Below are 50,361 nucleotides of genomic sequence, written 5' to 3' on the forward strand. Positions count from 1 at the left end.
ACTCGGTTGATTGCCATTCTGAATCCAATCTACTCGGATGTGACTACCTGCCTTTTCGGCACTACCAATATAGCAAACTACAATGCCAGTATAGTTGGAATATAGTAACCTTCATATCTTCTACACGCCGTGTACGTCGGACGTGCCAAGGCCGCGCGATTCCTGCGGTACACCCTCCATGTACTCCTCAAGCACGATGACCTCGCCCGGTTCGACTCCATCTTCATCAAGTCCCTGCTCGCGCACCAGATAACCGTCGAACGCCAACTTGGCGATGTTGTCCACGCAACCGATGTAATAATCCTCGCACCAAGTGTCGTATATCTCCTTGGACACCTGCGCCACCGACCTGTCAACGACCTCGGCGATGTCGAGGAACGAGCACCCGGTGGCGAAGAAAGCCACGGTCTCAGCCCATTTCCTAGCTTCGCTGACGCGCCTCTTGCCGTAACGGGCACGTGCCCGTTCGAGCGTAAGGCCATGCTGCTCAAGGCTCGTGCGGATAATCCGCTCGGCCTTCTCACCCTCCCCTGCCACGCCGCGCCAACTACCGATGCCGATGGACTGGCGGAGCCAACCGCACCCGTGGGACTCGAAGAACGCATCCAAATCGGCGTAGCTCACGGGCTTGCGCCACCATGGTGCGCACCAATCACCCAAGTCATATATGCAGTTATCACCAAATGGGCTTTCAACCTCATTCTGCAAGGCCAACCGCATGGTCAGCAGGTAATGGCAATCGCAGATTCCGTTGTCCTCGACAAGGTTCTCCATCTTCTTCATCCTCCCAATCCTTCAACAAATCAAGGAGGGGTCGCCGGTCTTCCGGTGCCCCTCCCATGCCGCGCCTAGCGCTTTCCAAAGCTCGTGACCGAGAAGAAGTCCCCATTGCCGACGGTCTTCCGCACACGGTAATAAATCCCCTTTGCGCAAGTCTCCTTCGTTATGACGACATCGGAGGGTCTGACGTTCTTCCATCCGTACATCTCGCGAACCCACTTGTCGAGGAACGCCTTGGTGGGGTGGAATGAACGGGAAGAGACATTGCGGTAGAAGTCGCGCCTCGCCCTCTCGCGCCTCTTGGCCTTCGCTCCATCCGCCTCATGGGCATCATCGACGTACCAATCACCATCGACCTTGAAGAACACGCGCTCGCTGATGACGTTCTCAGGCTCGTCCCAATCAAAGGACCCCTTCGGGGCGCGGCACTCGAACAGGATGCGCGAGTCCAACCCCCGCAAATTCGCGAAGCGACCGTCCTCAGCCACCTCTTTCAACTCGGGGCGGCGGATGCCGACGGCGACGCGCTCACGGCCACGGGAGAGAAAATGCACGCCCACGACATCGCTGTAACTCGCATTGTCCATCTCAAGGACCCAGCCGTCCTCGATGTAGCGATGCACGATGCCCGTGATGATGGCGTTCAGGTCGTTGCGCTTCATGTGGCTTCCTTCCCTTGGGTCTTAACGTGCTTTAATTATAGCAACCTACAATACTATAAATATGGTAACACAGTATGCCACATAGACTCTCCATAAGGAAGGGGCACCCTCGCGGATGCCCCTCTTGCCACCTAGTCGAAGACGAAGCGACCACCTTGGACGTGCATCTTCTCGCCATCGAACGTATAGCGCCAGATGCGCGGGTCCTTCTCCTCTGCCTCGTCCCAGTTCTCCATGAACACGAGGACCGAACCGGCCCCGATGACGGGGGCGCAGGCCTCGAAGACGGCGCGGCCCATGTCATCCCTGTACGCGGCGATGCCGCTGTCCTCGAAGAAGACGAAATCAATGCCATCCTCGGTCTCGTCCTCCACCGAGAAGCCGAGCCAGTTGAGGATGCCGCGCGGCCCCTCCTTCTCGGCATCGAACCAGAACTCGCCGCTCTGCGACTCCTCGTCGTAATCCCCGGCAAGCGCCTCCCTCATGCCCGCGTCCATCGCCAGCTCGACGAACCTGCCGTAATCCTTCCTCTTGATGGAGAGGATGCCCTTCAACAGGACCGTCTTGTCCTCCCACTTAATCTTCCTCCACCAGTCGCACTTCGGCTCGAACATGTCGGTTCCTTTCTCTCGGTTGCCTGTGGCTTAATTATATCAATGTGCCATACTACCAATGTAGTAAACTACAATCCCACATACGCTCTCCACAAGGTCGCCCCGCAGGGAACTTGGGTCATAGGGGCTTGCCCCTATCCCTGCCCTCCCCCATCCGTCACCCACGCGAACCAGCCGCCATCTCCGCAACACCGTCCTTCCTGTGACCATCAACCCCTCCTCCTCTCTCCTTGCCTTCCCACTGCAACCAACTATCGAGGGGGTTGAGAATGTAGGGGTATTGTAGTATAATGGTAAGATATAAAACTATGTGAAAGGAGGGATGACCGTATGGACACGACTGGTATCCTGAGACCGAACCAGTTGCCATTCGAGGTGCCATATGACCTCGAACTCGCGATAAACGAGCTGTTGGCAGCTTGGGAGCGTGACGAGGTGATGAACCTCGACTGCTACCTCGACGAGGTGCAGGCATCGGCGCGGAGCGTCAGCGAGGAGAACGACGCGTGGGTGCGGTGGTACTACGTGCAGTACGGATGGAAGCATGGGAATGATTGATTTCACGGATTGCAAGGGTCTCGTCAACAGTTACGAGGGAGCCGACTTCAAGAGGAAAATCATATACAACGGCGAGGTCTACATGTTGAAGTTCGGGCAGAAGCTCGAATCGGACGAACACAAGCCGCTGCAAGCGAGCTACGCCAGCACGCCGGTATCCGAATACCTTGGCTCGCACATCTACGCTCTCGCCGGTCTGCCGACCCAGCAGACGATATTGGGAACATTCAACGGGAGGACCGTCGTCGCCTGTCGCGATTTCATAGAATCCCGCCCGGACGCGGAGGATGTGACACTCGTCGAGTTCAAGAAACTTGAGAACTCATTCCTCGGAAGCTCCACGGCGGGAGGGCGCACACCGTTACTCGAAAACCTCCTCGGCATCTTCTCCGAGCATGATTACCTCGAAGGCATCAGGGAGGCAGCCGAGGAGAGATATTGGCAGATGTTCGCCGTGGACTCCCTCATCGGCAACTTCGACAGGCACGCCGGAAACTGGGGATACATCCTCGATAGGCGTGCGAACGCCATAATCGACCTTGCACCCGTCTACGACTGCGGTTCGAGCCTTTATCCGGCGCTCAACGAATCCGCCATGTCTGATTTCATCAAGGACAGGGACAGCCTCGTGAAGAGGGTCTTGGACTTCCCACGCGCGGCACTTCGCATCGGCAAGAACAAGGTCTCCTACCATGAGTTCCTGCTATCCGATGAAGGCGCGAGGGCACGCGCCGCGCTCGGCGACATCATGCCCAAGATGGACTTCGACGCAATACACCGCCTCATCGAGGAGACCCCGGGCATCGGCGAAGTTCGACGCGAGTTCTATTCGCAGCTCATAGATGTGAGGAGGGATGTGATACTCGAACCGGCCTACGAGCTGTACCGGGAGGAGCGCCGTCGGGAAGCCGCCATCGACCGACCCGTCTCCCTCAAGGAGGAAGCGGTAAACGCCAAGGAGGCGTCCAAGGCGATGGAGCGTGACCGCCCGCCCGAATGCCGTGAACGTGACGCAGACCGGTGAGGCCAACCTAGGGCTTGAGCAAACGAACTGGAAATAGCTGAAAAAAGACCCCGCAGAATCAAATCTGCGGGGTCTTTCTCGTCATCCATGTTCTAGATGACCTATGTCGGATGGTATCGCCTAGAATCGGCTTACAGCGCGTCAGGCAGGAAACGGGCAGGTCAAGGTATCATACAGCCGAATTTTCGCCATCATCGTCCTTGTCGAGCCGATGCGCGAGGGTCAGGCACGCGACCGAGGCCGCTCCCAAGGCGGTGATGACCGGCGTGAACCCGATGCCACCGGTCTTGTCGTAACTGCCAGCCTCCTGCTTCCCATCATCGGACTCTATGGCTCGGATGGTCACCTGAGTGGTGTTTGCAAAGGCGGGGGAGCCTAACATAGCAACGGGTGTCGCAAGGGCCAATGCAAGCGAAACCGTGATTGCACGGGGCGAGATATGGCTACTCATTGGATGCCTCCTTCGGGTTCTCACGGGTCGGGAGAATCTTATTGCTCGTCAACGTCCCCGTATACCTGCCGGAAGCATCGGAGACCTTGCAAAACAACTGCTTTCCATCGTCTTCACCGGTGGTGACATACGTGCTACCTGTCGCCCCGACAATCTCCATGGGCGACTTGGAATCGACGTATGCGTCCAGATAATGTTCCATCGGGTCGTTGTTCGATATGCGCAAGCGATAGCGTCCCGCCCGTGGCAAGAATCCTGTCTCGGAGGACCCGTTAGACACCATGGTCTTGCTGTACACGGTTTGACCACTTTCCGCATCCAACACCGTGACCGTCACGTCGTTCCTGACGTAGTTGGAGTCCATGATTGAGAAGGTGAGTGCCGCGTTGTCACCGCAAGTGAACTCCCGCTCCACTTCACCGAACATCGGAATGTACTCAGACACCAAAGACTCACGATTCTCACCGACGCGATACCACTGGTATCCCGGCACGACGTCCTCCTGCGCACCAGATACTTTCGCCGTCATCATGGAGCCTACTGATGTGCCTCCCTCAATGGACACCTTCCCTTGAATTTCCTTCAAGTTGAACTTGAAGCCCAACCTGACCATACCGACTGCGCCAGTGGTGGCGGAATCCATGAGGTTCCCGTTCGATTGACGGTTCAGCTTCGATACACTGAGCGCCAAGGCACCTGTGGTCCCGCTGTTCAAGTCGATTCCGCGAGCCGGCGCGACATCCTTCCCACCGGCTCGACTCAGTGCACGTGCCCCACCGATGTCGAGCGTGAAATCGACTGCGTTTCCCATGGCGTCAGCCGTATAGGCATCGACCACCACAGCGTCACCGGAGTTCTTGATGGATAGACCGGAGGGAACGACGACGGTGCCATCCCCCAACAAAGTGCAGGCAATCGTGGTCGGAACCCTCACCTGTATCGTACCGGGAGCGGGTGGTTTCTCGTCGGTCACATCGCTTTCCCAATGTGCATATAGGTCCAAATCTATCGCACGGCCAGTCACCGACTGCCCAGCCTCGTAACGTGTCCCACCATCCGGCTCCGTATACCATCCCCCAAACGTGTACCCCGAGCGCGTTGGTTCCGTATAGGTGATATTCTCTGTTTGATAGAACCACTTCGTTCCTGATGGAGACGGCATGTTGGACACGCCCTCCCCATTCGCATGATATGTCACTTTGAACTGCCCGACAGCAGGCAGCTTCACGACCTCCGTCGCGGTACGACCACTCAAGGACTTCACCTGATAATGGGCGTACCTATCATACGTCGCAATAGGATAGCCTAAAGCATTCCAAGTGAGACCATACGGATATAAGACCTTGGAATGCTCCTTATCCACTCGATACATATCGGAAGAACTCGAGTCCACCCATGTTGCACTGTACACAATCGGGTCATAAATGGTAATCATACCCGGTGTCTTGTTGTCAGCGTTATCAGTATCATAACTGCCATCACTGAACTTTAACGCCATCCATGTTCCAAATCTATATGATGACGACGTAAACCCTGTGGTCACACTATATACGTGATTCGTTTTATCCAGCACACAGCTCGACTGGCGCTTGACTGGGTTACCGGTGTATCGAGCCACGACCTCCTTCACATCACCCGATGAGACCTCAGGGCCAATGCTCTGCGCACCGACATAAGCCTCAGGGAGCATCACCAATATGGGCTTCGTCGTGCCGACATGCGGAGCCATCCATGCGCAAAAATACTGCCCGCCATCACTATTATTCTCATAAGTCGCCGATAAAATAATCGAGTCCAGCCCATAATTTGCCTTGATGTGCGCCGACGCTGGAAATGAATACATACTAATATTCTCAGAAACCAACGACGTATTCGGCATCGGTTCAGCAACAACCGTCTCATCACCGGGAACTGGTTCGGCTCGCACCGCCTCAGCTCGCGCGGGCATCAAGGAAAACACCAACATCAGATATGCCGCGCACATGCAAGAGGCGATACCTTTTCCTTTTCTCATCCTCCCCTCCCTTCATGAAAAAACACCAAACTCTGGCTGCAACAACATCGAGATGAGACTATTTCGCGTTACCGGCAGCGAACGTCCAAGTGATGGTCGCCACGGTCTTGTCTTTGGCGATGTCCTCCTTGACGTTCTTCGCGTCTCCCTGCGCCTTGAGGGCGAGGGTCGCACCTGCGGCACCGGTCGGGGCGAGGTCGTAGGAACCGGTCTTGGCCTTCGGGGCGGCGGCGTCGATGAGGGCGGAGTCCACGCCGAACTGGAAGTCCACCGCGTTGTCCTCGCTGGCCTTGGAGGCGTCGGCCACGATGTTGAACGGGGACTGCTTCGCCACGGAGACGCCGGAGACGTGGATGCCGAAATTGGAGCCGTTGACGATTTGCAGCGCACCCGAGGAGGCGGAGGTCAGGTGACCGTCAGCGCCCATGGTGAACGGGATGACCGTCGGCACCGTCACCGTCAGGTTGGAATCATCTGCCTTGACCGTCACGGTCGTGGTCTTGTTCGTGGCCGCGAAGGCGGCAGCCGGGGTGCCGATGGCTGTTGCGAGCATCGCCGCAGCCATGATTCCAGCAAGGCCCTTCTTGAACTTAGGCATGTCATGCCCCTTTCTCCCCTAAACGGGGTCCTATCCGCTCGCGATTCCCTATCGCGATGTTACGGCTATTCGGATGCGGCGATGGTGACCTCGAAGCCGGAGGGGTTGCCGGACGGCTCGCCGTCCTCCATGGCCTGAACGGTCACGGTCGCGGCACCGGGCTTCGCGCCGGTCACGTCAATCTCGTCCAGCTTCTCACCGGGCTTGAGTCCCTTGTAGGAGCCGATGACCTTGCCGTCCTGCTCCACCTCGATGAGCTGGTCGAAGCGGTTCTCCTCGACGTTGGCGACGCGCACTGCCAGCTTGGAGCCATCGGCGGAGAGGGTCGGGGTCATGTCCAGCGAGATGGTCATCATGGACTCACGCGCCTGACGGTCGAGTTCGGCCTGAATCTCCTCCTTGGTCATGTCATCGTAACCGCCCAAGGTGGCACCGCCGGTCTTGCCGCCCTTGAGGGCGAGGTACGCGCCACCCGCGCAAAGCGCGAGCAGCAGCACGCCCACGGCGATGAGTGCGCGGCGCTTCCTCACCACGGTGTCCGTCTGACCTGTCATCTGCATCATCCTTCCATGTAATCAGGAGTATATCTTATATGGACGGGCCACGGTGCCGTTGAAGCCCCATGACCCGCCGTCATCCTATGAGCGCATCATCGCGCTGCATTGCCTGTCTTTTCCATCTCCCTTCGTATCGGTGCGTTTCGGTGCGAATCCGCAGCTTGTACATTCACCTCTGCGCTCGCCTCTGACGTGCGCCGCGTTTCGTATCCATCTCGCAGCATCGCCGGTCTTACCCGTGGTGCCGTATCCGCGTATATGGGTCGCGCGGTCAGTCCTCTTTGGCGACCTCCTCCCACTCGAAGCGGCCCTTGCCGCTGTTGCGCCATTGGAACAGGCCGCGCAGGGCACCGTAGTCCAGCCACTCGCGCACGGTCTCCGCGTCCTTGGGGTTCATCACGAGGATGCTGAACTCAAGCACGGTACCGGCTGGGACGGTCTCGGATGCGGCCAGCGCCACGCGCTCGCCGGAGGCGGAGCTGGCGCGAAGCGGGCGCTCGCAGCGACCGCACTCGGCACCCTCGGGGAGCTGGAACGGGATTCTGCGCTGCTCCACGAACACGGTGCCGTCGATAACCTTCTTGAAGGCCGTCAGCTTGCTCGAACGGGTACCGGGCACGCGGCGCAGGGCCGAGCAGGCGTCCTTGAAGAAGCCCTTGATTTGGTAGTCCCAGCAGAAGGGCACGCCATCCTCCGTGCGGGGGAAGCAGGTGGTCGCGTCCTCCACGGCATCCATGCCCTCGATGACCCCGACCTCCTCAGCGCCGTTCTCCGGCTCGGGGGCCTTCGAGGCAATCCAGTTGCCGTAAATCTCGGGGTCGCCGGGGGTCATGCCCAGAGCCTCCTCAAGCAGGGTCAGGCGCACGGCGATTCGCTCACCGATGCCCTCAAGGCGGTTCCCGTCCTTCTTCATGATACGTACCATCCTTCCATGGTCCTCGGCACCGTCCCTTCGGTGCCGTCTGCTGCCTACAATCATAGCAAACTATAAAACAATAATGATGGAAACATTGAGACGCATAATTCCATCATGACTTGGGAGACCCTACCCCCTCCCCTTATGGCCGAACTTCTCACGCAGGAGCCTCATGCGACCGGTCAGGGCGTTGGCGAAGACCTCCTCGGCAAGGAAGTCGCGGAAGCCACCACCGACACCCGTCACCCGCCTCACGCGGTAGGGCTTGACGGACAGAAAGCCCTCGCCGACGGCCACGGCCATATCCAAGGTCGGGTACGCGCCGATGGCGGACCAGCGCCATTGCTCCCCGTCCGGCACCCAGACCTCCAAGCTGTAAACGGTGTCCATGCCATCCACGGCGACCGCCTACTCCCCAATCTCCTCGGCGATTTCACCGGCGATATGCAGAAGCTCGCTTCGGCAGTAATCCATCTTCCGGGCGTAGGACTGCATGATGACCGAAAGCTCGGCGTTCAAGAGCGCAAGCTCGTCATAGCAATCCGCCAATGCTCGGTGCGCGTCCGTGCGCTCGATTCCGAGGATGTCGCGCAGGCTGTCCATGGAGCGGCTGGGCAGGTCGGGCCACAGCTCCCTCGCCACCTCCAACGTGTCGATGACATAGGGGTAGATGAAGACGCGACCGGATTTGGCGGCTGCGGCCTGCACGAACGGGATGTCGAAGGAGGCGATGTTGTGCCCCGCGAGGGTCGCGTCTTCCCCGATGAAGTCGAGGAACGCGTCAAGCGCATCGCCGATGGCGGGAGCGCCCTTGAGCATATCGTCGGTGATGCCGTTGACGCGCCCCGCAGCCTCGGGCATAGACCCCTCAATCGCCACGAGCGTCGAGAACAAGCCCTGCGGCAGGCCGTCCTTCACGCCGATGGCGGCAATCTCGCAAATCTGGTCGCTTTCGGGGTGAAGCCCCGTGGTCTCGATGTCGAACACGACGTAATCGTACTTGGATTCCATGACCTCTCCCTCTCGGGTCGAAAAAGGGGCCGCGCCACCTGCGGCACGGCCCCGCAACCATATGAACCGGCCCGCTACTCGCGGACGACCTTCTCCAACATGACGATACCCGGCGCATCCTCGTCATCGCTGACGGGCACGGCGTTGAGATGCACCGAACCCTCCTTCACCGCAGCCGAGAAACCGGCGATGGCAAGTTCTTCGATGTCGCCGCGCAAGACATGGGCGGCATCCACCCAGTCCTCACCGCGCACCCACACCGGGAACGGCGTCGGCGTAACCATGAACATGCGCACCTCGCCCTCACCGGGCAGCTCGTCGGAGTCGGTCGTGCCACCGTCCTTTCGGCACAGGGGGCAACCCTCGCAATCATCGTCACGGAACAGCTCGCAGAACAGTTCCTTGATGATGTCGGGAGCACCATCGTCACCGTCATCCTCGCAACGCGTCTCCTCCTCGGCCAAGGCCGCAGCAGCCGCACGGGCGTTCGCAGCCTCCTCGGCGAGCGTGGGGCGACGGATGGCATCAGGTTCGCGCAAAGCGTCGTTCTTGACGGTCTCCATCAGCGCGACGGCATCGGCAATCTCCACGGGGGAGGAACAGGCGGTGAGGTTCAGCAGGTCATGCCCGCACCCGCACGTCCATTCATCCTCCTTCCGCACGACCACGGTCCTTCCGCAATCGGGGCACCAGCCCACCAGATACATCTCGTCCTTCTTGTCAGCCATATCTCAATCCTTTCCCTTGATGGCTAGATAACCTCGTCCCTCAGTATACCTTTCGGGTTCGGGTAGCAATCGCGCATCGTCCAGCGCTGGGACACGAACTCGACGCAATCCCGCATCTCAGGTAGGAGCTGCGCCACCGCCTCCTCCTTGCTGTGGGCGCGGCAAACTGCGGTGTCCATGCCCAGCTTGTGCTTCCGCGTGGGCACCTTGCGGCGCAGCTTGATGAAGAAGTAGTAATCCATGATGTCGTTTCCTTCCCTTCTCCTAGTAGTTCAGATGACGGACGCAGGTGTTCTCATACGCCCGAGCCATCAGCCAATCCGGCACATCCTCCCCGAAAGGCTCGTAGTAACGCGCGACCTGACCCGGACGCGCCACAAGGACGGTGACGAGCTTGCGCGAATGCGCGTTGAACACGAGGACGATTCCCGTGCTCGTGAGCACATGGACCTCGCAACCGGCGCGGTGCCCGGTGTCCACGAGGCACTGGCGGACGATGTGGCCGAAACCCACCGTCTTGGCGATGCGCATAATGCGCTCATGGCGGTCGCGGTGGAAGTGCCCGCTCTCGCGGAGACGGCCGAGCTCACGGCGGAACGCGTCGAGGTTCCCGCCGACCTTGCGCTCGATGACGTGGAAGTAGCTGCCCATGGCGTGTCCTTTCCGTTGTGCCGCTATCATCATAGCAAACTACCAACCCACAAATATGGTAAAGTAGGAACCTACATATATCGCACACAACCCTTTTCATGGACACGCGGGAACGATTCGCCCATGCCAAGGAAAAGGGGACACCTCGTGGGTGCCCCCTTCATCGACCAGCTAGGCGATTCCGTATGACTTGCAGAGGTACTGGGCGTATGCCTCGCAGAGAAAAGCCACATGTTCGCTAACACCGTCGTAGTAAGCCTGCTCGCACTCCTCCAACTTCCCCAACTGATACTCGTCAACATACCCATCTTCATCGCCATCGAGAAGCGATTCCCAATCACAGTGGTGGAAGTTCCCCGCCCAACGAAGGACGGCCTCATTCTTATCCATCCCGGGGAAGACATCGCCGCCGAAAGCCACCAACCTGCAAAGCATTATGAACTGCTGGTTCAAATCGAGCTGCGCCACGTCATCATCGCTGTACGGTGCGCGGTACTCGTGGTAGCCGTTGAAGACGTACTGCTCTATGCCGCCGTTGCAAATCTGGTAGTCCATATTGATGACGGAGCTGAGGGCGCTGACTTCGTGGAATTGGGTCGGCATGAGCGCGGCCTTGTCACAGGTGAGCAACTTGTCAATCCAGTCGGTGCCCTCGTCGGCCTCCGTGAAGCGGCTGTGCGCCAGCTTGACATCCTTGTCCAGACCCTCAAGCTCGATGCCCTTGTACTTCATGGTGGGGTTCCTTCCCTCGTGGTTGCCTGTGGCTTAATTATATCAACCTATCATGCTATCAATGTGGTAAACTACATTCCTACATACCTTCTTCACAAGGTCGCCCCTGCGTGGAACTGGGTCATAGGGGCTTGCCCCTATCCTTGCCCTCCCCCATCCGCCACCCATGCGGACCACCCGCCATCTCTGCACCGCCGCCATCTCTGGAACCGTCAACCCTTTCTCCTCCCTCCTTGCCTTCCCTCCCTCTCCGTCCATGAGAAAAGGGGCCGCGCCGAGGCGCAACCCCTTCCGTGCGGGCATCTCCCCGCTTCTCCAGTCCGCTCTTTGCTCTGCTATTCCCTTTCGCATCCCATCTGAACTTGGCAACTCAGCTCCTTATCGAGTCACGTCAAGTCGGTTGAAGTCTTCGCTCTTCCATCGCCGAGCATGTCAGCTCTTTTCGTCTCCTTGCCATCTCTCCGCTCTTCGACGCTATCCGAAGCCTTTCCACCGCATCGCTGGTCTTACCTGAGGTGCCATATCGGTGGGAACGGGAGATTGGCGGCTAATCGGCTGCGTAGCGCTCCGGCTCGGCCTCCATGAGGGAGACGGTGAGTTCGATTTTCTCACAGTCAAGAAGGTTGGCGATACGCCCCTTGATGTCATGAGCCACCTGACGGTACAGCTCGCTGAACAGGGGGATAGATTCATCCATCAGCCCGTTGTCCTCCATCTCATCGAGCCTGTCGAGGACCATCTGCCCGCAGAGCGAAAACCCCTCCATCACCGCCGCATCTTCCCCCAACAGCTTCTTCGGGTCGTACACCTCTGGGTTGTAATAACTCATGTCGATTTCCTTCCATCATCATGCAATCCAAGGGGTGCAGCACCCCATAGTTGGGATATGGAGTGCTGCCGGGAAACTGGGTTCGTTCGCAGGCGTTACCAGCACCTGCGAATAACTGAAAACGAGGTCGAGACTCGTATCAGCTCCCATACATCCCCGTACCGGCTAACCCCCGTGTGCGAACGGTGAGAGGGGCAATGCCTATGAACACGTTTCTTGAAGTCCTGAATGCCCTCGCCGGTACGGGTACATCATACATCATCGCCGTCTAAGCCAAGAATCTCCCCATCCTCATCCATCGAGCGGTGAGGTTGACCGTCCACGACACCGCCGACCGTCACCCCCTTGTCGAAGAACTCGCCCGTCTCCAACTCGCGCTCCCAGCGCTCGACCATCTCGTCCGTTATTGTTCGACCACCAGCAGCTACCCATGACTTGCCCATCTAAAACCTACCGCCTGTCGTCTAATCCGCCTTGCCTCCGCGCATCGTGCGGACAGCCCTGCGCACCATCGCGCCGAGGCTCTTGTCGAGTCTCACGCCAAGGAACGACTCAAGAGAGGCGGTATCCTTGAACACGATGACGCTGTTCACCATCGCCGCATTGAGATATGCCGGAAGTTCGTCATAGATGGCCTTCACCTCGAACTTGAGCGTCCTATCGGCATCAGAGCCATCCGGTTTGTATTCCACCCCTTGATTGTTTGGACGCACCTTGAACTGCGAGGGGTCTACGCGCCATGCCTCAAGCAGCTTCTCCCTCGCCACACGGGCGGTCGCGGTCTCACCGATGAAATCGCGGAACGTCAAGGGCGTGTTCCACGTATCGGACTCGCCAGCCTCCTCGAACATCTCCCGCAACGTGACACTCGACAGGTTCAGGAGGTCTGGAAGATAGTCTCGCGACCCGACACGTATCATGTCCTCCATCTCCTCGACCAGCGGTTCCATGCGGGCAAGGTATTCGAGGAAGAAGGCGGTTGTGAGCCTCCCAATCGAATCGCTCAGAGTCTTCTTGCCGACCGTGCCGACCTCGCGGTCGATGCGGACCTCTGTCCGTATGGGAACAGAGCGCTTCGCCAGCTCGGGCTTCAACCCGCCCATCTTGTTCACCGTCAACGTGTAGATAGGGCTGAGGACATCTTCGCGGTTCAGCCAAGCCCCGTCCCTCTTTATGATTGCATCGGCATTCGTCTGGAATCGCTTCCACGGCATATCGTCAATCAGCAATCCCATTTCCGGGCAGAGGCGGTTGATTGCCTTGATTCCGGTCGGTGTCCACTCCTCGTGTGACACCTTGCCCGTCTGCGAAGAACCGTACATCGCTTGCAGGCACAGTTCCATGAAGGTGGTCTTGCCCGCATTGGAGTCACCGTAAAGAATGCAGTATAGGGGGAACAGCGTGAAGGAGTAGCCATGGCGCATCGCGACCTTTCGCACCCTCGTCATGAACGGCGCGGTGAACATGAAGGCGAGCACCTTGAAGAACTGTTGCTTCGTAACCTCGACATCACCTATGAAAGAATCGTACCCGCGCATGATGTCGGAGATGCGGTGCGCATCATCTACCCACGCACCCTCCGGCTGAACTTCATACACCTCCCCGTTCAGCGTCGCCGTGCCGCTCTCGGTGTCGTAATGGAACTTAGGATAGGCGATTGCACGCACCTCACGCTCTGCTTTGGCCTCCCTTGCCGCGCTGATGACGCGACGCACCTCATCAGGGATGATGACGCGGCCACCGGCGACCGGCTTGTAGTCCACCTTATGCTCCCGCATCGCGGCATATTGCTCGCGCTCCTCTTCCGTCATGTCCTTCGGGTCGAAGGTGTAGAAGGTCTCGACCTCATCGTCATCCTCCGGCATGTCGCAGAGGTAAACGACCCCCTTCGCCCTCATGACCGGAACCGACTCCAACTCACCTTCGGAGTCTCCGGCTACACTTGCGAAATCGACCATGACGGCGGGTTCCAGCGGCGTCGTGGACGACATGCCCTTCAACGACTCGAAGCGGGCGAGGCGGTTATCGAACATCACGGCATCGCCGTCGAAGCAGGTTATCTCCTCGTACTGACCGCCCGTGAAGGCTCGTTTGGAGAGGTTCGCTGAACCCGTGATGATGCGGCAGCGCCCATCGTCGGCAGACAGTATGTACAGCTTCTCATGCGACATCTTGCGCATGTTGAAGTAGATGCGCACGGAGCCGTCCTTGACGCGTTCCACGAGTTGCTTCCGCTTGGAAAGGCGCTTCATCTCCAACTTTTGGTGCATGGCGACATCCACGATGTCGGGTCGCACGGTGTTCATGGAGCCGATGATTATCTCGACATCCTCGAACATGTCGGCAACCGTCTCCACGAAGCCTAGCCCATATGAGAACGTGATGACCCTCAGATGGTCGAAGCCACCGAACAGGGCCTTGTAATCCATCCTCCGCTGGTCGATGAATTTCGAGTAGATGACCTCGATACCTCCCTTGGTCTCGTCGGCGAACAGGCTCTCCTGACGCAATTCCATTTCCCCTCCTATGCCTGAACCGTCTCCATCAATGCGTCGATGTAGCCGCGCACGCGCTCCGCCAGATGCACGGGGCACTTGATGTAGACCTTATCCTCGTCTCCCGGTTTCATCGGCTCGGTGCTCTCCGTGGATGCGGCCAGCGCCGCCGTAGGCGCATCCACATCGAACAGAGCGCCTTGAGACGGCTCGTGTACCTCCTCGACCTTGGCGGCGAGGGAGTCGTAGAACTCGATGACCGACTCGTTGGCGTAGAGGCGCTGCCGCTCTATCTTCGGCCACACGGTGAGTCCATCAAAGGTGGTGCAGCGGGACAGGGCGACGTAGAGCATGCCCGCGCCGAACACCTTGGAGTGGACGGCGCAGCGCTCGAAGGTCTGACCCTGCGACTTGTGGATGGTGATGGCGAACGCGAGGCGAAGAGGGATTTGCGTGAATGACCCCACCGTGTCGGTTACTAGCTCCTGCGCGGGGTTGCCGTCATCGCCGATGAAGTCGCGCACGGAGGATTTCAGCACTTTCCACTCCTTCTCGGTCACCTCGACGGGGTACTCGCAGTCATCGAACTCGACTATCACGCTATCCACCCCGACTTCCGAGATGGTCCCCAGCGAGCCATTCGCAAGACCGTGGTCTGGCATGTTCGCCAGCAGCATCACGCGTGCGCCCTCCACGAGACGGAGCTTATCGTCAGTTGGCTTGTCCGAGGGCTTCACATCTCCGTAGGAGTACGCCGTATACGTCCGCGCCCTCGCGCCCATGCGCTCCAATTCCCCCACGCGCTCGTCATTGATGGTGGATGCCATGCGATTCGTCGCGCACAGCCACAGGTCATCCTCCGGTGCTCGCTTGCGGTCGGAGATGGAACGCTCGTTGAAGTAGCCTATGCAGTCCCTATCGCCGATGCGGGCGCGGTTGAGCTGGCCGATGAACTCAGGGTCGCTCTGGCGCACAACCTCGGTGAGGACGTGCGGTTCAAAATCCATGCCCTTCCACAGCTGCGACTTGAAGGCGTAGCCGTCATCGTTCCCCGGCCACAGCTGCATCAGCACCTTGCGGTCATCATCGGTCACGACCGGCGGGAGCTGGAAGAAGTCGCCCACGAGCACGACCTGCTTCCTACCCGAGACGCGCTTGGCTGCGAGCACCATGTTCATGACGCGCTCGAACAGGTCGATGCGGCACATGGATACCTCGTCGATGATGATGACCTCGGCCTTGTTGAGCACCTTGCGCGTGAGCGTCTTCTTGTTCTCGTCGTGCGGGTCGAGCACGCCGAAACCCACCTGCAAGGTGCGGTGGATGGTCGTGCCGTTATGCAAGTTCTGCGCGGCTATCCCCGTCGGGGCCATGGCGAGGTAGGGAACCTCGCGCTCCTCAAGCTCCTCGATGAATGCGTTGAGCACGTAGCTCTTGCCCGTGCCCGCGTTTCCCGATAGGAACACGTTGCGGCCAGACAGCAGGGCGTCCATGGCCTCCGCCTGACCGGGCGTGAACGTGCGCTCCTCCTCTTCCATGCGACCCCTTCCAAGTCGAGATGATGCTATATGGATATGATTATATCAGACTATAAAGCAACAATGATGCAAATCCACAATACCATGAGATGCGCACAGAGCGTCATCGGTCGGACTTTCCATCTCGGGCCTGCTCTTCGGAACGACCCGCGCCGTTCAGCTGCTCGGCTGCCCTGCCGCACTCCCTCTGGGTCGATTTGAGGGTGTATCGCCCGTCACGGTCGCCGACCTCATGGACGGTTCCCTCAAGCTCGCCACGAGAGCCATTCACGATTGTCGGCGCGACCCACTTGATTTCGAGGCCGGTGGGGTTCTCCCTCGGGCCGGTCCAGTACCCGTGCCAATGGCCGCGCCTGACATGGGGTGCCACATGCCGTCCGGTCTTGCCGCCATCCTGACCCTTCGCCTCATGCTCGTAGACGCGGCGCACCTCCCCGAGCTGCGGCGCGACGCGGAATCCCACGTCATGGACGGTGCAATCGGTCTGGCGGCTCTTGCGGGTCTGGTTCTTCTGGGGGACGTAGACCGTGCGCACATCGGCCTCCTTGGAGGAGATGTACATGAGGGTGCCGAGAATTTTTTCCATATCAGACACCCCTGCCGCTTCCATCTGCAATCTGGATGCCATTTCGAGACTATCATCTTTGGCTACGATGCCGGTCTCCACCGCCATCTTAATCTTCGCCTCTTCGGCTATCGCCAAGGTCCCAATGGCCGCGTCATCTTTGCAATCACCGATGCTTTTATAATCTTCAAGTGTGATTGGTATCGGAGCGATGGTGTTATCCATTCCCATCATAAAATCGACCTGTCCATTGAGGGCGGCTATGTGAAATCCCTCGGCGTCACGAAAGCAGAAATAGCCCTCGCGCTCGACCGTGCCGCTCAGCTCGTGACCTCTGAAAACAAAGGGAATCTCTATCGTCTCGCGATGTTGGATGAACACGCAATCGTAAGGCAGCCTGTCCAACAGCGACATCGGAAACTCCTCCGCCTCGTCAATCGACATCTCGTCCCAAAGCGCGTCATTCATCCGGTAGACCTGCTTATTCTCCTCCCAATAACCAAGGACGTCCTTCTCCATCTTCTTCAAGTTGCCGTAATGCGCCCTCGCCCTGTCGGCCCACACCTGAGCCGGTACCTTGCTCGCCGGTATCTTCATGTCGGTCTCCTCTCGAACCGTGAATCCTATTTGCCCCCATTATCCATCGCGTGAGCCGTCGAGACATGACGCAGCCGTGAATCGACGGGGAGGGCGATGCCTCTGGGGAGTCCGAGGGGATGAAGTTCCCTCGTCATCCCTGACATGGGCATCTCCAATCATCCCAAGGCTCGTCAAGGTCATCTGATGATGCGAAGGTCTCGGGGATGCGGTCATGGCACGCGGCATGGGCGAGTCCGTATATCCGCCCCAGCGCATCGCCGTCCCATGTGCGCGTGATGCGCTCGGCAACCGCCTCCTTGCAAAGCCCTGTGATTGCCGCCATATCGGCGAGGGTGCATCCGGTGGCGAGGAAGGCCACGGTCATCGCGACCGATTCCGCCCGCCTCACGTAAAGCGCACCTAGGTCGTCCGCCCCGTCTCCCAAGGGGATGCCGTGCAGACGCATCACATCCGAGAACACGGACGCGGCATGTCCGCGCTGCTCTTCATCGTCAAGAAGGCTCCCGCCGTATTGCTTGAGGAACAACCGCAGTCCGCGGGGCGTGAGGGGCTTTCTGTACCAAGGCTCCTCGCAGCCGCCCATGAGCAGCGAGGCCTCGTCCCAGAAGGGGCTTTCCACCCCGGCTTGCAGGGCGAGTCGTTCGACCATGAGGTAACAGGCGGCTGTCCCCAAATCGCCTTCGCGCATATCCGGCATATCCCCTCCCCGACCTCTTATCTAGGTGCTATCACATCAAACCACAATACCATCAGGATAGATTAGTATCTATCTATATGAGCCACATGCCAAAGGGCACCCTCTCGGGTGCCCCACGTTGTCACCATCCCCGGTTCTCCCGTTCGGCCCTGCGGCGCTCGCGCTCGACGCGACGGCGGGCGAACTCCGCTTGGATGCGGCGGTCTCGAAGCATACCGGCGATGTAGAGCGAGACGGTCGCGATGACGACCGCGATGACACCGATGATGAACTCGATGAGCGCGGCCCTCTCGTCCCCATAGCACCTCATCACCACATCGGCGTCCGCGAACATGAACATCCCGATTGGGATGAAGAGGTACCCCGCCACCGTGAACTTCTCGCTCTTATCCATGTCCCCCATGGTCATCTCCCTCCATCGCGCCTTGCGTTGCCACTATTATAGCAAACCATAAAGCTATAAATGTAGTAAGACAGGCATCCACATATCCATCATAAAGAAGGGCACCCACTCGGATGCCCTCTCTTGGGTATATGCCCTGCCATCTCCTCCCGCCTGCGGGCCTCGATGTCCTCCTCGTTCTCCTTCGCCAAGATTCTCGCCGTCCTCGCATCGAGCATAGGTGTTCCCCTCTCTTCCAGTCCCACACGGGGAAGGGGCACCGCCGAGGTGCCCCCTGATGTTTCCATATCCGGCTACTCGTTGAAACGGCAACGGGAATCTAACCAATCCGCCACCTCATGGAAGGCGTCTGCATCCACGTCCCACGGCATGACCACCCAAATCTCGGTGAAGGGGTCGTTAGCCTTCCACTGGTCCACATCCTCCGCGAACACCACATGGAGGTCTGGCCGCTCGGCTCCCAACTCCTCCGCACGTCCGCGAGCCAGCTCGACAAGCTCCGGGTAGCCCATGCCGAGGTCCGCTGCGTAGCTCCCGTCATACATGGCGGAGAGCTGGACGCAGTACCGCCCATCCCACTCGACAAGGTAGCACTCCACCCCGTAGCCGTCCGACCACAAATCGTCCAGCACGCGCCTGAGTTGCACGGGAAGCTCCTCCGGCCCGATTTCGCGCCCATCGGGGGCGGTGAGGTCCGCAGTCGCGTTCGACCAGTAGCGGTGCCCCTCCGGGTACTCACCCTTCTTCAACGTGTACAGCATGTCATTTCCTCTCTTCTCGATTGCCTGTGCCCTAATTATATCAATATGGTATCCTACTAATGTAGCAAACCATAATACTACATATTCTCTCCATGAAAAGGGGCACCCTCTCGGATGCCCCTCGAAATCCCCTACTACTGCAACGCGATGCCGCATCCGGTCAACGGCTCGCCCTCGCGATACTGACGGTCAAGCTCCTCAAGCTCAAGCCTCCGCCACTTGCGGGCGTTCTCCGCATCCCCGAGGCATCCCGCATCCTCGTGCTCGCAGATTTCCTCAAGGTAGTAATCCTTCACCTGACGGCACTTCCGCTTGTACTCTTCCTCGCGCTCCATTTCCCTTCTCCCTTCTCTCGGTTGCCTGTGGCTTAATTATATCAATATAGCATTCTACCAATATAGTAAACAATAATACTACATAATCCTTCCATGAAAAAGGGCACCCTCTCGGATGCCCCTCACGTGATTACCAGAAGGCGTAGAACGCGGGAGTTTGCCGAATACCGCCGCTGTAGCTGACATGCATCCTGACCTCGAACCCGCGCTGGCGCAGGATTTCGAGGGCCTTCTCCTTCGCCCCATCCATGCAGTCGCAATAGAAGAGACACGATTCTCTCTCCCCCAGCTCCGCGTCTTGGCGAATCCTGCGCTCGCAGCGCTCAAGCGCTTCCATCACCTTTCCGTCACCGCTCATATCGCGAGCCATATCCGCAGTAAACATATCCGGTTCCTTTCTCTCTTGGTCTTACCGTGCCTTAATTATAGCAACCTATCATACTATCATTGTAGTAAACTACATTCCTACATACCCTCTCCACAATGTCGCCCCCGCAGGGAACATGGGTCATAGGGGCTTGCCCCTATCCTCGCCCCCTCCCTCTCGTCACCCATGCGGACCAGCCGCCATGTCTGTAGCTTCGCCCTCTCTGGAACCGTCACCCTTACTTCCTCCCTCCTTGCCTTCCATCCACACATGAGAAAAGGGGCCGCGCCGAGCGCGACCCCTTCCGTGCGGGCATCTTCATGTATGTCGAAATCCATCCAAGCTTCTCGTTGCACGTCAGCGCTACGCCCTATCACGTCTGGTCTTCTCGAAGCGTGGCCGCGCCCTTCCGTCTCAGGTCCAATCTTGGCCGCGATACTCTTTTCCACCGCATCGCCGGTCTTACCCGAGGTGCCGTATCGGTGGGACCCGACTGCGCACGCCTAGTAGGGCATCGCCAAGAGGGGCAGCACCGCGATGTAGCCGATGACCGACAGCGCGATTCGGATGCCGAGGCCGATGAGCGCGAACTTCGTGCAATCGGAGCGGTACGGCGCGTCCATGTTGCACAGGGACGCCAAGATTGCGCATCCCGCACCGCCGAGCAGGCCCGCGAAGAGGTAGCCCGCCTTCTGACCGCCCGTGAGGAACGTCTTGCGCGTCACGAGCACTTGGTCGTTCTGATTCTCCATGATTTGACTCCAATCGGACAAGGGGACCGGGGGTGCGCGTCAGCGCCCCGCCGGTCCCCATATGCAACCACCGTCAAGAAAGGAGACGGCCCGTCCATCGTAACACACTCAGCCCCGATATAACGCCTTGTTCTCCTCGTACCATCGACTGGCATCCTCGACGGTGCCCCCGCCCAAATGACCCACGACTTCGGCACCCTCGTATAAGCGGTCGGAGAAGAACGGGCGGCACTCGTCGCAGAAGGAGCGAAGGCCGCGCTCAATCCACGACGGATTGCAGGCGTTCACCCACAGCCCCTCCTCGCCCTCGATTGACACGAGGTAGTCGCGCCCGCCCCCCTCGTACTCGATGATGTCCCCGGCACTGTACATGTCCCTCAAACCCATGGATTGAACTCCTCTCCCGACGGGCACCGGCCTGTAAACGGCAGATACCGTATATAAAACGACATTGCTAGTATACCACTATACTACAATGATAACAAGGCAACCACCTCTGTCGGTTTTCCACGCTTTCAATGGCCGAAGGGTTCCCAACCCGACCCGCAGGCTGTTGGAAGGGTGGGAAACCGACTCTGGCATATAATAGAGGCTCATGTCGGCGAATAGACGGAAAGGACCTAACATGGCAACGGTATCTGAAATCGACGGGAAGCTCGATGAGCTGAAACGGCAGGCCGCCGCACTCAAGGAGCAGCGGAAGGTAGCCGCCGCCAAGGAGCGCGAGCAGGCGAGGAAGTGGAAAGCCGCGACCCTCGCGGCAATCGGCGAAACCGTGCTCAAGACCCTCGGCGCGGATTGGACCGACATCGACCTCGAAGGGCTGCAAGGCTGGCTCGCCGACAACGCCGAGGACATCCGGCTCATGGCGGTCACCGACCCGCGCACGCCTGTGGAGGCGAAGGAGGCGCTTGACGCGTTCAAGCGCTCCTCGAAGCCGAAGCGCACAGGGAAACCCGATGCGGTCGAGGATGTGACCGAAATGCCGGAAACCATCGACATGGCCGAGGATGAGAAGCAGGCGGACTGGTAGGCCGCAAAAGGGAAAAACCCGCAGCGGATGGCAGATGCCTCCCCCTGCGGGTCTCCCGTCTCTGCTGCAACTCATCAAGCAGAAAGGACTGACTCGATGATACGACACCTCGGCGCTTTCAGCACCCACATTTCACATTCCCGACCGATTTGGCACTCGGCTACCCCTCGCGCGTGTCCCTATAAATAATTAAATGGGTGTGTGAAGGATACGTGGAGAGCGATATGGCATATTGCAAGTATTGTAGGAGACTATCTTACTACAAACATGGTGAATATATGGAGCCGCCATGCAGCGTGCGCCCAATCGCCGAATGGTGTATCTTTGGTATCGAGGTTTATAGCGGAACCGGACAACTTAGCTTTCTCAGCCCTCGTGGCGGGAAATATATAGAAATACCCCGTGGTGCCCGCTATCACCACGGGGTATTGTCGTTTGGAGGCACTTACATGGAAGTCAGTTTCGATGCTGACGTGGCGGCGGAGCACGGCGTCCGCGCCGCAGTCGTGCTCAATCATATCGCGCACCTGATGCGGTTCCCCGACGGGTCGCAGGCCGGTCATTTCAATACATGCGGTCGCGCTTACGTGCATGTGTCGCCCGAGTACCTTTGGAAGATGTTCCCCTTCATGAGCCTCCGTCAGGCGACAGAGGCCTTGAGGGAGCTTCGCGAAGGCGGTCTCATCGCCGAGCGCGAATATGGCGGTCTCGACCCCGATTACCGCAACTGGTACACGTTGGCAGAGACGGGAAACGCCGTCGCATGACGGCTCCCATCAAGGCACCCGCAAGGAAGGAAAACATCTATGGCGGTTCTTCGTAAAGCACACAAGAGCAATTTCACGGTCATCGACAACCAAGTGTTCAAGAGCAACCTGTCACTCAAAGCGCGGGGACTCCTGAGCACCATGCTCTCGCTTCCTGATAACTGGAATTTCAGCACGACAGGCTTAACCTCCATCCTTCCATCTGATGGGGAGAGCATCATCCGCTCCGCCATCAAGGAATTGGAGACAAATGGCTATCTCACGCGAGAGCGCATACGTGATGACAAGGGCAAAATCGTCGATTGGCTTTGGACTTTCTCGGATTACCCACAGGATGGAAACCCACATGTGGAAAATCAACATGTGGGTAAACCACAACTGGATAGCCCACATGTGGGAAACCAACCACAATTAAATACTAAAGAAGAAAATAAGAATGGAGAAAGTAAAAAGGGAGCAAGTACCGATGGATATGCGACCGCCCCGGCGAAGGCTGCTCCCGAGAAGAAGGGCACCTATGGGCGGTATCGCAACGTCAAACTGACGGACACCGATCTCTCGAAGCTCAAGGCCGAGTTCCCCGCAGATTGGCAGGAGCGCATCGACCGTTTGAGCACGTACATGGACAGCAGCGGCAAGAGCTACAAGAACCACCTCGCCACCATCCGCAACTGGGCCAGAAGAGACGCCAAGCGCGAAGCGACCTCGCATAAACCCCTCGCATCGAATCCCGGTCGGCGCGAGATGACACCGGAGGAGGTCATGGAGAAACACGGGTGCGATTACTTCACCGCTCAGGAAATGCTCTGTGACGGGACGTACTGACATACGCCTCCGCGCGAACAGAATCGCGTACACAGCGTTTTAACGCCATCTTCCTCACCCGAGGACTGATGTGCAATCTGATGGCCGTAAAACGGCTCTCAGCAATTCAGAAAAGAAAGGACTGACCAACAATGAAGAAATTTACCGAAACCATCGCCGATGATGATTACCGTAATTCAGATGGCCTGCTCGTGTGCGGAAGATGCGGAACGCCGAAGGAAATGCGCCTTTCCACGGAACTTCTCGGCGGACACACGGCAATCGTGCCGATTCCCTGCGAGTGCATGAAGCGTGCGGAGGCGGAGCGCCGTGAGCGCGAGCTTGTCGCAGAGCGGAAGCGCAAAATCGAGAGAGCTCGCACTGAGTGCTTCGCCGGATGCGCCTTCTTTCGTGGATGCACCTTCGATGCCGATGACGGCAGGACGCCCCAGATAGCTGCCATCTGCAAGGGCTATGCCGACACGTTCTCACGCGATGACATGAATGGGTTGCTCCTCTGGGGAAAGGTGGGCACAGGTAAGTCTTTCTATGCCTCGGCAATCGCCAACCGGGTCATCGACCTCGGGTTCTCCGCGTTGCAGACCAGCGTGCAGGACATCGTGACCCACATCGAGTCGGTGCCGTTCAACGAGCGCGAGAACGCGAAGTCGCGCCTCCTCAAGTATGACCTCCTCGTCATCGACGACTTGGGGGCGCACCGCAGCACCGATTACGTCATGGGGCATGTCTACGACATCATCGACTCACGTTACAAGAACCGCAGGCCGATGGTCGTCACGACGAACCTCGACCCAAACATCGCTACGAAGTCCGATGCCGACGACGCCCCATGGCCGCGCATCTTCACGCGCATCTTGGAGCGCTGCGCACCAATCAAGTTCGCGGGCGAGAACCGCCGCGAATACAAGATGATGGAGATGCGTGAGGCCATGCGCAAGCGCCTCGGCCTGTGATATACTCGTAACCGCCTTGCGTGGATGGCCGGGTCGCACCCAGAACCGCAGTTCCCCGTCATCCCTTCCACTCCTCCCAGATTCCTTCCTCTGGGGCGAAGAGACCCCCGGTGCCTTCTCCACACCGGGGGTCTCTTTCTGTTTCCGCCATATTGATAGTCTGATTTCATGCTTCAATGCCATGAATGTGGTCTTATAGGGGTCTCTCGCATCCCAAGGCCTTCCCTCAAAAGTAGTAATCCGGTAGTAAAACCGACCCCTCGACCCGCCGCGATGCCCGTGAACTGGGCGTTCCCGGCGATTATGCGTTGATTTTTCACATAACCCTACACTATTTTAGAGCGCCCCTTTAAAAATTATAGACTTTTATGTAAAGTTTCAAGAACTGTCTTAAGATCATTTACACCCATTTGACCTGGAGCACTCGCCTTTTTAGCTGCACCAAAAGTTAAACAAGAACCAAACACTTCACCAGCTAAACGAGAAATTACACCAGTTGCTGCCATAGACATTGTGATGATTGGACGATCGGCATGTTCTTCTACCATTTCATTTGTAGCCGATAATAATGTCAATACATCCTTTTTAGATTGAGGCATAACTGCAATCTTAGGAATGTCTGCACCCTTTTCTTGCATAGCACACAAACGAGAAATGATTTCTTCTTTAGATGGTGTTTTAAAGAAGTCATGGTTCGACATGATTACTTTTACTCCATTTTCATGCGCTGTCGTTACAATCGTTTCAACTTCTGAATCCCCAGTATATAATTCAACATCCACTGCATCTACATATCCACTTTTGGCAACTGCACAATTTAATTCTACGTAGTATTCAGTAGATACTTCTAATTCTCCACCTTCTTTTTTAGAACGGAAAGTAGCTAATACTGGAGTTTCTTTAAATGCTTCACGCAATTCTTTTGCCATTTCAACTACTTCATTTGTGTCTTCAACACCATCAAACCAATCCATACGCCATTCAATAATATCAGCTGGTGTATCAAGAATAATTTTAGCTTGTTCTAAAACATCTTCTTTACTCTTTCCACAAATAGGAACACAAATCTTTGGTACACCTGCACCAAATTCAACATTTTTCATTGTTACCGTATTCATTTTTTATTCTCCTTTATTCATATTTTTTGTATATGCATCAAACAACGCATCACCGACTTGTTGTCTGATATCTTCATAAATTGAACTTGAACGGTTTCTCATTTCATTTAAAACTTCTTGTGATAAATCGATTTCTTGTGTACCACTCTCTTTAATGATATTTAAACGATTCGATACACGTTTATCACATTGTTCACGCGAATAATCACGTGCATTTTGGGCTGCTTGATCTACAATCTTTTTGTCCTTATCTGACAAATGATTATAAAAATCTTCATTAACGATCATAGAAAGTAAATGTGGTAAATGATTGGTCTTCACAACATAATCCTGTTGCTCATAGATTTTTCCAGATACAATGACTTCATATGGATTTTCTTGCGCATCAATCGTTCCTTGCTGCAAACCAATGTACACTTCACTAAAGGCCATTGGCGTAGGATTCGCTCCAATTTCCTGCCAGAAGGCTAAGTGATACTTGTTTTCCATTGTACGAATCTTTTGCCCTTTAAAATTTTCTGTAGATTCAATCTTTTTATTTGTCGTCATGACACGGAAGTTTTGATCACTCATCGCAAGCAATCTTACACTATGTTCAGAATATACTTTATTGATTAATTTCATAAACTCTTCATCATCTAAAGTACTTCTTAAATCTTCAATATTCGTATAAGCCATAGGTAAATCGAAAATCGCTAATTTTGCGATAAAGTTAGCTTGAGGAGCCGTATTTTGTACTACAAATGGGATATCTCCATTTATACAGCTTTCTACAAGCTCTCTATCCCCACCAACAGTGCCGTTGTGATAAGCTTTGATTTGAATTTGTCCATTCGATAATCGCTCTACTTCTTCAACAAACTTATTTGTGAAAATACCCGTTACTGTATCGGCTGGTGAATCATTGGCAATGATCCAAGGAAAAGATTGACTTGCCTTTGCAGGATCATCTTCTTTAGCAACACAAGCCGTTAATGAAAAGGCAGTTATCATAGAAATTAAAATTGATACTATTTTTTTCATACGTACCTCCTATGCGACTAATGCCAGTGAAATTTGTGGAATAAATGTAATCAATAACAAAGCGATAAAGAAGAAACCAATCAATGGCAATGCTTTTTTCGCAATATTCATTACTGGAATATCCACTAGAGAACTAGCTACAAATAAATTGATTCCAATTGGTGGTGTCACAAAGCCAATGGCTAAGTTCACAACCATAACGATTCCAAAGTGTACCGAATCTACACCAACACTTTGAGCAATTGGAAGTAGGATTGGTGTCAAAATCAAGATAGCGGGGCTTGTATCCATTACCATACCTACAATCAACAACAAGATATTGATTACAATCAATACAGCTACTTTTCCATGAATTGTATTCAAAATAAAGTTTGCCGCTGTATCCGGAATTTGAAGTAGTGTAATAATTCTTGAAAATGCAACGGCCGAGGCAAGAATAAATAAGATTGGTGCAAATGTTTTGATAGATTCTACAAATACATCATATAAATCTTTTACATGCAAAGATTTATAGATAAATAACGAAAGAAATAAAGCATAGAAAACTGAGATAACGGCCGCTTCTGTCGGACTTGCCACACCCGAATAGATACATCCTAAAATGATGACAGGTGTAAGTAGTGCCCAAAAGCTATCAAAGAACACTTTCTTAAATCCTTTATCATGAAGAGCATTTACTTCTGCATCGATTTTATCTTTATCTTCTCCATGCTTTTTACAATAGTAGAAGGCATAAATCATTAATAATGCAGCAATCAATAAGCCTGGAACAATACCGGCCATAAACATTCTTCCTACACTCGTACCACTTGCCATACCATATAAGATAAATGGAATGCTTGGTGGAATGATGACGCCAAGGCCTCCTGCAACCGCAACAATGGCTGTGACAAACGTCTTATCATAACCAAGTTTTACAAGCAAAGGAATCGTCATACTACCTACAGCTGCAACTGTTGCAGGAGCACTTCCTGAAATAGCACCATAGAATAGACATGTGATAATCGCAGCACATGGCATTCCGGAAGTTCTTTTTCCAATAAAGAAAGAAAACACATCAAATAATTTTTTACTTACGCCACCTTTTGCCATCAAGATACCAGAAAGCACAAACATAGGAACGGCTAATAGCGGAAAGGAATCAATTCCTCCAAACATAGCACGAATAATGTATTCTGGTGAAATAGTAAAGTTAGGATCTAATATAGATGGGGCCAAAGAAACAATACTAAGAGTAGATGATATAGGAACGGACAATAATAAAAGCACAACAAATAATATAAATACGGCAACAGCTAACATTATCTTCCCTCCCTTGGATCTTGATCAATAATTTTCTCATTATTCAACATACGTTTCACATTCTCTACTTCACATATAATTTGTTGAAAAGAACGTATTGTGGCCAAAACAAATCCAACAAATGGCGCACATTGAACGTATGGCATTGGAAGTTGTAAAGCAGGGCTTGTCTGTTTTGAGGCAATTGATAACATCAAAAATTTGTATCCATGAATACTCAAATAAAAGAAGAGTACAAATAACAATATATTTAACAATAATTGTGCAAATACATAAGCTTTTTTAGGAAACATATTGATAACTTGATCAACCTTAATGGAAATCCATCGTTTAATGCAGTAGCTAATACTGATAAAACAAGACCAGATAAACATGTATCTTGTGAGTTCTTCAGACCAGCTTAAAGAAAAATTCAGTACATAGCGACAGAACACCTGAATTCCCATAATGCATGCCATTGCCACAAGCAATACAATAAGTAGAATTTCCTCTAACTTGTCGTCGAGCAGTTTTATAACTTTCAATCTATCACATCCTTTTTTTCATTATTTTAGCAAAAACACGGTACTTTTGTACCGCATTTTATTCATAATTAATCTTGCGCAACTAAATTTTTGTATCGTAAATTTACGTATAATCCAAGTAATACACCAACTGCGGTTAATACAATATTCATTGTCATAACGCCACTTGGTGTCATGTTACCTGCAGCTGTTAAGATTGTATAGTTACATAGACTTGAAGCAATCATAACCAATGCAGTTACTGTACCTTTAATTTTAGGGAAGATCATATTACATACGGATGTAGCAATTTGTAGTAATCCACCGGCACCAGCCCATCCAATTACGAATGCACCGATTGTACACATTGTCTGACTTGGAGCAACCAATACAATGATCAACATAGCTAAACAAATAGCTGGATACGCCAAGATGAAACGAACATCTTTAATTTTACGAGTTAAGAATGAAGTCACGACTAAAGCAATCATAGTTCCCATTGAATAGTATGTCTGCATAGCGCTAGGATCAGCCCATCCTGCAACATCTTTCGCAAAGTTTTGTGCACAGTTTAACCATAATTGGAATGTTCCTGTACAAGTAAATCCGATTAAAATCATTGCGATAGATTCAATTGAGAAGTGTGTTTCTTTCATGCTGGCAATTAAGCCTTGTTTCTTTTCTCCATTTGCTGAATCTGTATCTGGCATCGGGCAGAATAGAATCAACGCTGCAAGTACTAGATAAGCAATTCCACAAACCCAGAATAAGCGATTATAAGAAGTAGCTCCAGTCGCTGTTGTGCTTACAGCCATACCTAAGAAGAATGGCAAGAACATTTGGCTAACTGAAATGAAGAATTTGATTCCCATTGTTGCAACACCAGGTGCATCGCTAATTGCCTCTGCAACGGCAGGATAGATTCCTGTATCCAAGAATGAGTTTGCGATACCACCAACGATGGCACATACATAGGCAATTGTATATCCTCCGTTTGCTCCTGCATTAAATGCGAAGACTAAACCAATCATATATACAGCATAACTTAATCCACCAATAAACATAGAAATTTTACGTCCCAATTTATCCGATAATGGACCCGCAAAAGGAAGAGCGACTAAACGTCCAAGTCCTAATGCAGCCGAAATTTTTGTGATTGACATTGGGTCACATCCCCAGCTTGTCGCAAGTGATTCTTTAATCACAGCTTGTCCAAGTACTGAACATCCAACACCATGAATAAAGTAGTTCAAGTACATAATAAGGACGGAAGGTAAATATTTTTTATCTTTCATATTCTCTTTTCTCCTATACTCTCTAATTAAAAATCAAATCCCATTACTTTTTTAATGTGATCGACTGGCATTTCTTTTCCAGTCCATAGTTCGAATGCTGCAGCACCTTGGTAAAGCATCATTGGGAAACCATTTAATGTTTTACATCCAACACTTTCAGCCATTTCCAACAATTTAGTTTTTGCAGGTGCATACACTGTATCTGTTACAATCAAGTCTTCACGTAAGAATGAAGTATCTGGTAACCAAGTTTGTCCTTCTAAAGGTTTCATGCCCATACCAGTCGCATTTGTTAAGATGTAACTTGATTCAATTTCTTTACGCAACGCTTCTTTGTCATCTAAATCAAATAATTTAGCTTTACAGTTTGTGTTTTTGTTGATTTTTTCAACAGTTTCTTCAGCATTTGCCCAGAATTTATCTTTACGGTTGAAGATTGAAATTTCAGCAACACCATCTAATGCAGCTTGAATTTCAATAGCTGTTGCAGCTCCACCAGCTCCAGCAATAGTCATTTTCTTACCAATCGCATCGATTCCCGCATCTTTTAAACCTTTCATGTATCCAACACCATCTGTAATAGTTCCTGTTAATACACCATTGTCATTTACTACTGTATTTACAGCTCCACACATTTCAGCAGCTGGAGTCAATTTATCTAAGTATTTTCCGATAACAGTTTTGTTAGGCATTGATACGTTCCATCCACGAACTTTCATAGCTCTAAAACCTTTAACTGTATCTTCCAAAGTATCATTATCTACTTCGAATGCAAGATAAGCATAATCTAAACCTAATTTTGCGAACGCTTCATTGTGCATCTTTGGTGATGATGAATGGCGAATAGGGTATGCGATCAACCCAATTAATTCTGTGTGTCCTGTAATTCTTTCACTCATGTTCTTTTCCTCCTAAAGTGATTTTATTCTAAGTATCCCTTTGTTTTTAATGTGTTTAAAATGTTACGTCCTTCTGCTGTACCATCAATGATACGACGAGCACGAACGCTATCACCAATATTAACGATTTCTACGTTTTTGTCTTCAAAACTTTCTGTTAAGTCTTTCATCAATGGTGAATAGCTACGCATTCCTAAACAAACGAATCCATAATCAAAGTCTAATTGTTCGTTTTGATCATTACGTTTTACAATAAAGTGATCTGGATGAACTTCTTGCAGTGCTGTTGATGTTAAGATATTTACATGATTCTTTTCTAATAATGCATATGTACCTACTTTAGTAACGATATCTAAATCTTTACCTACAACTGGAAGCATTTCTACGATAGAAACATCAGCCTTACGATTTGAGAAGAATTCAACTACATCAAGACCTACGGCTCCCCCACCGACAACAACAACTTTTTTTCCTTCCATATCCATTGGATAGTTATCGATATTGTTGATCATGCCTAAGATTCCTTTTACGCCGCTTTGTGGACGATCAATATTTTCGCGCAATCCAGTAATTGGAGGTAATAAAGGAGTTGATCCTGTTGCGTTGACAATTACGTCTGGTTTTAAAGCTTCTACCAATGGAATTGTAGCTTCTGTATTTGTGAATGTGATTAAGTTTTTCAATTTACTAGCACGACGAATCAAGTAGTCTGGAAAATCTCTTAAACGTTTCTTTTCTGGAATTTTAGAAATTTCAACACTCAATCCACCTAAATGATCTTCTTTTTCAATTAAGAATGTCATACACCCTACTTCTGCAGCTGTACATGCGGCTTCAAGACCTGCAGTACCTCCACCAATAACGACAACATTACATGGTTTCTTTACTTTTTGGTTCTTATAAGCTTCCCCTTCATTTACACTAGGGTTGATTGTACAACGGATTGGACGATTTAATCCAATACGGTGACCACTACATCCGATGTTACAAGAAATACATTTACGAACTTCATCTAAACGTCCTTCTTTCACTTTTAATGGCCATTGAGGATCCGCTACAAATTGACGTCCTAAACCGATGAAGTCTGCTTGTTCAGATTCAATAATTTTATTTGCGACTTTTGGATCACGAATATTACCTACTGTAATAACTGGTTTATTGAATTTTTCCTTAACCGCAGTCGCCAAATAAGTTCTCCAACCATCTTTTAAGTAGTTGGCATCAATTTGGTATTGAATTGAATCTACAAGTCCACAAGAAACATCGATAATATCAGCTTCTTCTTGGAAGTATTCTAATAAATGTAAAGTATCTTCCAATGTATTTCCACCTGGTAAGAATTCATCTGCACTAATACGAATCAAGATTGGGAAGAATGGTCCAACTGCTTCACGTACAGCTTTTAAAATCAACGATGCAAAACGCGCAAGGTTTTCACAGCTTCCACCAAATTCATCTGTTCTATTATTCGTTAATGGTGATAAGAACTGACTAATTAAATAAGAGTGTCCACAGTGGATTTCAACAGCATCAAATCCAGCAATCTGAGCACGCTTAGCCGCTTTGGCATAGCTTTCAACGATTGAATAAATTTCATCTTTTGTCAAAGGACGAGGAATTGCTCCACCTTTTTTATTTGGTAAATCACTAGCAGATACTGGCTGCATGTTGATTCTTTCAGCAACAGCACTTGCACCTGCATGGTTTAACTGAACGGCAATCTTAGTGTCGTGTTTGTGGATTGTTTCCGTTAATTTGAACATTCTAGGAATGTAGCTATCTAAATCTAAACGTAACTGAGTTGTTCCATTTGATCCTGCCGGATAATCAACACATGCGTTTTCAACGATGATTAAACCAGCTCCACCTTGTGCTCTTTGTTCATAATAATCAATGTGCAAAAAACTCATTTCCCCTGTGTTTTCTGCGAAGTTTGTCCCCATTGGAGTCATAACAATACGGTTTGGAATTGTACATCTTCTGACTTCTAATGGTTGAAATAATGAATTAAACTTTCCCATTTTTCCCTCCTAAATGTTAACTAATTCACAAGACATCTTTATTATAATTTTTTAAACATATTGAAACAATCACGTTTTATCTATTTATTTATAGATTTTTTCTATACATTCATTTATACTAAATCTAGGAGGATACCATGAATCTTAACCATTTATATTACTTTAAAATGCTTGCTGAAACTGAACACTATACACAAGCTGCCAACATGTTAGATATTACTCAGCCTTCCCTTTCCCATGCCATTTCGCAATTAGAGAACGAATTAAATTGTTACTTATTTGAAAAACAAGGAAGAAACATTCGTCTAACAAAATATGGTAAAATTTTCTATGAATATGTCACAAAAGGCTTGAGTGAAATTGAACTTGGACAAAAAAAGATTGATGTCATCACTTCCCCTAATCAAGGATGGATCAACCTAGCTTTTATTTATACACTTGGATATCGTTATGTTCCACATTTAATTCAACATTTCCACTTTGATAAAAACAATAGTAAGATTAAATTCACTTTAAAACAAGGAAGCACAAGCGCCTTATTGGATGGTCTTGAAGAAGAAAAGTACGATTTAGTTCTTTGTTCCTATCAAGAAAATCGAAATAATATCAATTTTGTTCCCATCACAACGGAAGAATTAGTTGTCGTAGTATCAAAATTAAATCCATTGGCTTTAAAGAATGAAATTGATTTGCAGGAACTTCAAAATGAATATTTTATTTATTATAGTAAGCACAGTGGATTAAGACCATTGATTGATGATTTATTTCATTCCAACAATATCGATCCAAACATTCTGTTTGAAGTCGAAGAAGACAGCGCCATCCTTGGTTTAGTTGATATTAACTATGGTGTAGCAGTTGTACCAAACATTCCCATGATTGATCATTTCCATTTAAAGAAGTTAAAAATCAAGAATCCACAAAAGAAACGTATTATTTATATGGCTACAGTAAAAAATAGATATGCACCTCCTGCTGTGCATTCATTTTGTAACTTCATTGTTCAAAACTCCAATATAGATTAAAGAAGAGATCACAAATCGATCTCTTCTTTTAGTCTAATAATAAATTTTCATATTAAATACAGTTTTTTTAGAAAGTAACACCCGCTAAAGCCAATGTACTAAAGTATACAAGGTCAAATTATTGAAATAATATGTATTAATCCTTTGTAAAATAACATCGATATAGTATTTCAATCATTGTTTTATATGAAATTTCTTTTATCCCTATTGTCTTTAAATCTACATTATCATTTTCAACCAATCCCAAAAATTGCTTCATGTCTTCTAGAATTTCTGCACTAACCATTTGTCTAGTATCTAATGCAATCACTTGAGCTAATCGAAAAACATCATTTTTATGTTTCTTTATATTTTTACTATCGACATGTTCCCCCACTTTTCTTTCGCATAGACAGATCAAGATAAGCTTTCATCTTAAATGGTATCAAGCATGTTGGTCTAAGCACCGGAATTCCATCTACAATTATTTGTCCAGTTTTCAACAATTCATAATACTCTTCATTTAAAAGAATTGCTGATAAACTTGATACTTCTTCATCTATTGGAAGTGGAGTTAGATATGCATCATCCTCTAAAATTATATAGTCTGGATTTCTTGAAAAGATTTCGATCATAAATGGATATTCATTACTTTTCGGTGATGTGAAACGATAAAATTGAGCATTTTGAGTACTCTTATTTATATGTGAATACTTAGCTTCTTTAATATATTTCCAAAACGCTTTGCCAAATTCATATGTAATGGATTCAACAATTAAAGCAATATCCAAATCTTTAGTTGCACGAAAAGGAAGTTCTTCACTTTCCGCACATGAAGAAATAATAAAAAAAACACGATAATTAAAGGCTTATTTGAAGTATAAATAAGTTTGAATTGTTTGTTTTTACGCCTGATTTGCGCCTAGAATTTTAAAAAGTAGAATATTGACTTGTAAAATGGTATGCAAAATTGTATGCCATTTTTTTAAAATTAATAGGTTATAATGAGTGTATAGAAAAAAGGTGAAAAAATGGAAAAAAACTAGATACTAATATGTATGTTTATTTTGGTTCTGAGCATTATGATAGAGAACTATTTAAAAATGATAAAAATTTAAATATACCAAAGTTTAGCTTGATTGGATTTTCTTTAAAGTCTAAAAATGGATGGAGAAAATGGCGTGATGATAATGACATGAATAGTGTAAGTAAATATGATTATTTTTGCTTTAGAATAAATAACAATAACTTGGCATTGGAAAACATAGATGATATAAAATAACTTCCTCATTACACAAATAAGGGGAGATATAGTATAGATTATGAAGCACTTTTAAAAATGGATTATCCGATTTATGCGTTGCATATGAAAAGCAAGGTAGCTAAATATTTGTTGGGAATTGAATATGATTGTGTCTTGGTATTAAGTGATGTTTGCTTAATAGAAAACTATAGTGCTAAAGGTACAGATAATCCTATTATTTTTAACAATATATGTCCATTGAAGTATAATAAGCGATTAGTTGGAGAAAAAGAAATTCTATACTTTGAATGCAAATTTAATGATAGGAAGTATATATATTGTGAACAAGCTGACGAATATTATGGCTTTAAATATTTGATAGTTTGTTTATTAAGTGGAGAGATTGTGGAAACTTTAGGATATTATGAAAAAGAATTATTCACTATTTGTGAGGAGATTATGATAGAAAGTGCTAAAGAAATTTAACAAGATGACTATCATATTGAATTTTAAGTACTTTTATGATATTTTAAATTTTAGGCGGGTGATTAAGTATATGTATAAATATCGATATTGTATAACAACTGCAAAAAAAATTGACAATTTAGTTACTTATTCAAAAGAGATTGAAAAATGTATTGATGTATTTAATGAAGCTTCTAGACATGCAAGAAATTATAAAAATATAATTACTCCAGTAAAATTTGATAATTCTAGTGTCGAATTTATCTTAGAATCAGAAAACGATTTAGGAGATAATCCTTCTTTACGCCCTCTTTTGTTATTATCAAAATTATTACTAGATATAGAGGGGTTAAATGAATACTATATAAATAAGAGATTTTTAAAAATTTTGGTATCTAAAAGAATATCTATTGATAATCTAGAAGTTAAACTAAGCGATAAAGATGTTTTTAAATGTTTAGTTGATGTATATATGAATAACGAAAAGTTAACACCCTATATGAATAAACTGAATAAAGATATAAAACAAGATATATATAAATTAGTAGAAGAATATCTAGAAAAAAAAGAATAGAATAAAAGAAATCACTTTATATAAAGGTGATTTTTTTTATGCATTATATCACTGAGTTAACTAACGTATATTAATATCAACATAATAGATGTAACAAAATATTTGCGTACAATACAAATATATGATATCATGATGAAGAGGTGATAAATATGAATAAAGAATACTTGGATTTAATTTATGAAAATGAAGGTGAAGAAGAAGTTAAAAATGCAATACTTTTTGAGGATGAATGGATTGACATTAATGAAGAAGCATGGGAATTGTAAGTTAAAAGAAGGATGAAGTTATGTATAAAAATAAAGACTCTACAAACTACAAAAGATATAAAAGAACAAAGGAAAGATAATGAATATTGTTAAACAAGATAATGTAATAAGAGAAATTAAATCTTTGCCCAGAGTTGAAAAGGAACTGCTTGAATATGAGTTCATAGATAGGAACCCAAGCAGAGTATATGTTTTAGATACTGATGAGGAATATTTCTTAAGTTCGTTACTGTCAGTTCTTGATAATAACGAATTAAACGATACTAAAAAGATACGAATGATTAGAAAGAATATATTGGCAATTCAAAGTTCATTCGCTTTAGAATTATACATTCCGTTTAATGCAATTAAAATTTATACAGAATACTATGTAACGAATTATAAAGATCAGGAGAAAAAATGATGATAGATTATAAAGAGAATTTAATTAATGAAAATAGCGAGTTAAATCAGTATGACCCAATTACAAAGTTGATGAAATATAGAATGTTATCTAATGAAGAAATGATAGATAGAGATAGATGTGAATGTGCATATAGAGCATATAAAAAGTTAAATTGGTTAAATGATAATAACAAAGATTTAGAACCTGATACATTTTTTAGCTCTCCTTATTACTATATTAAAGAAATGTGTAGAAAGTATGATATAGAAAATAATAATAATTATTATGTTAGTGATTTCAAAAGATTTGTAATATCAGAAAAGGATGAGGACTATTTAAATATGGACAATAATCGTGCTCAATACCTTAGAAAAGAATGGTTTTGTTTAAAATCAACAAAAGAGCATTATCGAAAGATATTTACTAACGAAGATGTATTATTTTATGTAGAGAGTGCTCATAAAATTGGTGCGTTTCATATTATACCTAAAAGATTTGGGCATTTGCCAAAATGTAAATGGCTTTTAGATGATGGTATAAGAGCTTTGATGGTGATTGAAGATAATTGGATAAGCATCAAAAGGAGTTATGGAAATATATCATTTGAAGAGTATAAAAGAAAGTTTATGTTAGAAGATGTTTATTATAATAGAAAATTGAGAAAAGAACTAATGATTGATTTTAATATGACATGGGAAGAACTGTTTGAAACATTGAAGAAATTAGCGATAGTGATTAATAATAGAACTGAATCGATTATTCGAAGATTAGAAGAAATGTAAGATGAGGTATTCTTACTATGAAAATATTTGTTGATGATAAAAGAGATTTTAGTGAAGTTCAATTATGTGGATATAATTGTGTTAGGACATATAAGCAATGTATAACGTTATTATCAGTGTTTAAAGATATTGATGCAATTAATTTGGATTATGACTTAGGGGGTGAAGAAACAGGATTAGACATTTTAATTTATATGAAGCAAAATAATATAAAGGTTCGAGAAATATATATACATAGTACTCATCTTGAAGGAGTTAAAGAAATGGAAAAATTTATAAAATATAATTTTAAAGATGTTGATTATTTATATTGTCCTTATAGTGAATAACGGTTGGTAAAAAGGATGTGATTAACAATGATTTATGTAATGAGCGATATTCATGGTATGTATGATAAATATATTGAAATGATGGATTTAATTGATTTAAAAGAGACAGACACATTATATATCTTAGGAGATATAATAGACAGAGGAGTAAACTCTATGAAAATTTTACAAGATATGATGAAAAGGTCTAATGTGTTTGGTATTTTTGGTAATCATGAATTAATGATGGCAGATTGTTTTAATATTATTACGCAAGAAATTACAAATGAGTTCTTAGACAGTTTTGATGAAGAAAAACTAATGAAATTATCTGATTGGATGAATAATGGAGCATTCCAAACAATCCAAGAATTTAAAAAATTAAGTAAAGAAGAACAAAAAGACATTATTGAATATTTAATGGAGTTTACAGCTTATGAAGAAGTTGAAGTGAAAGGAAGATATTATCTTTTAGTTCATGCAGGATTAGGTGATTTTAGTGAGGAAAAATCACTAGATGAATATGATGTAAATGATTTTGTTTGGAAACGTCCTGATTGGGATATTCCATACTTCACAGACCCTAATAAATTTGTAGTTGTAGGTCACACTCCAACATTAGGTATTAATGGAAAACCTGAAATATTTTATAAAAATAATTTCATAGCAATTGATTGTGGTGCTTGTTTTGAAAATGGTACGTTAGCATGTTTGTGCTTAGATACTATGGAAGAATTTTATGTTTAAGTAAACTTTTTCTATTAATCTACAATCGTGTGGTTGACAAAATGAAAGTAGTGTACCCGTTTTATTAATCTGTTATAATTAAAAAGCCAAAGAAAGTTAATGTCTAAGCAGTCATTTGGAACTTTGTTTGGCGACATCCTCACCGAATGGCTGCTTAGACATGTTGAGAATGTTTTTTTATGTCTAATTTTGAAAATCCTTTTAAGGATTTTGTTTTTAGTTTACCCGAAGATAAACTAGATCTTTTAATTGAATGCATCAACAATAGAAAAGATTATGATTTATATGGCGTTACTGCATATGACGGAAAAATGGTGCGCGTGTAGAGCACCATCGGTGTATCTGTAGCGGTCAATCGGTGTGTCAAAATTTTTGATTTCTTAGTGATTCACCTTTGAATTCTAAACGATATGCTTTACATAGGACTCGATCTAAACACGCGTCAGCGTATGCACAATCCTTAAATAAATCGTACAATTCTTTTACTGGGATTTGAGAAACTATCACTGTCGATTTTCTTCCTTCCCTTGAATCGAGAATTTCAAATAGATGTCTATATTTTTCAACATCAAGATTCATAAGTCCAAAATCATCTGTAATCAGTAGGTCTACTTGTGCTATATTTTCCATAATACCTAAAAATTTAAGTGAATCCTACGCTTGTTCATGTGCGCTGAGTTCCATTATTAAATCACATGCTGTCCCACCAATCACAACATACTGATTTTCAAAACCTTTGAACCACTCTTTAAATTTAGTGAACCCATTTATCATTTTTCATTTAGCTCTCTTTCTATACATTCATCTATAGCTTCTTCAATTCGCTCATCTACAATTTCTCTCAAAGATAATGCCACAGATAAACCATCCGCCACATTATCATCTGAAAATAATTTTGGATCATAGCCCCATAATTCAAGTCGAATCTGTTTATTTGGATCTACCAATTCATTTTCCATTTGATTTATATCCATTTTTTGTTCATCAATCGCATATGTTATTAATTTGGAAGGATTCAACATTGAATTTTTGGCCAAAGCACTCTCTGATGCAAGAACCATATTTTCATCAATTCTTGATTTTTCAATATAGCCATATTTCCGAACCGGATCTAACAAGAAAGGTTTTGCCCTTTCAAACAATTCTCTTCTATCATATTTTGATTCAATCACTTTATTAACGCCATCTTTATACACCAAAAATAAGTCACTTGCTTCTAATTGTTTGACCGCTCTTGATAATGTCATTGCTGAATAAGGAAGCTTCTTTCCAACATTTGCGACATACAATTTATTTTGTCTATTATATAAATACATCAAAAACAATTGTTGTGTAGAAAACATAAATTTTTCTTTATACAATGCATTATTTTTCTCTTCCATTAACAGTGTCCCAATAAAAGGAAGAAATACTTGTTTTTCTGTCATAAAAGGTATATTACTTTCTAACATTCCTTTTCTTCTAAAATCAGACAAATTTTTTAAATAAAATGCGACAGGTACATCATCAATTTTTTGAATCTTTTCTATATGCTTTTTCATAGCCGGAAGTGTTGGCAAATCACCAATGGGTCTCATCACGATAAATCGATTATTTGAAACAATAGCTTCATCAATCTCATAATTACCAGCTACATAAAGTGGTAACGCTTGTTTTTTATCCCATGACTTATAATTTATTGTCAATCCAAATACATCTGTTTTCATGTTATCGCAGCCTCCTTTTTAACTCTATCATTTCAATTTTAACTTTAGTAACGTTAAATGTAAAGTTTTTACGTTAAATTGCGATATCCTTCATAATCCTATCCTTTTAAGTATAATAAAAGGCAAAAACGTCAACAATTTCAAGTTTACAAAGTACGTTTTTGCCATAAATATTATATTCGATTAAGAAAAAGACATAAATCTTTTCTTTTAATCTAATAATAAGTTTTCATATTGAATATAGTTTCTTAAAAAAGTAACACCTGCTAAGGCTAATGCACAGCCAAGTCCTGAATAGAAAAAGGCAATAAAGATATCTGGAAAGATACCTGCTGCTCTAAATCCAATTCCTCCACCCATCATACAAGCCATGATCATGTAGGCTTTTAAATCAAAGAAGTGCCAGAATGGACGTGTTGCTTCATATCCCATAATTCGCTTTGTGTGTTTCTGACTCATCTTGAAAAACATCATTCCAAATGCACAGAACACAACAATTGTTAAAATATATAAATACCATTTCGATTCAATTACACGATACGATAGTACACCAAGTCGTGCGACATTAAATCCTGCAATCAACCATACAATTCCTGCTATTAACAAAAGAGTTCTTTTCTTTACATGAAACATAAGTATGCCCTCCTAAATCGTTTAATTTAGAACGATTATATAAATTTTCATTCTTTCGGTCAACACTTATATTGAATCATATATAAGACTTAAAAGCTCTTTACATACTTTAATGAATCAAATATTTTTCAAATGCCTTTTCGGCATCCAAATTAAAATTATGAAAGAATATTATTAACCAAACAAGAAGAGCTGTCAATGCGATATATGCACTTAGAAAATAAGATAGGATAGCCCCAATACTTAGAATCACAAAATAGATGAAGCATTGATTACGCATATCTCTAGAAATATTAGCTTTATCATATTTTTCCGGATGATTTAGTATACGAAATCCAGAAACAAATTGTGCCCCTTTTTCTTTCAGCAACGCAAACATTATTCCTAAAATAAGAAAGAATACTGCCAAAATAATACATGCCGCAAATCCAACATTCATAATAACCACCACTTTTATTATACACTTTGAAACAACTTTCTGATTTTTTACATTTATTTTCATTTTAGGGTTGCCACTTACAAAAAAATGGTGTATCCTATGCATATGAACACTTCAAGACATTATTACTTTTACTTTAAATAGCCCTGAGAAAAGCCATATGTATACGATGGTTATTTTTAAGTTTCAGGGCATTCAAAAAGCATTTCTTCTTCGAAATGCTTTTTTTAACATTTAAAGAGCTGTTCTAGAAAAGAGGAAATGATATGAAATACGGATTGATAGGTGAGCACTTGGGGCATAGTTTCTCCAAACAAATTCAGACAAGAATTGCAGAGATTGAGAACGTAAAAGATTATGACTACCAATTGGTGGAATTAGATAAAGAAGAATTCAAAGAATTTATGGAAAAGAAAGATTTCACAGGAATCAATGTGACTATTCCATATAAAAAGGATGTCATTCCTTATTTAGATGAAATGGATGAGAGTGCTAAAGCCATTGGTGCTGTCAATACAATCATCAATGTAGATGGCAAATTAAAAGGGTACAATACAGACTTTGGTGGATTCTTATATATGGTTAAAGCCCACAACGTACATATGGAAGGCAAAAAAGTCTTGATTATTGGTAACGGTGGTGCATGTGCTGCTGTTAAAGCCGTTTGCGAACATGAAAACGCAAAAGCCATTGTGATTGTTTCGAGAAGCTCAGATCGTGGTGCCATTGGATATGATGAAATGTACACATCACATTTAGATGCAGATATTGTCGTCAATACAAGTCCAGTTGGTATGTATCCAAATATTACGAATGCACCAATTGATGTAAGCTGGTTCCATAAATTAGAATGTGTATTAGATGTTGTATACAACCCAATTCTTACGCGTTTATGTTTTGAAGCTCAAGAAGCCGACATCAAACGTGTAATTGGTTTGGAAATGTTGATTGCACAAGCCAAATATACATTTGAAATTTTCGAGAACATGTCTTTTGATGATTCAATCATTGATGAAATCAAAAAAGAAATGTTGAAAGATCGTTGTAACATCGTATTAATTGGTATGCCAAGTGCAGGGAAAACAACAATTGGTAAAATGCTTGAAGAAAAGCTTGGAAAAGAATTCTTCGACTTAGATGATATGATCATCGCCAAAGCTGGAAAAAGCATTCCTGAAATCTTCCAGGAATCTGGTGAAGCAGGATTTAGAGCCATTGAAACAGAAGTTGCGATTGAAGCAAGCAAGATGAACAATAAAATCATTGCGACCGGTGGTGGTACCATTAAACATAAAGTCAATATGGACTTCTTGCGTTTAAATGGAATCACAATTTTCATTGATCGTGATGTTGATAAATTAATCAGCTCCGATCCAAATAGACCACTATCGAGTTCTAAACTAGCCCTTCAACAAATGCATAAAGAAAGATACCCATTGTATCAAAAATATGCTGCTTATGTAGCTGTCAACAATACGAATATTGAAGAAACGGTTGACGATATTGTGAATGCCTATCACAGCATTTTGATTGATGCAGTTGCAGATTAACTTCTCATTTTCTTTTATAAAGGAGAAATCATATGGAAAATCAAGTTACTCAATTATTAAAAGCTATGGTAAAACCAGACTATACAGCTTGTAGCTATGCCTTTATGCAGGATGGAAAAATTGTCTGTGCCGATGCGATTGGTGTCATCGACAAAATCAACAATCAATCCATCACGACGGATTGTACATTTAATGTATGTTCGATATCTAAAATCTATTGTACCGTATGTGTTATGCAGTTAGTGGATGAAGGATTGATTCAACTTGAAGATAAAGTTGCAGATATTCTTCCTCAATTTACAATGAAAGATGAAAGATACAAAGATATTACAGTACGCATGTGCCTAGATCATTCGAGTGGACTTCCAGGGACACAATGGAAACATTTTAGTGTGAGTACCACTTCTAAGTTTAACTACTATAGCGAAGTATTAAACTATTTATCAAACAGCACCTTAAAAGCAGATCCAGGAACTTACAGTACCTATTGTAATGATGGATTCACATTAGCTGAAATGGTCGTTTCAAAAGTTCGTAATATGCCTTATGAAGATGTCTTAAGAAAATATATTACAGAAAAGATTGACGCAAATAGCACCAATACGACATATATAATCAATTCAGATTATCCTTTAGTTTCTGAAGGTAAGAAACCAAAAGAATACTTCCCAATTCAAGGAGCTGGTGGCATCACCACTTCTATGATTGATTTATGTAAATTTGGACAAATATTTCTAGAGCCTAATTCTATTATTAGTGAAAAGTCAAAAGCTTTAATGGCTAAATCTTGGGGCACTACATTTCTAGAATCGGATCTAGGCGCCATTGATTTTGGCTTAGGTTGGGACTTAGTCAGACACCATGATCCAGACTATGATTTTGGTGACGGCGTTTTAGCCAAAGGTGGAAACAGTATGTTCTTTAGTTCAAGACTGATCATTGTTCCTAAATACAATGCCGTATTAGCATTAAGTGAAACACATGATTGCGGACTCGATGTTCCTACAACTTTAATGCGCTTATTCAATACCTATTTAGAACCAAATACATATCCAGATTATTCAGAAATTTATGCCCATGCCTTTGGCTTACAAAAAATCACAACCATAAAATCAAGTATGGTTGTGCAAGATAAAACGGAAAAAGGCTGGGTCATGAGTGATTTGTTGGATTATGCAGATGGTAAATGGACAAATGAAAAAGGAAATCAAATCTTCTTTGAAGAAGACTATCTTTTAAAGACAACAAGAAATCGTACGGTTGCGTTTGCACAAAAAGCAAAAAAACAAGAACTAAACTCAGTCTGGAAATCCAGATTAAACAAAAAATATATTGTGTGTGATACAACTTACTATGATATTGTCACAAACCAAATGTTATGCAGTGTTGAATTTAACAGAACAGAAGATACAATGTCATTGATTGTACATGGCAATAAATCCGAATCCGTCGTATCTGAATTTCCAATTGAAGTAATCGATGATACGCATGCACAAAGCTATTTAAATACGCCTTGTAACGGTTCTAGAGATCGTATTGAGCCTTACTTTGAAAATGGTAAATTATATTGTGCAAGCTACACCTATATTTGTGAAGATGATATCGAACCATATAATTCTCAATTGTTTGAAAAAGAAAATAAAGTCTACAAAATCAACAACACTTTAGAAGTCTTACCAACTATTTGTGAAAATCATCGAATTCTAGTATTAGACTCAAATGGAGATCTATACTATGATTCAATAGATGTCGAAGAATATAAACCTATTGAATCTGGATTCATCATCTTGGTTTAACCTTAATGTGGATGGAGGTAATATACTCCTCCACTTTTTTTGTTTCATGAATATCAATCAATAAAAATTCTAAGAATGGACCATCAACTGTATAATTGTGTTCTTTAATCCAATCTTGCATTTTATTAAACAATTGATTCGTTCGATCATATTCCCCTGAATAAGTATATGTACAATACATACCTTCATCTAGAATAAAGTCATGTTTTTCTTCTTGAGTTAAAATAAATACACTTGTATACACATACTCATTATTTTTATATTCAACAACACTGCCTGAATCCATATTTCCTAATACAGAAATATCTTCTTCCATCGATTCACTTAGTTTCGTCAATAAAAAGTCAATTTTTTCATCTTGATCAATTTTTTCTTTTAAATACCGACAATATCTTTTTGGATATACTTCAATCTTACATGTATCAAATTCAATATACTGGGTACGATTCAAATCTTCAATTCGCGTTTGAATGGAACTTAGGGTTGTATTCAATTCTTGAATCTGTCTTTGAATCAATCTTTCTTCTTCTTTTAAAAACACAATTGTATTATTCACACTACGATTATCTAAGTATTCTTTGATTTGATGCGTATCATACCCTAATTTTAAACAATCTCGAATAATATTTAAAATATAGATATCATTCAGTGTGTATAATCGATAATTTGATTTTGATCGTATTGGACAAATTAAACCTACTTCTTCATAATATCTTAAAGAGTCTGTTTTAATATTGTATAATTTTGCGATTTCATTGATTTTATAATATTTTTTCATGTAGCCACCCTTGACCTTAGTATTATACCAAGGTTTACACTTAACTTGGTGATTTTATGTTGAAACAATATCTTAAATTTGTCATACCATCCATATGTTCGATGGTTATCTTTAATCTATATACCTTAGTTGACGGTATATTCGTTGCCCACTATGAAGGCGATACGGCATTAGCCTCCATAAACGTGGCAAGTCCATATGTCACAACCATTTTCTCCATTGGAGTCTTATTTGCGATTGGATCAAGTACAGTGATGTCCATTTATCGAGGTGCGAATGAAGAAAGAAAAATGCATGAAGTATTCACAATGAATACCATCACAATTTCATGTATAGCTTTATGTATTGCAATTTTATCTTTTATAAACTCACATCACATTACAGAATTTTTAGGTGCAAACGAAGATGTGTTTTTTTATGCAGATACATACATCAAAGTATTATCCTGCTTCTCCTTCTTTTACATTGTATCCTATTGTTTCGAAGTCCTTTTAAAGGCCGATGGCTTCCCCCAAAAATCCATAATGGGTATTTGCCTAGGAGCTGGCACAAACTTAATTCTTGACCCTTTATTTATGGGAACTTTTAACATGGGGATTGGTGGTGCTGCCTTAGCTACAGGTTTATCTCAACTTGTGACTTTCTGCTTCTTCTTTTATCATTTTGCGTTTAGTCATAAATCACATTTCCATTTTGTGAAGGCAAACTATCCTTGGCATGAATATTCTAGAATTTTATCTTTAGGCCTTCCCGATTGTATTTCTGAAATTTCTCCAGGCATAATGATTACAGTATTTAATTATCGCATCAACCAATTACTTGGTACGGATGGATTAGTTACTTTTACTGTCTTGATGTATATTTATAATCTTGTATTGATGGTGATGGTTGGAACCAGTCAAGGAACACAGCCTTTAGTTAGTTATTACTATGGTCGAAACGATAAAAAATCCGTTTCAACTTTTCATAAATATGCACGTATTTTAGTCTCTTGTGCTGGAGTTTTATTATTCTTAATTGTAGAAGTGTTTGCACCAAATATCACGGCTGCTTTTATTCCAGTAAATACAGAAAACTACTTTAATACCATTTTAGCATTACGTCAATTTAGCTATGTCTTCTTGATTATGGGACATGTCGTGATCACAAGCGGCTACATGGTCGCTTTAGAAGAGCCAAGAAAAGCCTTTGTGCTTTCGATTTCTCGTGGCATTCTCTTTGTCTTATTATCCCTATTTGTTTGTACAACATTATTTAAGGAAAATGGAATTTGGATCAGTTGTACAGTCTCTGAAATCTTCTGTTTAGGTATTGCCCTATATGATTTAAAATCACAAAGAAAAATATAAAAGAAGACAGATATTCATTTTGATTTTGAATATCTGTCTTTTCTAATATTAGATACCTAAAAACAAATGGCAGAACAAAGCAGCAAGTAATGCACCTACAAAAGGAGCAATTCCTGGAACTAATAGTCCATATTGCCAATCATTATTGGCTTTATTTTTAATTGGTAATAATTGGAATGCCAAACGAGGTCCTAAATCACGAGCTTGATTCATCGCAAATCCAGTTGTTCCTCCAAGACCCATACCTACTGCCCATACAATAAGGCCTACGCCAATTGGTAGTTGTGTTTCATATTTGGTAGCAACAGCTAAAATGGCACTCAAGAAAATAGTTGTAGCGATTGTTTCGACAAAGAAGTTTCGAGGTAGATTTCTGCAGTTTGGATTGGTAGAGAAAATATTACGAATGGCGATTGGGTTCACATTTCCTTCGCTTTCTGTAAAATGATCTTTATACATCACAAAACAAATCAAAGCTCCAACAAGAGCACCTAAAAATTCGGCAACAACGTATGGAATAAAACTAGTCCATGGAAGCATACCTAAAGCACATTGTGCAAGTACCATGGCAGGATTCATACAGACTCCACCAAAAATATATAGACAAACACTGATGCCAAAGGCCCATGTTGTGATCGCAAAGATGTGTCCACTTCCGTGATATTTTGTGTTTGTCAAAACTTCATCGCAGTGTACTCCGACACCAAATAAAATCATAAGTCCTGTTGATAAAAATTCCGCAATTAAATTATGTAACATAAATTCAAATTTCCTTCCTTAAATATTTACAACGACACCCAAGCCATCAGGAATGACGGCAACCTTGGCATCTTTTCCTTTTATTTCAAACGCTTTTTGTAGCGCTTCATCTACGCTTGTAGCTAAATCCATATGCATATCTTTCACAAGTTGTGGATCTACTAAATCGGAAACCAAGATCACTTTGTGATGTGCTAAAATACGCGCACAGATTTGTGATGTCCATTGATCTGGAACGGTTTCTAAACGTGGAGTATGAATGGCTTTTTGTTCAAATTCTTCTGGATCTTTCACATCTGCAATATTATGATAGAATCCAATACCTCCATGTCCATCACGACATCCTGCAATCATGATGATAATGCCATCTGGATTTAATGTAGCTTCAGCAGCTGTCATTCCTTTGATTGCCTGATAAATATTTTGATCCAAAGGATATCCACCATTCGTACTGATTGCGATATCACAATCTACTTTATTTACACTTGCCAAAGAACGAACAAAATCACAACCTTTTTCATGAGCTTTTTCCATATCTCCCGCAAAAGAACCAATAATTTCATGATTTCCATTTAATACAACATTGACAATAAAGGCTAGTTTGGCCGTTCTTGCCGCATACACCATATCTTCATGAATCAAATTGTGCTGCAAATTACCTGGACGTGACATTTTATCATTGATAAATTCACCACTGTGATTTGCCATGATTGTTTTATAAGATGCAATGCCTGGCAACACAGATTTTCTTCCTCCAGAGAATCCTGCAAAGAAGTGTGCTTCAATAAAGCCTTCAGAAATCAATAAATCAGCTTCCGCTGCAACCTTGTTGATAATGCAGTCTCCTCCACTTGGTAACTGTCCAATTTTTACCATCGAAGAATCATCTGTAGATACGTGCATAACAATTTCTTCATTTTTTACAATGTCTTCTCCATATTTAGCCACAAGCTCTTCATGCGTACTTTCTCTATGGAATCCTGTCGCAACTAAAATACGAATACGTGCATCGGGTGACACACTACGAATTCTTCTTAAAAGAATAGGGGTAATAATTCTTGAAGGCACTGGACGCGTGTGATCTGAACTAATAATGACCACATTTTTCTTGCCTTTCGCAAGTTCTTCTAAGCTTTTTGAACCAATGGGATGATTCAAAGATTGTTCCACAATTTCATTTTCTGAAAGTGTAGTTTTATAATCACTTTGTCTTCCCTCTAAAACACCAGCTAAATTCTTATCTTCTAATTTGATTTTCATTTGACCTTTATCATAAGGCACATTCATTTCAAACATTTTTATCTCTCCTTTTTTTCCAGGGATTAATATAATCCGAAACATTCAATCGCGAAACACCATCCGTTGTTAACGTTTGTTGTTTCGCGAAATTTAGAGTATTGTTATAATTCAAAACCGGTAAAGGAGTGCGAATATGGACAATGAGTACTTATTAAACTTTTTAAAAGAAAAAAATGTAGCAACCATCAAGAAAAAGAAACATACCTATTTAACGTATTATGGACTTGAACAACAAGATACTTATGTATTAAAAGATGGTGTCGTCAAGACAAGTGTCATTTTACCAGATGGTCGTGAATTCAACATTTCTTACATCAATACCCCAGACATACTATCTTTATTAAGAGATCAAGTAAGTCAATATACATCCGCACCATTCAATGTTCGTATTGAAAGTGATGTGGCAACATTTTATCGTATTCCTAGAGTTTTATTTTGGGATTATGTGAGTCAAGATAAAGAGCTACAGGATTATGTCAATTCTTATTATAGAGAAAAATTGTCTGAAGCTATTTTTCGCCAACAAATCATGATGATGAATGGAAAAACAGGTGCAATATGCTCCTTCTTATATCAATTGATTGATTTATTTGGTCGAAAAGTAGAGGCAGGTACTCTTATTGATTTTCAAATCACAAATGATGATATTGCAGGATTTTGTGGAATCTCCACTCGTAATAGCGTGAGTCGAATTATCTGTAAATTAAAAGAGGAAGGCATCATTAAAATTGTGAATCAAAAAATATTAATTTTAGATGTAGATTTCTTAAAACAATATGTACAATGTTAAGTATTGATATGTCCATACATCCTTACCAAGTATTTTTAGAAGAAGAGGTATTTAACGATGAATAGTATCACAAGAAAACTAGTATCATGCGCTTTATGCATCGCTTTAGGTGTATTGCTTCCTATGGCATTTCATGTTATCCCAAATGCTGGAAGCATATTCTTACCAATGCACATTCCAGTATTGGTTTGCGGACTATTTTGTGGATGGCCATATGGTTTGGCATGTGGAATTTTAACACCTTTCATTTCAAGCGTAACAACAGGTATGCCACCTGCAATGATTTTGCCACAAATGATGGTTGAATTAGCTGTATATGGTTTAGTTACTGGTTTGTGTGCAAATTATATTCCTGTTAAAAATGAAATGACAAAATTATATATGAGTTTGATTATTGCGATGCTTGCAGGAAGAATCATGAACGGTTTAGTCAATACATGTATTCTTAGTACACAAGGCTATACTTTATCTGTATTTATGAGTGCTAGTTTTATTACTTGTCTTCCAGGTATCGTCATTCAACTGATTGTCATTCCTGTTTTGGTTCGTATTTTAAATAAAAGAATTCCTGCATAAAATCATATAAAAGGACCGAATTTTCAGATTATAGATCTGATATTCGGTCCTTTCTTATTGTCGATCAAAACATTTCTTACCAAAATCTGGATTAAAATTGCTTCGAATATACCTATCCGTGGATACAATCACAAATTCGTTGGTATCCTCTTTATAGTACACATCATCCCCATCTTCCTTTTCGGTTTTATGTAAGGACTCTGGATTATTGACTGCATCACTTGCAGCCATTTCATATTCTTCACTGGATACAAATCCCATTTCTTTTCCATGTTTTTCATAGTGAGACTCTAACAAATCTTCATTACGAAAATGGTATTCTTGATAAACAACGACAACTTGTTTTTGTTCCTTAACTTCACATCCTATTGGAAGTACAAGTGAGAATATACAAAGAAATAAGAGTAAATATTTGTTTTAACAGATATATTGGTGACTTGTTAATATAACTGACATTAATGATCTCTATTTAAGACTTATTGTATAGGTGTAAACGAAAGAGAGACTACACTTATGACAAGAACTTCAAAATATT

Annotated in this window: 64 protein-coding genes (1 of these 64 running past the window's edge); 20 read left to right on the forward strand and 44 right to left on the reverse strand. The window is 45.3% G+C overall.

The annotated features are described in order from the left end of the window. From LJE08_RS00945 to LJE08_RS00960, 4 genes are all read right to left on the reverse strand, one after another. Nucleotides 1-17: the 5' end (the start) of a single-stranded DNA-binding protein gene (locus LJE08_RS00945; RefSeq protein ID WP_227402164.1), read on the reverse strand. 418 nt of this gene lie to the left of the window's left edge; 17 of the gene's 435 nt are visible here — the first part of the coding sequence; its start codon is at nt 15-17; its stop codon lies beyond the left edge, outside the window. Between the two features lie 103 nt (nt 18-120). Then, nucleotides 121-783 (reverse strand): hypothetical protein, encoded by a 663-nt coding sequence (locus LJE08_RS00950; RefSeq protein ID WP_227402165.1) that lies wholly within the window; start codon nt 781-783, stop codon nt 121-123. A 65-nt stretch (nt 784-848) separates the two neighbouring features. Beyond that, complete coding sequence (locus LJE08_RS00955) at nt 849-1,442, reverse strand: hypothetical protein (RefSeq protein WP_227402166.1); 594 nt, start codon at nt 1,440-1,442, stop codon at nt 849-851. Between the two features lie 131 nt (nt 1,443-1,573). Beyond that, nucleotides 1,574-2,056, reverse strand: coding sequence for a hypothetical protein (locus tag LJE08_RS00960; protein ID WP_227402167.1), 483 nt, complete (start codon nt 2,054-2,056; stop codon nt 1,574-1,576). Nucleotides 2,057-2,386: 330 nt separating this feature from the next. Here LJE08_RS00960 and LJE08_RS00965 point away from each other — a divergent pair, with 330 nt between their 5' ends. Both LJE08_RS00965 and LJE08_RS00970 read left to right on the forward strand, forming a co-directional pair. After that, entirely contained in the window at nt 2,387-2,614 is a 228-nt protein-coding gene (locus LJE08_RS00965) for a hypothetical protein (RefSeq protein ID WP_227402168.1), read from the forward strand. Further along, nucleotides 2,601-3,638: a HipA domain-containing protein gene (locus LJE08_RS00970; protein WP_227402169.1), complete on the forward strand. Its 1,038-nt coding sequence runs from the start codon at nt 2,601-2,603 to the stop codon at nt 3,636-3,638. The genes LJE08_RS00965 and LJE08_RS00970 overlap by 14 nt, the downstream gene beginning before the upstream one ends. A 169-nt stretch (nt 3,639-3,807) precedes the next feature. On the opposite strand, the gene LJE08_RS00975 is transcribed toward LJE08_RS00970, so the two are convergent. From LJE08_RS00975 to LJE08_RS01085, 23 genes are all read right to left on the reverse strand, one after another. Beyond that, nucleotides 3,808-4,089, reverse strand: coding sequence for a hypothetical protein (locus tag LJE08_RS00975; protein WP_227402170.1), 282 nt, complete (start codon nt 4,087-4,089; stop codon nt 3,808-3,810). Further along, nucleotides 4,082-6,103 (reverse strand): InlB B-repeat-containing protein, encoded by a 2,022-nt coding sequence (locus LJE08_RS00980; RefSeq protein WP_227402171.1) that lies wholly within the window; start codon nt 6,101-6,103, stop codon nt 4,082-4,084. Before LJE08_RS00980 ends, LJE08_RS00975 begins: the two co-directional genes overlap by 8 nt. Before the next feature lie 58 nt (nt 6,104-6,161). After that, nucleotides 6,162-6,701: a hypothetical protein gene (locus LJE08_RS00985; RefSeq protein WP_227402172.1), complete on the reverse strand. Its 540-nt coding sequence runs from the start codon at nt 6,699-6,701 to the stop codon at nt 6,162-6,164. 65 nt (nt 6,702-6,766) lie between these two features. After that, complete coding sequence (locus LJE08_RS00990) at nt 6,767-7,255, reverse strand: hypothetical protein (RefSeq protein ID WP_227402173.1); 489 nt, start codon at nt 7,253-7,255, stop codon at nt 6,767-6,769. A gap of 274 nt (nt 7,256-7,529) precedes the next feature. Beyond that, complete coding sequence (locus tag LJE08_RS00995) at nt 7,530-8,171, reverse strand: hypothetical protein (RefSeq protein ID WP_227402174.1); 642 nt, start codon at nt 8,169-8,171, stop codon at nt 7,530-7,532. A 132-nt stretch (nt 8,172-8,303) separates the two neighbouring features. After that, nucleotides 8,304-8,573 carry a hypothetical protein gene (locus LJE08_RS01000; RefSeq protein ID WP_161808251.1) on the reverse strand — a complete coding sequence of 90 codons (270 nt, stop codon included), beginning with the start codon at nt 8,571-8,573 and terminating at the stop codon, nt 8,304-8,306. 9 nt (nt 8,574-8,582) lie between these two features. Then, complete coding sequence (locus LJE08_RS01005; RefSeq protein ID WP_227402175.1) at nt 8,583-9,185, reverse strand: PolC-type DNA polymerase III; 603 nt, start codon at nt 9,183-9,185, stop codon at nt 8,583-8,585. A 74-nt stretch (nt 9,186-9,259) separates the two neighbouring features. Beyond that, nucleotides 9,260-9,913 (reverse strand): hypothetical protein, encoded by a 654-nt coding sequence (locus LJE08_RS01010; protein ID WP_227402176.1) that lies wholly within the window; start codon nt 9,911-9,913, stop codon nt 9,260-9,262. A 23-nt stretch (nt 9,914-9,936) separates the two neighbouring features. Continuing rightward, entirely contained in the window at nt 9,937-10,155 is a 219-nt protein-coding gene (locus LJE08_RS01015; protein WP_227402177.1) for a hypothetical protein, read from the reverse strand. Nucleotides 10,156-10,177: 22 nt separating this feature from the next. Then, nucleotides 10,178-10,597, reverse strand: coding sequence for a hypothetical protein (locus LJE08_RS01020; RefSeq protein WP_227402178.1), 420 nt, complete (start codon nt 10,595-10,597; stop codon nt 10,178-10,180). Between the two features lie 138 nt (nt 10,598-10,735). Beyond that, on the reverse strand, nt 10,736-11,296 hold the full coding sequence (locus LJE08_RS01025; RefSeq protein ID WP_227402179.1) for a hypothetical protein: 561 nt from the start codon (nt 11,294-11,296) through the stop codon (nt 10,736-10,738). Nucleotides 11,297-11,843: 547 nt separating this feature from the next. Then, on the reverse strand, nt 11,844-12,125 hold the full coding sequence (locus tag LJE08_RS01030) for a hypothetical protein (RefSeq protein ID WP_227402180.1): 282 nt from the start codon (nt 12,123-12,125) through the stop codon (nt 11,844-11,846). 251 nt (nt 12,126-12,376) lie between these two features. After that, the gene (locus LJE08_RS01035; RefSeq protein ID WP_227402181.1) at nt 12,377-12,568 is read right to left on the reverse strand and encodes a hypothetical protein; all 192 of its coding nucleotides are present in this window, start codon (nt 12,566-12,568) and stop codon (nt 12,377-12,379) included. A 21-nt stretch (nt 12,569-12,589) separates the two neighbouring features. Next, nucleotides 12,590-14,641, reverse strand: a complete 2,052-nt coding sequence (locus LJE08_RS01040; protein WP_227402182.1) for a phospholipase D family protein — start codon at nt 14,639-14,641, stop codon at nt 12,590-12,592. An 8-nt stretch (nt 14,642-14,649) separates the two neighbouring features. Further along, nucleotides 14,650-16,158 carry an ATP-dependent RecD-like DNA helicase gene (locus tag LJE08_RS01045; protein WP_227402183.1) on the reverse strand — a complete coding sequence of 503 codons (1,509 nt, stop codon included), beginning with the start codon at nt 16,156-16,158 and terminating at the stop codon, nt 14,650-14,652. Between the two features lie 103 nt (nt 16,159-16,261). Then, nucleotides 16,262-17,320 (reverse strand): hypothetical protein, encoded by a 1,059-nt coding sequence (locus LJE08_RS01050; RefSeq protein ID WP_227402184.1) that lies wholly within the window; start codon nt 17,318-17,320, stop codon nt 16,262-16,264. A gap of 133 nt (nt 17,321-17,453) precedes the next feature. Further along, a complete protein-coding gene (locus LJE08_RS01055; RefSeq protein ID WP_227402185.1) occupies nt 17,454-18,020 on the reverse strand; it encodes a hypothetical protein in 567 nt (188 codons plus the stop codon). Nucleotides 18,021-18,141: 121 nt separating this feature from the next. Further along, nucleotides 18,142-18,423: a hypothetical protein gene (locus LJE08_RS01060; RefSeq protein ID WP_227402186.1), complete on the reverse strand. Its 282-nt coding sequence runs from the start codon at nt 18,421-18,423 to the stop codon at nt 18,142-18,144. A 293-nt stretch (nt 18,424-18,716) separates the two neighbouring features. Next, nucleotides 18,717-19,184 carry a hypothetical protein gene (locus tag LJE08_RS01065; RefSeq protein WP_227402187.1) on the reverse strand — a complete coding sequence of 156 codons (468 nt, stop codon included), beginning with the start codon at nt 19,182-19,184 and terminating at the stop codon, nt 18,717-18,719. Nucleotides 19,185-19,318: 134 nt separating this feature from the next. Continuing rightward, nucleotides 19,319-19,519 carry a hypothetical protein gene (locus tag LJE08_RS01070; protein ID WP_227402188.1) on the reverse strand — a complete coding sequence of 67 codons (201 nt, stop codon included), beginning with the start codon at nt 19,517-19,519 and terminating at the stop codon, nt 19,319-19,321. Nucleotides 19,520-19,649: 130 nt separating this feature from the next. Beyond that, nucleotides 19,650-19,904, reverse strand: coding sequence for a hypothetical protein (locus LJE08_RS01075; RefSeq protein ID WP_227402189.1), 255 nt, complete (start codon nt 19,902-19,904; stop codon nt 19,650-19,652). 485 nt (nt 19,905-20,389) lie between these two features. Further along, nucleotides 20,390-20,638, reverse strand: coding sequence for a hypothetical protein (locus LJE08_RS01080; protein ID WP_227402190.1), 249 nt, complete (start codon nt 20,636-20,638; stop codon nt 20,390-20,392). Between the two features lie 108 nt (nt 20,639-20,746). Further along, nucleotides 20,747-21,025 carry a hypothetical protein gene (locus tag LJE08_RS01085; RefSeq protein ID WP_227402191.1) on the reverse strand — a complete coding sequence of 93 codons (279 nt, stop codon included), beginning with the start codon at nt 21,023-21,025 and terminating at the stop codon, nt 20,747-20,749. 238 nt (nt 21,026-21,263) lie between these two features. On the opposite strand from LJE08_RS01085, the gene LJE08_RS01090 reads away from it, so the two are divergent. The 4 genes from LJE08_RS01090 to LJE08_RS01105 all read left to right on the forward strand — a co-directional run bounded on the left by LJE08_RS01090 (nt 21,264) and on the right by LJE08_RS01105 (nt 24,216). Further along, nucleotides 21,264-21,671, forward strand: a complete 408-nt coding sequence (locus tag LJE08_RS01090) for a hypothetical protein (RefSeq protein WP_227402192.1) — start codon at nt 21,264-21,266, stop codon at nt 21,669-21,671. 449 nt (nt 21,672-22,120) lie between these two features. Further along, complete coding sequence (locus tag LJE08_RS01095) at nt 22,121-22,438, forward strand: hypothetical protein (protein WP_227402193.1); 318 nt, start codon at nt 22,121-22,123, stop codon at nt 22,436-22,438. A gap of 39 nt (nt 22,439-22,477) precedes the next feature. Beyond that, nucleotides 22,478-23,263, forward strand: a complete 786-nt coding sequence (locus tag LJE08_RS01100) for a helix-turn-helix domain-containing protein (RefSeq protein WP_227402194.1) — start codon at nt 22,478-22,480, stop codon at nt 23,261-23,263. A 131-nt stretch (nt 23,264-23,394) separates the two neighbouring features. Then, nucleotides 23,395-24,216 carry an ATP-binding protein gene (locus LJE08_RS01105; RefSeq protein WP_227402195.1) on the forward strand — a complete coding sequence of 274 codons (822 nt, stop codon included), beginning with the start codon at nt 23,395-23,397 and terminating at the stop codon, nt 24,214-24,216. 356 nt (nt 24,217-24,572) lie between these two features. Here the strand turns inward: LJE08_RS01105 and aroD are convergent, their stop codons facing one another. From aroD to LJE08_RS01140, 7 genes are all read right to left on the reverse strand, one after another. Next, the gene (aroD, locus tag LJE08_RS01110; protein WP_186999111.1) at nt 24,573-25,334 is read right to left on the reverse strand and encodes a type I 3-dehydroquinate dehydratase; all 762 of its coding nucleotides are present in this window, start codon (nt 25,332-25,334) and stop codon (nt 24,573-24,575) included. 3 nt (nt 25,335-25,337) lie between these two features. Then, on the reverse strand, nt 25,338-26,357 hold the full coding sequence (locus LJE08_RS01115) for a TRAP transporter substrate-binding protein (RefSeq protein WP_227402196.1): 1,020 nt from the start codon (nt 26,355-26,357) through the stop codon (nt 25,338-25,340). Between the two features lie 9 nt (nt 26,358-26,366). After that, on the reverse strand, nt 26,367-27,659 hold the full coding sequence (locus tag LJE08_RS01120; RefSeq protein WP_227402197.1) for a TRAP transporter large permease: 1,293 nt from the start codon (nt 27,657-27,659) through the stop codon (nt 26,367-26,369). Then, nucleotides 27,659-28,183: a TRAP transporter small permease gene (locus LJE08_RS01125; RefSeq protein WP_117924132.1), complete on the reverse strand. Its 525-nt coding sequence runs from the start codon at nt 28,181-28,183 to the stop codon at nt 27,659-27,661. The genes LJE08_RS01120 and LJE08_RS01125 overlap by 1 nt, the downstream gene beginning before the upstream one ends. A 68-nt stretch (nt 28,184-28,251) precedes the next feature. Next, nucleotides 28,252-29,457 (reverse strand): MFS transporter, encoded by a 1,206-nt coding sequence (locus LJE08_RS01130; RefSeq protein WP_186999108.1) that lies wholly within the window; start codon nt 29,455-29,457, stop codon nt 28,252-28,254. A 26-nt stretch (nt 29,458-29,483) separates the two neighbouring features. Continuing rightward, a complete protein-coding gene (locus tag LJE08_RS01135) occupies nt 29,484-30,356 on the reverse strand; it encodes a shikimate dehydrogenase (protein ID WP_117924128.1) in 873 nt (290 codons plus the stop codon). Between the two features lie 23 nt (nt 30,357-30,379). After that, nucleotides 30,380-32,377, reverse strand: a complete 1,998-nt coding sequence (locus LJE08_RS01140) for an FAD-dependent oxidoreductase (RefSeq protein ID WP_227402198.1) — start codon at nt 32,375-32,377, stop codon at nt 30,380-30,382. A gap of 137 nt (nt 32,378-32,514) precedes the next feature. Here LJE08_RS01140 and LJE08_RS01145 point away from each other — a divergent pair, with 137 nt between their 5' ends. Then, a complete protein-coding gene (locus LJE08_RS01145) occupies nt 32,515-33,402 on the forward strand; it encodes a LysR family transcriptional regulator (protein WP_227402199.1) in 888 nt (295 codons plus the stop codon). 136 nt (nt 33,403-33,538) lie between these two features. Here LJE08_RS01145 and LJE08_RS01150 read toward each other — a convergent pair whose 3' ends face one another. After that, nucleotides 33,539-33,778 (reverse strand): hypothetical protein, encoded by a 240-nt coding sequence (locus tag LJE08_RS01150; protein WP_227402200.1) that lies wholly within the window; start codon nt 33,776-33,778, stop codon nt 33,539-33,541. Further along, nucleotides 33,759-34,172, reverse strand: coding sequence for a hypothetical protein (locus LJE08_RS01155; protein WP_227402201.1), 414 nt, complete (start codon nt 34,170-34,172; stop codon nt 33,759-33,761). Before LJE08_RS01155 ends, LJE08_RS01150 begins: the two co-directional genes overlap by 20 nt. A 263-nt stretch (nt 34,173-34,435) precedes the next feature. Between LJE08_RS01155 and LJE08_RS01160 the strand changes: the two genes are divergently transcribed. From LJE08_RS01160 to LJE08_RS01195, 8 genes are all read left to right on the forward strand, one after another. Next, entirely contained in the window at nt 34,436-34,663 is a 228-nt protein-coding gene (locus tag LJE08_RS01160) for a hypothetical protein (protein WP_227402202.1), read from the forward strand. A 57-nt stretch (nt 34,664-34,720) separates the two neighbouring features. Then, complete coding sequence (locus LJE08_RS01165) at nt 34,721-35,110, forward strand: hypothetical protein (RefSeq protein ID WP_186999105.1); 390 nt, start codon at nt 34,721-34,723, stop codon at nt 35,108-35,110. 70 nt (nt 35,111-35,180) lie between these two features. After that, entirely contained in the window at nt 35,181-35,663 is a 483-nt protein-coding gene (locus tag LJE08_RS01170) for a hypothetical protein (protein ID WP_227402203.1), read from the forward strand. Between the two features lie 345 nt (nt 35,664-36,008). Further along, a complete protein-coding gene (locus tag LJE08_RS01175) occupies nt 36,009-36,332 on the forward strand; it encodes a hypothetical protein (RefSeq protein ID WP_227402204.1) in 324 nt (107 codons plus the stop codon). Beyond that, nucleotides 36,329-37,096: a hypothetical protein gene (locus LJE08_RS01180; RefSeq protein ID WP_227402205.1), complete on the forward strand. Its 768-nt coding sequence runs from the start codon at nt 36,329-36,331 to the stop codon at nt 37,094-37,096. The genes LJE08_RS01175 and LJE08_RS01180 overlap by 4 nt, the downstream gene beginning before the upstream one ends. A 17-nt stretch (nt 37,097-37,113) precedes the next feature. Further along, nucleotides 37,114-37,425: a cyclic-phosphate processing receiver domain-containing protein gene (locus tag LJE08_RS01185; RefSeq protein WP_227402206.1), complete on the forward strand. Its 312-nt coding sequence runs from the start codon at nt 37,114-37,116 to the stop codon at nt 37,423-37,425. A gap of 27 nt (nt 37,426-37,452) precedes the next feature. Beyond that, nucleotides 37,453-38,151: a metallophosphoesterase gene (locus tag LJE08_RS01190; RefSeq protein ID WP_217256618.1), complete on the forward strand. Its 699-nt coding sequence runs from the start codon at nt 37,453-37,455 to the stop codon at nt 38,149-38,151. A 179-nt stretch (nt 38,152-38,330) separates the two neighbouring features. Beyond that, nucleotides 38,331-38,477 carry a hypothetical protein gene (locus tag LJE08_RS01195; RefSeq protein ID WP_186999802.1) on the forward strand — a complete coding sequence of 49 codons (147 nt, stop codon included), beginning with the start codon at nt 38,331-38,333 and terminating at the stop codon, nt 38,475-38,477. 37 nt (nt 38,478-38,514) lie between these two features. On the opposite strand, the gene LJE08_RS01200 is transcribed toward LJE08_RS01195, so the two are convergent. From LJE08_RS01200 to LJE08_RS01215, 4 genes are all read right to left on the reverse strand, one after another. Continuing rightward, nucleotides 38,515-38,781, reverse strand: a complete 267-nt coding sequence (locus LJE08_RS01200; RefSeq protein ID WP_227402207.1) for an ATP-binding protein — start codon at nt 38,779-38,781, stop codon at nt 38,515-38,517. A gap of 140 nt (nt 38,782-38,921) precedes the next feature. Then, nucleotides 38,922-39,857: a MarR family transcriptional regulator gene (locus tag LJE08_RS01205; RefSeq protein WP_186999801.1), complete on the reverse strand. Its 936-nt coding sequence runs from the start codon at nt 39,855-39,857 to the stop codon at nt 38,922-38,924. Between the two features lie 210 nt (nt 39,858-40,067). Further along, nucleotides 40,068-40,490 carry a hypothetical protein gene (locus LJE08_RS01210; RefSeq protein WP_227402208.1) on the reverse strand — a complete coding sequence of 141 codons (423 nt, stop codon included), beginning with the start codon at nt 40,488-40,490 and terminating at the stop codon, nt 40,068-40,070. A 109-nt stretch (nt 40,491-40,599) separates the two neighbouring features. Beyond that, a complete protein-coding gene (locus tag LJE08_RS01215) occupies nt 40,600-40,992 on the reverse strand; it encodes a DUF3784 domain-containing protein (RefSeq protein WP_227402209.1) in 393 nt (130 codons plus the stop codon). 203 nt (nt 40,993-41,195) lie between these two features. Between LJE08_RS01215 and LJE08_RS01220 the strand changes: the two genes are divergently transcribed. Together LJE08_RS01220 and LJE08_RS01225 are read left to right on the forward strand one after the other, a co-directional pair. After that, entirely contained in the window at nt 41,196-42,479 is a 1,284-nt protein-coding gene (locus LJE08_RS01220) for a shikimate kinase (RefSeq protein WP_227402210.1), read from the forward strand. A 32-nt stretch (nt 42,480-42,511) separates the two neighbouring features. Beyond that, nucleotides 42,512-44,275 (forward strand): serine hydrolase, encoded by a 1,764-nt coding sequence (locus LJE08_RS01225; protein WP_227402211.1) that lies wholly within the window; start codon nt 42,512-42,514, stop codon nt 44,273-44,275. Here LJE08_RS01225 and LJE08_RS01230 read toward each other — a convergent pair. Further along, nucleotides 44,262-45,053, reverse strand: a complete 792-nt coding sequence (locus tag LJE08_RS01230; protein WP_227402212.1) for a MerR family transcriptional regulator — start codon at nt 45,051-45,053, stop codon at nt 44,262-44,264. The two genes, LJE08_RS01225 and LJE08_RS01230, sit on opposite strands and share 14 nt — an antisense overlap. A gap of 56 nt (nt 45,054-45,109) precedes the next feature. Here LJE08_RS01230 and LJE08_RS01235 point away from each other — a divergent pair, with 56 nt between their 5' ends. Then, a complete protein-coding gene (locus LJE08_RS01235) occupies nt 45,110-46,402 on the forward strand; it encodes an MATE family efflux transporter (RefSeq protein ID WP_217256611.1) in 1,293 nt (430 codons plus the stop codon). Nucleotides 46,403-46,450: 48 nt separating this feature from the next. On the opposite strand, the gene larD is transcribed toward LJE08_RS01235, so the two are convergent. Next, entirely contained in the window at nt 46,451-47,161 is a 711-nt protein-coding gene (gene larD / locus LJE08_RS01240; RefSeq protein WP_117924101.1) for a D/L-lactic acid transporter LarD, read from the reverse strand. Between the two features lie 18 nt (nt 47,162-47,179). Beyond that, the gene (larA, locus tag LJE08_RS01245; RefSeq protein ID WP_117924099.1) at nt 47,180-48,457 is read right to left on the reverse strand and encodes a nickel-dependent lactate racemase; all 1,278 of its coding nucleotides are present in this window, start codon (nt 48,455-48,457) and stop codon (nt 47,180-47,182) included. A gap of 136 nt (nt 48,458-48,593) precedes the next feature. Here larA and LJE08_RS01250 point away from each other — a divergent pair, with 136 nt between their 5' ends. Together LJE08_RS01250 and LJE08_RS01255 are read left to right on the forward strand one after the other, a co-directional pair. Next, a complete protein-coding gene (locus LJE08_RS01250; protein ID WP_117924097.1) occupies nt 48,594-49,250 on the forward strand; it encodes a Crp/Fnr family transcriptional regulator in 657 nt (218 codons plus the stop codon). Nucleotides 49,251-49,307: 57 nt separating this feature from the next. Beyond that, nucleotides 49,308-49,826, forward strand: coding sequence for an ECF transporter S component (locus tag LJE08_RS01255; protein WP_227402213.1), 519 nt, complete (start codon nt 49,308-49,310; stop codon nt 49,824-49,826). 54 nt (nt 49,827-49,880) lie between these two features. Here the strand turns inward: LJE08_RS01255 and LJE08_RS01260 are convergent, their stop codons facing one another. Further along, complete coding sequence (locus tag LJE08_RS01260) at nt 49,881-50,123, reverse strand: hypothetical protein (protein WP_227402214.1); 243 nt, start codon at nt 50,121-50,123, stop codon at nt 49,881-49,883. Nucleotides 50,124-50,361 lie beyond the last annotated feature (238 nt).

Origin of the sequence: Holdemanella sp. DFI.5.55 (genome assembly GCF_020593575.1) — a bacterium.
Lineage (GTDB): Bacteria > Bacillota_I > Bacilli_A > Erysipelotrichales > Erysipelotrichaceae > Holdemanella > Holdemanella hominis.

What these genes read in the sequence shown, in the direction of transcription:
- LJE08_RS01145 (WP_227402199.1), top strand. Translation starts at nt 32,515, where the DNA reads ATGAATCTTAACCATTTATATTACTTTAAAATGCTTGCTGAAACTGAA.
- LJE08_RS01100 (WP_227402194.1), top strand. Translation starts at nt 22,478, where the DNA reads ATGGCGGTTCTTCGTAAAGCACACAAGAGCAATTTCACGGTCATCGAC.
- LJE08_RS00980 (WP_227402171.1), bottom strand. Translation starts at nt 6,103, where the DNA reads ATGAGAAAAGGAAAAGGTATCGCCTCTTGCATGTGCGCGGCATATCTG.
- LJE08_RS00960 (WP_227402167.1), bottom strand. Translation starts at nt 2,056, where the DNA reads ATGTTCGAGCCGAAGTGCGACTGGTGGAGGAAGATTAAGTGGGAGGAC.
- LJE08_RS00995 (WP_227402174.1), bottom strand. Translation starts at nt 8,171, where the DNA reads ATGAAGAAGGACGGGAACCGCCTTGAGGGCATCGGTGAGCGAATCGCC.
- LJE08_RS01085 (WP_227402191.1), bottom strand. Translation starts at nt 21,025, where the DNA reads ATGGGTTTGAGGGACATGTACAGTGCCGGGGACATCATCGAGTACGAG.
- LJE08_RS01005 (WP_227402175.1), bottom strand. Translation starts at nt 9,185, where the DNA reads ATGGAATCCAAGTACGATTACGTCGTGTTCGACATCGAGACCACGGGG.
- LJE08_RS01040 (WP_227402182.1), bottom strand. Translation starts at nt 14,641, where the DNA reads ATGGAATTGCGTCAGGAGAGCCTGTTCGCCGACGAGACCAAGGGAGGT.
- LJE08_RS01080 (WP_227402190.1), bottom strand. Translation starts at nt 20,638, where the DNA reads ATGGAGAATCAGAACGACCAAGTGCTCGTGACGCGCAAGACGTTCCTC.
- LJE08_RS00950 (WP_227402165.1), bottom strand. Translation starts at nt 783, where the DNA reads ATGAAGAAGATGGAGAACCTTGTCGAGGACAACGGAATCTGCGATTGC.
- larA (WP_117924099.1), bottom strand. Translation starts at nt 48,457, where the DNA reads ATGTTTGAAATGAATGTGCCTTATGATAAAGGTCAAATGAAAATCAAA.
- LJE08_RS01255 (WP_227402213.1), top strand. Translation starts at nt 49,308, where the DNA reads ATGAATAGTATCACAAGAAAACTAGTATCATGCGCTTTATGCATCGCT.
- LJE08_RS01235 (WP_217256611.1), top strand. Translation starts at nt 45,110, where the DNA reads ATGTTGAAACAATATCTTAAATTTGTCATACCATCCATATGTTCGATG.
- LJE08_RS01030 (WP_227402180.1), bottom strand. Translation starts at nt 12,125, where the DNA reads ATGAGTTATTACAACCCAGAGGTGTACGACCCGAAGAAGCTGTTGGGG.
- LJE08_RS01095 (WP_227402193.1), top strand. Translation starts at nt 22,121, where the DNA reads ATGGAAGTCAGTTTCGATGCTGACGTGGCGGCGGAGCACGGCGTCCGC.
- LJE08_RS01190 (WP_217256618.1), top strand. Translation starts at nt 37,453, where the DNA reads ATGATTTATGTAATGAGCGATATTCATGGTATGTATGATAAATATATT.
- LJE08_RS01130 (WP_186999108.1), bottom strand. Translation starts at nt 29,457, where the DNA reads ATGAAAGATAAAAAATATTTACCTTCCGTCCTTATTATGTACTTGAAC.
- LJE08_RS01160 (WP_227402202.1), top strand. Translation starts at nt 34,436, where the DNA reads ATGTATGTTTATTTTGGTTCTGAGCATTATGATAGAGAACTATTTAAA.
- LJE08_RS01045 (WP_227402183.1), bottom strand. Translation starts at nt 16,158, where the DNA reads ATGGAAGAGGAGGAGCGCACGTTCACGCCCGGTCAGGCGGAGGCCATG.
- LJE08_RS01195 (WP_186999802.1), top strand. Translation starts at nt 38,331, where the DNA reads ATGTCTAATTTTGAAAATCCTTTTAAGGATTTTGTTTTTAGTTTACCC.
- LJE08_RS01180 (WP_227402205.1), top strand. Translation starts at nt 36,329, where the DNA reads ATGATGATAGATTATAAAGAGAATTTAATTAATGAAAATAGCGAGTTA.
- LJE08_RS01050 (WP_227402184.1), bottom strand. Translation starts at nt 17,320, where the DNA reads ATGAAGATACCGGCGAGCAAGGTACCGGCTCAGGTGTGGGCCGACAGG.
- LJE08_RS01060 (WP_227402186.1), bottom strand. Translation starts at nt 18,423, where the DNA reads ATGGGGGACATGGATAAGAGCGAGAAGTTCACGGTGGCGGGGTACCTC.
- LJE08_RS01250 (WP_117924097.1), top strand. Translation starts at nt 48,594, where the DNA reads ATGGACAATGAGTACTTATTAAACTTTTTAAAAGAAAAAAATGTAGCA.
- LJE08_RS01135 (WP_117924128.1), bottom strand. Translation starts at nt 30,356, where the DNA reads ATGAGTGAAAGAATTACAGGACACACAGAATTAATTGGGTTGATCGCA.
- LJE08_RS01070 (WP_227402188.1), bottom strand. Translation starts at nt 19,519, where the DNA reads ATGGAGCGCGAGGAAGAGTACAAGCGGAAGTGCCGTCAGGTGAAGGAT.
- LJE08_RS01105 (WP_227402195.1), top strand. Translation starts at nt 23,395, where the DNA reads ATGAAGAAATTTACCGAAACCATCGCCGATGATGATTACCGTAATTCA.
- LJE08_RS01090 (WP_227402192.1), top strand. Translation starts at nt 21,264, where the DNA reads ATGGCAACGGTATCTGAAATCGACGGGAAGCTCGATGAGCTGAAACGG.
- LJE08_RS01200 (WP_227402207.1), bottom strand. Translation starts at nt 38,781, where the DNA reads ATGGAAAATATAGCACAAGTAGACCTACTGATTACAGATGATTTTGGA.
- LJE08_RS01055 (WP_227402185.1), bottom strand. Translation starts at nt 18,020, where the DNA reads ATGCCGGATATGCGCGAAGGCGATTTGGGGACAGCCGCCTGTTACCTC.
- LJE08_RS00965 (WP_227402168.1), top strand. Translation starts at nt 2,387, where the DNA reads ATGGACACGACTGGTATCCTGAGACCGAACCAGTTGCCATTCGAGGTG.
- LJE08_RS00985 (WP_227402172.1), bottom strand. Translation starts at nt 6,701, where the DNA reads ATGCCTAAGTTCAAGAAGGGCCTTGCTGGAATCATGGCTGCGGCGATG.
- LJE08_RS01025 (WP_227402179.1), bottom strand. Translation starts at nt 11,296, where the DNA reads ATGAAGTACAAGGGCATCGAGCTTGAGGGTCTGGACAAGGATGTCAAG.
- LJE08_RS00970 (WP_227402169.1), top strand. Translation starts at nt 2,601, where the DNA reads ATGGGAATGATTGATTTCACGGATTGCAAGGGTCTCGTCAACAGTTAC.
- LJE08_RS01225 (WP_227402211.1), top strand. Translation starts at nt 42,512, where the DNA reads ATGGAAAATCAAGTTACTCAATTATTAAAAGCTATGGTAAAACCAGAC.
- LJE08_RS01140 (WP_227402198.1), bottom strand. Translation starts at nt 32,377, where the DNA reads ATGGGAAAGTTTAATTCATTATTTCAACCATTAGAAGTCAGAAGATGT.
- LJE08_RS01065 (WP_227402187.1), bottom strand. Translation starts at nt 19,184, where the DNA reads ATGCTGTACACGTTGAAGAAGGGTGAGTACCCGGAGGGGCACCGCTAC.
- LJE08_RS01205 (WP_186999801.1), bottom strand. Translation starts at nt 39,857, where the DNA reads ATGAAAACAGATGTATTTGGATTGACAATAAATTATAAGTCATGGGAT.
- LJE08_RS01020 (WP_227402178.1), bottom strand. Translation starts at nt 10,597, where the DNA reads ATGATGATAGCGGCACAACGGAAAGGACACGCCATGGGCAGCTACTTC.
- LJE08_RS01120 (WP_227402197.1), bottom strand. Translation starts at nt 27,659, where the DNA reads ATGTTAGCTGTTGCCGTATTTATATTATTTGTTGTGCTTTTATTATTG.
- LJE08_RS01115 (WP_227402196.1), bottom strand. Translation starts at nt 26,357, where the DNA reads ATGAAAAAAATAGTATCAATTTTAATTTCTATGATAACTGCCTTTTCA.
- LJE08_RS01215 (WP_227402209.1), bottom strand. Translation starts at nt 40,992, where the DNA reads ATGAAAATAAATGTAAAAAATCAGAAAGTTGTTTCAAAGTGTATAATA.
- LJE08_RS01210 (WP_227402208.1), bottom strand. Translation starts at nt 40,490, where the DNA reads ATGTTTCATGTAAAGAAAAGAACTCTTTTGTTAATAGCAGGAATTGTA.
- LJE08_RS01220 (WP_227402210.1), top strand. Translation starts at nt 41,196, where the DNA reads ATGAAATACGGATTGATAGGTGAGCACTTGGGGCATAGTTTCTCCAAA.
- larD (WP_117924101.1), bottom strand. Translation starts at nt 47,161, where the DNA reads ATGTTACATAATTTAATTGCGGAATTTTTATCAACAGGACTTATGATT.
- LJE08_RS01185 (WP_227402206.1), top strand. Translation starts at nt 37,114, where the DNA reads ATGAAAATATTTGTTGATGATAAAAGAGATTTTAGTGAAGTTCAATTA.
- LJE08_RS00955 (WP_227402166.1), bottom strand. Translation starts at nt 1,442, where the DNA reads ATGAAGCGCAACGACCTGAACGCCATCATCACGGGCATCGTGCATCGC.
- LJE08_RS01015 (WP_227402177.1), bottom strand. Translation starts at nt 10,155, where the DNA reads ATGGATTACTACTTCTTCATCAAGCTGCGCCGCAAGGTGCCCACGCGG.
- LJE08_RS01075 (WP_227402189.1), bottom strand. Translation starts at nt 19,904, where the DNA reads ATGTTTACTGCGGATATGGCTCGCGATATGAGCGGTGACGGAAAGGTG.
- LJE08_RS00990 (WP_227402173.1), bottom strand. Translation starts at nt 7,255, where the DNA reads ATGACAGGTCAGACGGACACCGTGGTGAGGAAGCGCCGCGCACTCATC.
- LJE08_RS01230 (WP_227402212.1), bottom strand. Translation starts at nt 45,053, where the DNA reads ATGAAAAAATATTATAAAATCAATGAAATCGCAAAATTATACAATATT.
- aroD (WP_186999111.1), bottom strand. Translation starts at nt 25,334, where the DNA reads ATGAATACGGTAACAATGAAAAATGTTGAATTTGGTGCAGGTGTACCA.
- LJE08_RS01165 (WP_186999105.1), top strand. Translation starts at nt 34,721, where the DNA reads ATGGATTATCCGATTTATGCGTTGCATATGAAAAGCAAGGTAGCTAAA.
- LJE08_RS00975 (WP_227402170.1), bottom strand. Translation starts at nt 4,089, where the DNA reads ATGAGTAGCCATATCTCGCCCCGTGCAATCACGGTTTCGCTTGCATTG.
- LJE08_RS01170 (WP_227402203.1), top strand. Translation starts at nt 35,181, where the DNA reads ATGTATAAATATCGATATTGTATAACAACTGCAAAAAAAATTGACAAT.
- LJE08_RS01175 (WP_227402204.1), top strand. Translation starts at nt 36,009, where the DNA reads ATGAATATTGTTAAACAAGATAATGTAATAAGAGAAATTAAATCTTTG.
- LJE08_RS01010 (WP_227402176.1), bottom strand. Translation starts at nt 9,913, where the DNA reads ATGGCTGACAAGAAGGACGAGATGTATCTGGTGGGCTGGTGCCCCGAT.
- LJE08_RS01035 (WP_227402181.1), bottom strand. Translation starts at nt 12,568, where the DNA reads ATGGGCAAGTCATGGGTAGCTGCTGGTGGTCGAACAATAACGGACGAG.